This window comes from Solimonas flava DSM 18980, from assembly GCF_000426685.1.
Lineage (GTDB): Bacteria > Pseudomonadota > Gammaproteobacteria > Nevskiales > Nevskiaceae > Solimonas > Solimonas flava.
This window is the reverse complement of record NZ_AUFV01000001.1, coordinates 398,805-456,475: the sequence shown is the minus strand read 5'-3', so window position 1 is coordinate 456,475 and position 57,671 is coordinate 398,805. Positions and strand designations below refer to the sequence as shown.

General features: G+C 71.7%; 43 protein-coding genes and 1 pseudogene (2 of these 44 cut by a window edge). 15 read left to right on the top strand and 29 right to left on the bottom strand.

Annotated features, from left to right (window positions below; all coding sequences use genetic code 11):
• The 7 genes from K343_RS0101960 to glgP form a co-directional block, all read right to left on the bottom strand.
• Positions 1-412, bottom strand: the 5' portion of a protein-coding gene (locus K343_RS0101960) for a Crp/Fnr family transcriptional regulator (protein ID WP_028006626.1). 356 nt of this gene lie to the left of the window's left edge; the window shows 412 of its 768 coding nt (coding positions 1-412); its start codon is at positions 410-412; its stop codon lies off the left edge, out of view.
• Positions 413-520: 108 nt separating this feature from the next.
• Positions 521-1,756, bottom strand: coding sequence for an MgtC/SapB family protein (locus K343_RS0101955; protein WP_028006625.1), 1,236 nt, complete (start codon positions 1,754-1,756; stop codon positions 521-523).
• Between the two features lie 45 nt (positions 1,757-1,801).
• Positions 1,802-3,241, bottom strand: a complete 1,440-nt coding sequence (locus tag K343_RS0101950; protein ID WP_084615604.1) for a WS/DGAT domain-containing protein — start codon at positions 3,239-3,241, stop codon at positions 1,802-1,804.
• Positions 3,231-5,639, bottom strand: coding sequence for a phosphoenolpyruvate synthase (gene ppsA / locus K343_RS0101945; protein ID WP_028006623.1), 2,409 nt, complete (start codon positions 5,637-5,639; stop codon positions 3,231-3,233). The genes K343_RS0101950 and ppsA overlap by 11 nt, the downstream gene beginning before the upstream one ends.
• A gap of 141 nt (positions 5,640-5,780) precedes the next feature.
• Complete coding sequence (locus K343_RS0101940; RefSeq protein ID WP_281169364.1) at positions 5,781-7,181, bottom strand: phosphohexomutase domain-containing protein; 1,401 nt, start codon at positions 7,179-7,181, stop codon at positions 5,781-5,783.
• A 4-nt stretch (positions 7,182-7,185) separates the two neighbouring features.
• Positions 7,186-8,679: a mannose-1-phosphate guanylyltransferase/mannose-6-phosphate isomerase gene (locus K343_RS0101935; RefSeq protein WP_051277849.1), complete on the bottom strand. Its 1,494-nt coding sequence runs from the start codon at positions 8,677-8,679 to the stop codon at positions 7,186-7,188.
• 108 nt (positions 8,680-8,787) lie between these two features.
• Positions 8,788-11,277, bottom strand: a complete 2,490-nt coding sequence (glgP, locus tag K343_RS0101930; protein ID WP_245585092.1) for an alpha-glucan family phosphorylase — start codon at positions 11,275-11,277, stop codon at positions 8,788-8,790.
• Positions 11,278-11,387: 110 nt separating this feature from the next.
• On the opposite strand from glgP, the gene K343_RS0101925 reads away from it, so the two are divergent.
• A complete protein-coding gene (locus K343_RS0101925; RefSeq protein ID WP_051277848.1) occupies positions 11,388-11,849 on the top strand; it encodes an ion channel in 462 nt (153 codons plus the stop codon).
• A gap of 22 nt (positions 11,850-11,871) precedes the next feature.
• On the opposite strand, the gene K343_RS0101920 is transcribed toward K343_RS0101925, so the two are convergent.
• The 5 genes from K343_RS0101920 to K343_RS0101900 all read right to left on the bottom strand — a co-directional run bounded on the left by K343_RS0101920 (position 11,872) and on the right by K343_RS0101900 (position 16,429).
• A complete protein-coding gene (locus K343_RS0101920) occupies positions 11,872-12,456 on the bottom strand; it encodes a nitroreductase (RefSeq protein WP_028006618.1) in 585 nt (194 codons plus the stop codon).
• A 27-nt stretch (positions 12,457-12,483) separates the two neighbouring features.
• The gene (gene mgtA / locus K343_RS20555; RefSeq protein WP_245585091.1) at positions 12,484-15,120 is read right to left on the bottom strand and encodes a magnesium-translocating P-type ATPase; all 2,637 of its coding nucleotides are present in this window, start codon (positions 15,118-15,120) and stop codon (positions 12,484-12,486) included.
• A gap of 16 nt (positions 15,121-15,136) precedes the next feature.
• Entirely contained in the window at positions 15,137-15,430 is a 294-nt protein-coding gene (locus K343_RS20550; RefSeq protein WP_043111853.1) for a TraR/DksA C4-type zinc finger protein, read from the bottom strand.
• An 18-nt stretch (positions 15,431-15,448) separates the two neighbouring features.
• Positions 15,449-16,093, bottom strand: coding sequence for a BON domain-containing protein (locus K343_RS0101905; RefSeq protein ID WP_043111852.1), 645 nt, complete (start codon positions 16,091-16,093; stop codon positions 15,449-15,451).
• 126 nt (positions 16,094-16,219) lie between these two features.
• Positions 16,220-16,429, bottom strand: coding sequence for a hypothetical protein (locus K343_RS0101900; protein ID WP_028006616.1), 210 nt, complete (start codon positions 16,427-16,429; stop codon positions 16,220-16,222).
• A gap of 310 nt (positions 16,430-16,739) precedes the next feature.
• Here K343_RS0101900 and K343_RS0101895 point away from each other — a divergent pair, with 310 nt between their 5' ends.
• From K343_RS0101895 to K343_RS20540, 5 genes are all read left to right on the top strand, one after another.
• Positions 16,740-18,812: a TonB-dependent receptor gene (locus K343_RS0101895; RefSeq protein WP_051277847.1), complete on the top strand. Its 2,073-nt coding sequence runs from the start codon at positions 16,740-16,742 to the stop codon at positions 18,810-18,812.
• 31 nt (positions 18,813-18,843) lie between these two features.
• Positions 18,844-19,914, top strand: a complete 1,071-nt coding sequence (locus tag K343_RS20545; protein ID WP_051277846.1) for a HoxN/HupN/NixA family nickel/cobalt transporter — start codon at positions 18,844-18,846, stop codon at positions 19,912-19,914.
• 97 nt (positions 19,915-20,011) lie between these two features.
• Positions 20,012-20,485: a nickel-responsive transcriptional regulator NikR gene (gene nikR, locus K343_RS0101885; protein ID WP_028006614.1), complete on the top strand. Its 474-nt coding sequence runs from the start codon at positions 20,012-20,014 to the stop codon at positions 20,483-20,485.
• A 51-nt stretch (positions 20,486-20,536) separates the two neighbouring features.
• A complete protein-coding gene (locus tag K343_RS0101880) occupies positions 20,537-21,118 on the top strand; it encodes a rhomboid family intramembrane serine protease (RefSeq protein ID WP_028006613.1) in 582 nt (193 codons plus the stop codon).
• A 113-nt stretch (positions 21,119-21,231) separates the two neighbouring features.
• Positions 21,232-21,756, top strand: coding sequence for a flavodoxin family protein (locus K343_RS20540; RefSeq protein WP_051277845.1), 525 nt, complete (start codon positions 21,232-21,234; stop codon positions 21,754-21,756).
• On the opposite strand, the gene K343_RS0101870 is transcribed toward K343_RS20540, so the two are convergent.
• The 4 genes from K343_RS0101870 to K343_RS20530 all read right to left on the bottom strand — a co-directional run bounded on the left by K343_RS0101870 (position 21,736) and on the right by K343_RS20530 (position 26,822).
• Positions 21,736-24,276 (bottom strand): cation-translocating P-type ATPase, encoded by a 2,541-nt coding sequence (locus K343_RS0101870; RefSeq protein WP_028006612.1) that lies wholly within the window; start codon positions 24,274-24,276, stop codon positions 21,736-21,738. The genes K343_RS20540 and K343_RS0101870 overlap by 21 nt on opposite strands.
• A 232-nt stretch (positions 24,277-24,508) precedes the next feature.
• The gene (locus K343_RS0101865) at positions 24,509-24,820 is read right to left on the bottom strand and encodes an alanine-zipper protein (protein WP_084615601.1); all 312 of its coding nucleotides are present in this window, start codon (positions 24,818-24,820) and stop codon (positions 24,509-24,511) included.
• Between the two features lie 125 nt (positions 24,821-24,945).
• Positions 24,946-25,857 carry a L,D-transpeptidase family protein gene (locus tag K343_RS20535; RefSeq protein WP_043111851.1) on the bottom strand — a complete coding sequence of 304 codons (912 nt, stop codon included), beginning with the start codon at positions 25,855-25,857 and terminating at the stop codon, positions 24,946-24,948.
• On the bottom strand, positions 25,854-26,822 hold the full coding sequence (locus K343_RS20530) for a universal stress protein (RefSeq protein ID WP_051277844.1): 969 nt from the start codon (positions 26,820-26,822) through the stop codon (positions 25,854-25,856). The genes K343_RS20535 and K343_RS20530 overlap by 4 nt, the downstream gene beginning before the upstream one ends.
• A 314-nt stretch (positions 26,823-27,136) precedes the next feature.
• On the opposite strand from K343_RS20530, the gene K343_RS20525 reads away from it, so the two are divergent.
• Both K343_RS20525 and K343_RS0101845 read left to right on the top strand, forming a co-directional pair.
• The gene (locus K343_RS20525) at positions 27,137-27,481 is read left to right on the top strand and encodes an HPF/RaiA family ribosome-associated protein (protein ID WP_051277843.1); all 345 of its coding nucleotides are present in this window, start codon (positions 27,137-27,139) and stop codon (positions 27,479-27,481) included.
• 17 nt (positions 27,482-27,498) lie between these two features.
• Complete coding sequence (locus tag K343_RS0101845; RefSeq protein WP_028006610.1) at positions 27,499-28,377, top strand: universal stress protein; 879 nt, start codon at positions 27,499-27,501, stop codon at positions 28,375-28,377.
• 42 nt (positions 28,378-28,419) lie between these two features.
• Here K343_RS0101845 and K343_RS0101840 read toward each other — a convergent pair whose 3' ends face one another.
• From K343_RS0101840 to K343_RS25255, 4 genes and pseudogenes are all read right to left on the bottom strand, one after another.
• Positions 28,420-29,427 (bottom strand): zinc-dependent alcohol dehydrogenase family protein, encoded by a 1,008-nt coding sequence (locus tag K343_RS0101840; protein ID WP_043111847.1) that lies wholly within the window; start codon positions 29,425-29,427, stop codon positions 28,420-28,422.
• Positions 29,424-30,359 (bottom strand): ribose-phosphate diphosphokinase, encoded by a 936-nt coding sequence (locus K343_RS0101835; RefSeq protein WP_028006608.1) that lies wholly within the window; start codon positions 30,357-30,359, stop codon positions 29,424-29,426. The genes K343_RS0101840 and K343_RS0101835 overlap by 4 nt, the downstream gene beginning before the upstream one ends.
• Positions 30,356-31,897, bottom strand: a complete 1,542-nt coding sequence (locus K343_RS25260; RefSeq protein ID WP_051277883.1) for a thymidine phosphorylase family protein — start codon at positions 31,895-31,897, stop codon at positions 30,356-30,358. Before K343_RS25260 ends, K343_RS0101835 begins: the two co-directional genes overlap by 4 nt.
• Positions 31,895-33,250: pseudogene (locus K343_RS25255) on the bottom strand (MBL fold metallo-hydrolase RNA specificity domain-containing protein); the annotation flags it as partial. The gene K343_RS25260 and the pseudogene K343_RS25255, both read right to left, overlap by 3 nt.
• A 156-nt stretch (positions 33,251-33,406) precedes the next feature.
• Here K343_RS25255 and K343_RS0101825 point away from each other — a divergent pair.
• The 7 genes from K343_RS0101825 to K343_RS23120 all read left to right on the top strand — a co-directional run bounded on the left by K343_RS0101825 (position 33,407) and on the right by K343_RS23120 (position 46,889).
• Positions 33,407-34,408: a universal stress protein gene (locus K343_RS0101825; protein WP_028006607.1), complete on the top strand. Its 1,002-nt coding sequence runs from the start codon at positions 33,407-33,409 to the stop codon at positions 34,406-34,408.
• Positions 34,405-35,484 carry an ATP-dependent 6-phosphofructokinase gene (locus tag K343_RS0101820; RefSeq protein WP_028006606.1) on the top strand — a complete coding sequence of 360 codons (1,080 nt, stop codon included), beginning with the start codon at positions 34,405-34,407 and terminating at the stop codon, positions 35,482-35,484. The genes K343_RS0101825 and K343_RS0101820 overlap by 4 nt, the downstream gene beginning before the upstream one ends.
• Positions 35,485-35,587: 103 nt before the next feature.
• On the top strand, positions 35,588-36,604 hold the full coding sequence (gene adhP / locus K343_RS0101815) for an alcohol dehydrogenase AdhP (protein ID WP_028006605.1): 1,017 nt from the start codon (positions 35,588-35,590) through the stop codon (positions 36,602-36,604).
• A gap of 144 nt (positions 36,605-36,748) precedes the next feature.
• Positions 36,749-37,738: a Crp/Fnr family transcriptional regulator gene (locus K343_RS20510; protein ID WP_084615598.1), complete on the top strand. Its 990-nt coding sequence runs from the start codon at positions 36,749-36,751 to the stop codon at positions 37,736-37,738.
• Positions 37,728-38,411, top strand: a complete 684-nt coding sequence (locus K343_RS0101805; protein ID WP_051277841.1) for a Crp/Fnr family transcriptional regulator — start codon at positions 37,728-37,730, stop codon at positions 38,409-38,411. The genes K343_RS20510 and K343_RS0101805 overlap by 11 nt, the downstream gene beginning before the upstream one ends.
• Positions 38,412-38,540: 129 nt before the next feature.
• Positions 38,541-46,448: a hybrid non-ribosomal peptide synthetase/type I polyketide synthase gene (locus K343_RS20505; RefSeq protein ID WP_211226137.1), complete on the top strand. Its 7,908-nt coding sequence runs from the start codon at positions 38,541-38,543 to the stop codon at positions 46,446-46,448.
• A 60-nt stretch (positions 46,449-46,508) separates the two neighbouring features.
• Positions 46,509-46,889 (top strand): hypothetical protein, encoded by a 381-nt coding sequence (locus K343_RS23120; protein ID WP_051277840.1) that lies wholly within the window; start codon positions 46,509-46,511, stop codon positions 46,887-46,889.
• 635 nt (positions 46,890-47,524) lie between these two features.
• Here the strand turns inward: K343_RS23120 and K343_RS20500 are convergent.
• The 9 genes in view from K343_RS20500 to K343_RS0101755 are tightly spaced (at most 17 nt apart) and all read right to left on the bottom strand, a layout consistent with a single transcriptional unit that may run on beyond the window.
• Positions 47,525-49,366 (bottom strand): non-ribosomal peptide synthetase, encoded by a 1,842-nt coding sequence (locus K343_RS20500; protein ID WP_051277839.1) that lies wholly within the window; start codon positions 49,364-49,366, stop codon positions 47,525-47,527.
• Positions 49,363-50,667 carry a polysaccharide biosynthesis protein gene (locus K343_RS20495; RefSeq protein WP_051277838.1) on the bottom strand — a complete coding sequence of 435 codons (1,305 nt, stop codon included), beginning with the start codon at positions 50,665-50,667 and terminating at the stop codon, positions 49,363-49,365. Before K343_RS20495 ends, K343_RS20500 begins: the two co-directional genes overlap by 4 nt.
• The gene (locus K343_RS0101785; RefSeq protein ID WP_028006603.1) at positions 50,664-51,845 is read right to left on the bottom strand and encodes a glycosyltransferase family 2 protein; all 1,182 of its coding nucleotides are present in this window, start codon (positions 51,843-51,845) and stop codon (positions 50,664-50,666) included. Before K343_RS0101785 ends, K343_RS20495 begins: the two co-directional genes overlap by 4 nt.
• Positions 51,845-52,768, bottom strand: a complete 924-nt coding sequence (locus K343_RS0101780; RefSeq protein WP_028006602.1) for a glycosyltransferase family 2 protein — start codon at positions 52,766-52,768, stop codon at positions 51,845-51,847. The genes K343_RS0101785 and K343_RS0101780 overlap by 1 nt, the downstream gene beginning before the upstream one ends.
• Positions 52,765-54,213, bottom strand: a complete 1,449-nt coding sequence (locus K343_RS0101775; protein WP_028006601.1) for an HAD family hydrolase — start codon at positions 54,211-54,213, stop codon at positions 52,765-52,767. Before K343_RS0101775 ends, K343_RS0101780 begins: the two co-directional genes overlap by 4 nt.
• The gene (locus tag K343_RS20490; RefSeq protein WP_051277837.1) at positions 54,210-55,316 is read right to left on the bottom strand and encodes an acyltransferase family protein; all 1,107 of its coding nucleotides are present in this window, start codon (positions 55,314-55,316) and stop codon (positions 54,210-54,212) included. The genes K343_RS0101775 and K343_RS20490 overlap by 4 nt, the downstream gene beginning before the upstream one ends.
• Positions 55,313-56,737 carry an O-antigen ligase family protein gene (locus tag K343_RS0101765; RefSeq protein WP_028006600.1) on the bottom strand — a complete coding sequence of 475 codons (1,425 nt, stop codon included), beginning with the start codon at positions 56,735-56,737 and terminating at the stop codon, positions 55,313-55,315. Before K343_RS0101765 ends, K343_RS20490 begins: the two co-directional genes overlap by 4 nt.
• A gap of 17 nt (positions 56,738-56,754) precedes the next feature.
• Entirely contained in the window at positions 56,755-57,492 is a 738-nt protein-coding gene (locus K343_RS20485; protein ID WP_051277836.1) for a CpsD/CapB family tyrosine-protein kinase, read from the bottom strand.
• On the bottom strand, positions 57,489-57,671 hold the 3' portion of the coding sequence (locus K343_RS0101755; RefSeq protein ID WP_028006599.1) for a GumC family protein. It continues 1,239 nt past the right edge of the window; the window shows 183 of its 1,422 coding nt (coding positions 1,240-1,422); the start codon falls outside the window, past its right edge; the stop codon is at positions 57,489-57,491. Before K343_RS0101755 ends, K343_RS20485 begins: the two co-directional genes overlap by 4 nt.

Sequence of the window (57,671 nt, the reverse complement as noted above, 5' to 3'; positions counted from 1 at the left end):
GGTCGTTGAACAGGCGCTCCGCGACGGCCGAGGACAGATGCACTTCGCTCTGCAGCACGTCGAGCGGCATGCGGCAGACGCGGGTCGGGCACAGCGCGACGGCTTCGGTGCCGCGCTGCATCTGGCCGAAATCATCGAGGCCGAGGGTGTCGCCCGGCAGGCGGAAAGCGACGATTTCCTCCTCGCCCTGCACCGAGTTGCGGCGCGACTTCAAGGCCCCGGACTGCACCACATAGATGGCGTTGGCCGGATCGCCGACGCGGTGCAGGCTCTGCCCGCGCTGCAGCGTGACGACCGTCACGCAGGTCGACGATGCCGCTTCCTGGACCACGGCGCCGAGGCAGGCGCCCTGGCGCATGCAGCTGCGGCACGGTTCGGAGACTTCGGTGTTGCACTGGCTCTGCGTCGACATGGTGTGTACCCCCGCTTGAACGTGGAGGTACTGTAAGGAAGCGCACCAAGGCCGCCCATTCGGATTTCCGCGTAGTCGGCCTGCGGAAACTACGTAGTCGATTGCGGATCAGACCAGAAACAGGGCCAGGCCGCCGGCCAGATTGCTCAACATCAGGGGCGCGGCGACCTGTCGCCACGCCGGCCGGCCGCCGAGCACGCCGGCCATCGTCGCCTTGACGACGTTGTTGACCAGCATCGCCAGCACCATGCCGGTCGTGGCGATGCGGCCGTCGCTGCCGGCCGCGACCAGCCGCGCCAGCGTCAGCGTGACCGCGTCGACATCGGCGAGGCCGCCGACCGCGGCGGCGTAGAGCGGGCCTGGCGCGCCGAAATGCCGGCGCGCCAGCTCGACGGCGATCATCACGATCACCAGCAGCACCGCAAAGCGCGCCGCGCTCCACAGGCTCATCGGATTGCGCAGCGGCAGCCGGGATTCGGCGACCGCACCGGCCGGCGGCAGACGCAGCAGGATGAACGGCAGCAGGACCAGCGTCATCAGCAGTGCCGGCCCGATCAGGTGCGGCGCCAGCACCGGAGCGATCAGCGAGCCGAGCACCAGCACGCGCATCGGCATCACGCCGCAGGCGGCGAGCATCGCGCCGCTCGCCGCGCGCTGCGAGGCAGCGCCCTCGCGCAGCAGCGGGGCCCAGTTGACGATGACCGCGGTCGACGACACCAGGCCGCCGGCGGCGCCGCTCATCAGCGCCCCGAGGCGCCAGCCGAACAGGCGCACCGCGACGTAGCCGGCGAACGACAGCAGCGCCAGCAGCAGCACCAGACTGGCGAACTCGTACGGGCTGACGAGCCGCCAGGGATCGAGCGCGTGCTTGGGCAGCAAGGGCATGATGACCACGGCGAGCAGCAGCAGCTGCAGTGCGGCCAGCAGCTCGGTGGCCTGCAGGCGCTGCAGCAGCTGGTGGATCGGCTGCTTGAGGCCGAGCAGCGCGGTCGTCAGCACCGCCGCGCCGCCGGCGATCGCTGGCTCGCCGTGCACGGCGAGGGCGCCGAGTCCGTACGTCAGCAGCGCGGCAATCAGCGTGGTGATGCCGTGGTCGCGGCGCTCCGGATAGCCGTGCTGGGCGAAGGCCAGGACCCCGGCCAGACCGAGCAGGCCGGCGCCGAGCACGAACGGCGCGCCGTCGCCGAACGCGGCGCAGACGCCGCCGAACAGGCCGATCAGGGAGAAGGTGCGGATGCCGGCGATGCGCTGACCGTCGCCGGCGTCGCGCTCATGCCAGCCGCGCTCGATTCCGATCAGAAGGCCGATCAGCAGCGACACGCCGATCGAAGTGGCATCGCTCACCGGCGGGCAGGCCCCGCACTCGTACTGGCATCCATGCGCGCTCCATCAGGCCTTGGCGCGGCGGGCGCGGGGCCGGGTCGTGGTTCGGTTCGTGCGCGTTGCCGGCGCCGCGTCATGGAGCAGCGCTTCGAGCTCTTCGACAAAGGCGTCGAGCAAGGCGCGCGGCGATCGTAGCACGGCGACGTCCGAGGAGATGCCCAGCGTGCTGCGCCCGGCGTAGCTGAGCAGGCTGACGCCGATGCCGATGCCGCCGCTCTGCGGCGGCCAGAACACGATGTTGGCGATGCGCGCGCCGGCGAAGTGCAGGCTTTGCTCCGGCCCCGGCAGATTGGAGACCACGGCACAGGCTTTGCGCGCGATCAGGCCGACCAGATTGCGCTCGATGCGGCCCGGCAGCTCGCCGGCGACCGCCAGGCCGATGAAGACGGCGTGCGCCTCGCGCGAGTTCTTGAGGCGGCGCGTGCGCTCGACGACGACGGCGAGGCGCTTGTGCGGGTTGCTGATGCCGACCGGCAGGTCGAGCAGGCCAAGGCCGAAGCGATTGCTGAGCATCGCGTCCGAGCACTTGCGCAGGTTGATCGGGATGGCGATGCGCAGTTCCTGCTCGGGCGCGATGTCTTCGCGGCATTCGGCATGCAGATAGTGCGCGAAGGCGCCGGCCAGCGCCGTCAGCATCAGATCGTTGTGCGTGCAGCCGAGCGCGTGCGCGGCCCGCTTGATCGCCGCGGTGGTCGGCAGTTCGTGGCTCCAGGCCACCGCGCGGTGGCCGGACAGCGGTGCGCTGAACTGATGCGGACGTTCGCCGCCGCGCGCCAGCAGCGCCAGCAGCGTGGCGGCGTCGCGGCCGAGCGAAACGGTCTGCGACAGCAGGCCGAGCGGGTCCTCGCCGCTGCGCGCGAGAAAGCCGCGCAGGCGCAGCAGCGAGGCGTCGACGTCCTGCAGGCGCTCGATCAGCGGCGCCAGCGGGCCGCGTCGCGGCAGGGCCGGCAGCGGCGGTGGCGGCGCCTCGACGTCGTCATGCAGGCCCAGCAGCAGCTGGATGAAGCCGACGCCGTCGCCCATCGCGTGATGGGCGCGGAACAGCACGGTGACACGATGCTCGCCGACCGGGAACAGGGTGACGTGCCACAGCGGGCGCTCGCGGTCGAGTCCGCGGCGCATTTCGTCGGCGACCGCCGCCGGCAGCTCGTGCTCGGTGACATGGCGGATGCCGATGTGTTGCGCCGGCTCGAAGTCGCGCGCACGGCGCCACGCCGAGGGACGGCGCGAGTCGTCGATCTGCTGGGCGAAGCGCGGATGGCGCATCAGCCGGGCGAGGATTTCGCGCTGCAGGACTTCGAGGTCGCTGACGCCTTCGAGGTCGAGCACCGCCGAGATGACCATCGGACTCTTGTCCATGTCCATCTCGAGCCAGGCGCGGTCGACCGAGGGCATCGCCTCGGACGGCCACAGCTCGCTTACGGGATTGATTTCATCAACTGGCATGGCGGAGTTCCTTGCCCGAGGGCTGCACTTCGGTCGAAGCGATATTGCTCTTGACCGCAAGGAAGCTCGACGGGTTCACCGAAATCGAGTCGATATCGGCCTGGACCAGGAACTGCGCGAACGCCGGATGCGCGCTCGGCGCCTCGCCGCAGATGCCGACGCTGGCGCCGGCGCGGTGGGCGCGCTCGATCACGGTCTCGATCAGCGCGCGCACCGCCGGATCGCTTTCGTCGAACAGGTCCGCCAGTTCCGCCGAGTCGCGGTCGACGCCGAGCGTCAGCTGCGTGAGGTCGTTGCTGCCGATCGAGAAGCCGTCGAAGCGCCGCGCGAACTTCTCGGCGAGGATTACGTTCGACGGAATTTCGCACATCACGTAGATCTTCAGGCCGAACTCGCCGCGGCGCAGGCCGTTTTCGGCGAGCACCTCGAGCACGCGATCGGCCTCGCCGAGCGTGCGGCAGAACGGCACCATGATGATGACATTGTCGAAACCCATGGTTTCGCGCAGGCGCTTGATCGCGCGGCATTCCAGCGCGAAGCCGTCGCGATAGCGCGGCGAGTAGTAGCGCGAGGCGCCGCGGAAGCCGAGCATCGGGTTTTCCTCGTGCGGCTCGAAGTCGGCGCCGCCGATCAGATCGGCGTACTCGTTGGTCTTGAAGTCGGACAGGCGGATCACGCAGGGCTTCGGATGCACCACGGCCGCCAGGCGCGCGAGGCCGGTCGCCAGGCGCTCGACGAAGTACTCGGCCTTGTCGCTATAGCCGGCGGTCAGGCGCTCGATCTGCGCGCGCGCCTCCGGATCGCTGATGCGTTCCGGATGGAGCAGGGCCATCGGATGGATCTTGATTGCGTTGCTGATGACGAATTCCATGCGCGCCAGGCCGACGCCGTCGGCCGGCAGCCGCCACCAGCGGAACGCGGCGTCCGGGTTGGCGAGATTCAGCATCAGGCGCGTGTGCGTCGCCGGCAGGTTGCGCAGCGAGTGCTCCTCGACGATGACTTCGGCCTTGCCGTCGTAGACGTGGCCGACTTCGCCTTCGGAGCAGGCGACGGTGACCATCTGGCCGTCGCGCAGCACCTGCGTCGCCTTGCCGGTGCCGATCAGCGCCGGCACGCCGAGTTCGCGGCTGACGATCGCCGCGTGCGAGGTGCGGCCGCCGTGGTCGGTGACGATCGCCGCCGCCTTGCGCATGATCGGCACCCAGTCCGGGTCGGTGTTTTCGGCGACCAGCACGGCGCCGTCCGGGAACTTCTCGACCTCGTGCGGGTTGCTGACGCGCACCGCCGCGCCGCAGACCGCCGCTTCGCCGATCGCCAGCCCTTCGAGCAGGCGCTTGCCGGGCGCCTGCAGGCGGTAGGACTTCATCGTCAGGGCGTCGCGCTGCGTGTGCACCGTTTCCGGGCGCGCCTGGACGATGAACAGCTCGCCGGTTTCGCCGTCGCGCGCCCATTCGATATCCATCGGCACGCCGTAGTGTTTTTCGATCGCGCAGCCCCAGCGGGCGAGCTGCTGGATCGCCTCGTCGTCGAGCACGCGCGCCTGGCGCTCCTCGGCACTGGTCGCCACGCTGTGCGTGCCGCCGCCGGCATCGGCGCTGAAGATCATCTTCACTTCCTTCTCGCCGCGCTTGCGCTCGATGATCGGCACGTAGCGCGCATCGCCGAGCAGCGGCTTGAAGACCATGTATTCGTCCGGGTCGACGAGGCCCTGCACGACGGTCTCGCCGAGACCCCAGGCGGCATTGATCAGCACGACCTTGTCGAAGCCGCTCTCGGTATCGAGCGTGAACATCACGCCGGAGCTGCCGAGATCGGAACGCACCATCTGCTGCACGCCGATCGACAGCGCGATCTTGGCGGAGTCGAAGCCGCGTTCGTGGCGGTAGGCGATCGCGCGGTCGGTGAACAGCGAGGCGTAGCAGCGACGGCAGGCATCGAGCAGCGCGCCGGTGCCGGTGACGTTGAGAAAGGTCTCCTGCTGTCCGGCGAAGCTGGCATTCGGCAGATCCTCGGCGGTCGCGCTCGAACGCACGGCGACGGCCGCGCTGTCCTTGCCGCTGCGTGCGCAGAGCACCATGTAGGCCTCGCGGATCGCCAGTTCGATCTCGGCCGGCCAGTGCGCTTCGAGAAAGGCGTTGCGGATGCGGGTGCCGGCGGCGGCCAGCGTCACGCGCCCGGCATGCCAGTCGCCGAGTGCGGCGTCGATCGTGCGGTCGAGCTGATTGTCGGCGACGAAGCGCCGGTAGGCGTCGGCAGTCGTCGCGAAGCCGGCCGGCACGCGGATGCCGGCGTCGCCGAGCGTGCGGATCAGCTCGCCGAGCGAGGCATTCTTGCCGCCGACCGAAGCGACGCCGCCGGCATTCTCGAACGAAACGGCATAGGGGGACGAATTTTGCATGACGACCTCGCGACGGTGCCGTCGGCGGCGAGGGCCGGACGGTGCTGGGGGGGAAGACATGACGGCCGTGCCGCCATGGTCCGGGCCAGCTTCCGCCCGCAGGGCCAGGGCGGCATTGACGATCGTCAATCGGCCACGGCCTCAGGCCGGCTCGCCGCCGATCAGCGCCAGCAGTTCGTGCGTGCGTTCACACATCAGCGCGGCGTCGCCGCGCGACTCGACGTTGAGGCGCAGCACCGGCTCGGTGTTCGAGCCGCGCAGGTTGAAGCGCCAGTCGGCGAACGCGACCGACACGCCGTCGACGTGCTCGACGCTGCTCGCGTCCGGCGCATAGCGCGCCTCGATCGCGGCCAGCGTCGCGCCGATGTCGGCGACCTTGCGGTTGATCTCGCCGCTGGCCGGGAACATCTTCATGCGCTCGCCGACCAGCTGCGACAGCGGCAGCCCGGTCTGGCTGACGAGCTGGGCGACCAGCAGCCACGGGATCGTGCCGTTGTCGCAGTAGGCGAAGTCGCGGAAGTAGTGGTGCGCGCTCATCTCGCCGCCGTAGACGGCGTTCTCGGCGCGCATGCGTTCCTTGATGAACGCATGGCCGGTCTTGCTCTGCACCGGCACGCCGCCGGCGCCGCGGACGATGTCGATCGTGTTCCAGGTCAGACGCGGGTCGTGGATGATCTTCGCGCCGGGATGCCGGCGCAGCATCGCCGCGGCGAGCAGACCGACGATGTAATAGCCCTCGATGAACGTGCCGTGCTCGTCGAACAGGAAGCAGCGGTCGAAGTCGCCGTCCCAGGCGACGCCGAAATCGGCGCCGGTCGCACGCACGAAGTCGGCGGTCGCGGTGCGGTTCTGCGGCAGCAGCGGGTTGGGAATGCCGTGCGGAAAATCGCCGTCGGGCTCGGCGTACAGGCGCTCGATCGCGAACGGCAGCTGCGGCGCCAGCGCGTCGACCACGAGTCCGGCACCGCCGTTGCCGGGATTCACGGCGATCTTCAGCGGCTTGAGGGTGTCGCGCTGCAGGTAGCCGAGCAGATGGGCGACGTAGGCCGCGCGGAACGAATGCCGTTCGCTGCGCGGCCGCCCGTACGGGGTGGCGCGCGAGCGGCGCACTTCGGCTTCCAGCTCGCGCAGGCCCGAGTCGCCGGAGATCGGCCGGGCGCCGCCACGCACCAGCTTGAGTCCGTTGTACTCGATCGGATTGTGCGAGGCGGTGACCATGATGCCGCCGTCGACGCCGGGCTGGAACGCCGCGAAGTAGACCTCCTCGGTGCCGCACAGGCCGAGGTCGAGCACGTGCGCGCCGCCGTGCTCGAGCCCGAGCGCCAGCGCATCCTGCAGCATCGGACTGGAATGCCGCACGTCGCGGCCGAGCGCCACGGTCCGCGGCGTGAAACGCCGCGCGTAGGCGAGCCCGAGGCGGTAGGCGAGCGTGGCGTCGAGCTCGTCCGGCACGCGGCCGCGGATGTCATAGGCCTTGAAGCAGGCCAGCGCCGCGTCGGCCGTCGCCGGCGCGCCGGCCGGTGATGCCGGGACGATGGCCACGCTCTCAGGCTCCATGCGGCGGCGCCGCCGCCGGCTCGACGCGGCCGTAGCTGTCGCTGAGCCGCACGATGTCGTCCTCGCCCAGATAGCAGCCGGTCTGCACCTCGATCAGTTCGAGCGGCACCTTGCCGGGATTCTCGAGACGGTGCGTGTTGCCGAGCGGGATGTAGGTCGACTGGTCCTCGGAGACGATGAAGCTCTTGTCGCCGCAGCTGACGCGCGCCGTGCCCTTGACGACGACCCAGTGCTCGGCGCGATGGAAATGCATCTGCAGCGACAGCTGCGCGCCCGGTTTGACGACGATGCGCTTGACCTGGAAGCGCTCGCCGCCGGCGATCGTTTCGTAGTGGCCCCAGGGCCGGTAGACGCGCCGGTGCTGCTCGGCTTCGACGCGCCGGCGCTGCTTGAGCGACTGCACGATTTTCTTGACGTCCTGGCTGCGGTTCTTCGCCATCACCAGCACCGCGTCGCCGGTTTCGACGACGACGTGATCGTCGACGCCGACCAGCGCGACGAGCCGGCCGCTCGAATGCACGAGATTGCGGTGCGCGTCTTCCAGCAACACATCGCCCTGCGCGTGATTGTCGCTTTCATCGCTGGCCGGCAGGCGCTCGAGGAAGCTCCACGAGCCGACGTCGTCCCAGCCGGCATCGAGCGGCACCAGCGCCAGGCGATCGGTCTTTTCCATCACCGCGTAGTCGATCGATTCGTTGCGGCAGGCGCGCCACGGCTCGGGGTCGAGGCTGATCGCGCCGGCCTCGCGGTGCGCGCGCTCCAGCGCCTCGCGGGCGCGCAGATGGGTTTCCGGCTCGAAGCGGCGCAGCTCGGACAGGAAGCGCCCGGCGCGGAACAGGAACAGGCCGCCGTTCCAGTAATGGTCGCCCTGTTCGACGAACTGCCGGGCGCGTTCGAGCGACGGTTTCTCGACGAAGCCGTCGACCGCATACGCGCCGCCGGCACCGGGGACCGCGCCGTCGCGCACCCTGACGTAGCCGTAGCCGGTTTCCGGCCGTGTCGGCTTGATGCCGAAGGTGACGATATGGCCCTGCTCGGCGGCTTCGGCGGCGGCCGCCGCCGCCGCCACGAAGGCGGGCGTATCGGCGATCGCGTGGTCGGCGGCCATCACGAACACCAGCGCCTCCGGGCCGAAGGCCTCGGCGACGAAATGCACGGCGGCGGCGACCGCCGGCGCGGTATTGCGCGCTTCGGGTTCCAGCAGCAATACGGCGTCGTCGATCTGTATCTCGCGCAGCTGCTCGGCAAGCATGAAGCGCTGCGCGGCGGCGCCGACGACCACCGGCCCGAGCACGTGGCCGACCTGCGTCGTGCGCCGCACGGTGTCCTGGAACAGACTGTGCTCGCCGAGCAGCGATAGGAACTGTTTCGGATGCTGCTCGCGCGACAGCGGCCACAGGCGCGTGCCGCTGCCGCCGCAGAGGACGACCGGCACGATCGCCTTGGTGCGCGTCGAGCGGCTCAGTCTTGGCGGATTTTTCATGAGCGGTCTGTCTGCAAGCGGGCCGCGGATCCGGCCGATGCCAGCATCGACGAAGGGCAAGGCACCGACTGTTCGATACCACACCGATGGCGTGGCCGCGCCGGACGCTCAGCGCTGCCAGGCGATCAGGCCGACTTCCGAGGGCAGCAGATCCTGGCCATGCTGGGCGACGGCGCGCGGCGTGTAGTGCGCCGCCGGCCGCGGGCCCGGCAGCGCGGCTTCGTAGAAATAGCCGTTGTGCGCGCCGACCACGGCCTCGCCGCGGCTCATGACGATGTGCTCGGGTGCATGCGCGCCGTCGGCGTCGGCATAGAGCTCGACGCGCACGTCGCCGGCCGGCACGTCGCCGAGATAGACGGCGACGCGCATCCGCCGCGCCGCACCGTCGCCGAGGGCCTGCGGCGCGCCGAAATGGATCTGCGGCCAGAGCCGGGCGAGCTGCTCATGCCAGACGCGCAACGCATGCGCGGCGCCGGCGCCGTCGGCGCCGCGGCGGCGGGCGAGGTCGGCGCCCGGCCGGTAATAGTCCTCGACATACTCCAGCAGCATGCGGTTGCTGCTGTAGCGCGGCGTCAGCTGCGACATGCTGTGCCGCATGCGCCGTACCCAGTCGCGCGGCAGGCCGCTGGCGTCGCGCGTGTAGAAGGCCGGGACCACGTCCTCCTCGAGCACGGCGTACAGCTGCGCGGCATCGCCGGCGTCGTCGCGGGTTTCGACACTGTCGCCGATCACCCAGCCGACGTCCTCGGCATAGGCTTCGTCCCACCAGCCGTCGAGCGTCGACAGATTGAGGCCGCCGTTGGCGAGCACCTTCATGCCGCTGGTGCCGCAGGCCTCGCGGCCGCGCACCGGCGTGTTGAGCCAGAGATCGACGCCCTGCACGAGATCCTGGGCGAGGCCGATGTCGTAGTTTTCGAGAAAGACCACGTGGCCGCGCACCGCCGGCTCGTTGGCGAAGTCGACCCAGCGCCGGATCATGTCCTTGGCTTCGAGATCGTTCGGGTGCGCCAGGCCGGCGAGCAGCAGCTGCACCGGCCGCTGCGGATCGAGCAGCAGGCGGCGCAGGCGTTCGCCGTCGCCGAGCAGCAGATCCGGGCGCTTGTAGCCGGTGAAACGGCGCGCGAAACCGATCGTCAGCACGTTGGCGTCGAGCACCAGGGCGGCCGCGTCGATCTGCTCCGGCGTCGCGCCGCGCTGCGTCAGCTGCGCGGCCAGCCGCGTGCGCACGCGCTCGACCAGTTCGCTGCGGCGTTGCGCCGCCAGCGACCACAGGCTGGCGTCGTCGACCGCGGCGACCGCGTCGGGCAGCGCCTCGATCCCGGCGCACCAGCGCTCCTTGCCGCAGGTCCGCGTCCACATCTCGTCGGCCCAGCGCGAATCCCAGGTCGGTACGTGCACGCCGTTGGTGACGTGCCCGACCGGCACCTCGTCGATCGGCCAGCGCGGATACAGCTCGGCGAACAGGCGGCGGCTGACGCGGCCGTGCAGGCGGCTGACGCCGTTGACGCTGCCGCAGCCGCGCAGCGCCAGACAGGCCGGCTCGAAGCGTGCGTCCGGATCGCCGGCATGACGCTGGCCGAGCGCCAGCAAGGTCTCGACCGACTCACCGAACTGCTGTTCGACCAGGATCGAGTACTGGCGCAGCAGCGACGGATCAAAGGCGTCGAAGGCGGCGCTGACCGAGGTGTGCGTGGTGAACAGATTGGCCGGCCGTGTGGCCCACAGCGCGTCGATGAAGGCGGTACCGTTGCGCCGCATGAAGCGGCGCGCGCGTTCCAGCACCGCGAACGCGGCGTGGCCCTCGTTGATATGGCAGAAGTCGATCGGCAGGCCGAGCGTCTCGACCAGCGACCAGCCGCAGATGCCGAGCACCAGCTGCTGCAGCAGGCGCGTCTCGGCGCCGTCGCCGTACAGGCGCGAGGTGATGCCGCGATCGGTGTCGCTGTTGGCCGGGTCGTTGCTGTCGAGCAGGTACAGACGCACGCGTCCGACGCGCGCTTCCCAGACGCGCACATGCAGCGTCCGGCCGGGCAGCGGCAGGCGCAGGGTCAGCGGCGCGCCGTCGATGCCGTGCGTGCGCTGCACCGGCAGGCTGGCCGGGTCGTTGTACGGATACGTCTCGCGCTGCCGGTGCTCGCGGTCGATCGACTGGCGCAGATAGCCCTGCGCGTAGAGCAGGCCGATGCCGACCGCCGGCACGCCGAGGTCGCTGGCGGCCTTCAGATAATCGCCGGCGAGGATGCCGAGGCCGCCGGCGTAGATCGGCAGTGATTCGCTGAGGCCGAACTCCATGCTGAAGAAGGCGATGCCCTTCAGGTGCTCGGCGTCGGCGCGGCGCGCGAAAGCGCCCGGCGATTCGAGATATTGCTGGTGTTCGGCGACGACCTCGGCGAGCGTCGCCAGAAAGCCGGCGTCCGCCGCCAGCGTCGCGGCGCGCTCCGGGCTCAGATTTTCCAGCACCGTCCACGGGCTTTGCGTGCGGCGCCACAGCTCGGCGTCGACCATCGCCCACATCGCATCGCCGGCGTGGTTCCAGGTCCAGCGCAGGTCGCGGGCGAGCGCATCGAGCGCCGACAGCGGGGCGGGCAGATCGATCATGGCGTGCAGCATAGCGGTCCGGCGCCGCGCCTTGCCTTGATGACCGTCAAGGCCGCGGTATAGCCTGCGACGCCGTCCCGTTCCGCCTGCCCGGTTTGCCTACGATCCGCATGACACCCGATATCTTCAGCGCCGCCGTCTCGCCCGAACACTGGCTCGCGGTGCTGGCGACGGTCGGTCTGGTGCTGGCCGCGGTTGGCATGCATTACGAAGGCCTGGCGCGGCTCAACGCGTGGATGCCGCATCTGCGTCTGGCCGGGCGCTCGCGCGTGCTGCTGCTGATTTTCTGCATCATCGGCCTGCACATCGCCGAGATCTGGCTGTTCGGCATCGCCATCCACGGACTCACGTACTTCCCGGCACTCGGCACGATCGGCGGCGCCGAGCCGGTGCGCCTGCTCGATGCGGTCTACCTGTCGACGACGACCTACACCACGGTCGGCTACGGCGATCTCGCACCGCGCGGGCCGCTGCGCCTGGTCCTCGGCAGCGAGGCGCTGACAGGTTTCGTGCTGCTGACCTGGTCGGCCTCGTACACCTATCTCGAAATGCAGCGCTACTGGCGCCCCTGAGCGCGGCGCGGCGTCCGGCGTGTCAGGCGCCGGCGTCCGGCCGCGACGGCATCCAGTGAATGTCCGGCGCGCGGCGCGGCATCGTCGCGCGCTGTTCGCCGTATGGATGACCGACGATGATCGGCAGCACCGGGCGGTAGTCGGCCGGGATGCCGAGCAACTGCTTGCTGTCCGGCTGTTCGAGCCAGTCACGCGCCAGACCGATGCAGCAGCTGCCGAGCTTCTGCACGCAGGCGGCGAGCATCAGGTTCTGCGCCGCCATGCCGCATTCCTCGGCGATCCATTCGCCGTCCTCGGTCGCGCAAATCACGATCAGCGCCGGCGCGCCGTAGAACACGTCGAAGCTTTCGTCGAGCAGTTCGGGCATCAGGCGCAGCAGCTGCGAATCGGCGCCGGCGGTCTCGACCAGATGGCGGCGCACCTGCGCGGCGATATGGCGCAGCAGCGCGGCATCGGTGCTCGCCGCAAACGACCAGGGCTGCGCATTGAAAGCGCTCGGCGCCTGCACGGCGTCGCCGATCAGGTTCTCGACCAGCTCCCGCGTCACTTCCTGGTCGGTGTAGCGGCGGACTGCGCGCCGGTGATAAATCGCCTTCATGACATCCATGCGGATTCTGCCGTTCTCGTGGAGCGGCTAGCTTTTCACGGGCGCCGGCGCCGGCCATTGATCCAGGTCATGCGAGGGCGGCGGCATGCCGGGCGGCTCGTAGAGCACGCGCTTCAGGCGCTCGGAGACCAGCGCGAACGACAGCGAGATCGCCACCATCGTCGCCAGCAGCGCCAGCGGCAGCGGCTCGAAGCCGAAGCCGCGCGCGATCAGCGGCACGTACGGCAGACCGATGCCGAGTGCCGCGATCGCGACCGAGCCCCACAGCAGCGCCGGCGCCGGCCGGCTGCGATAGAACGGCGCGCGCGTGCGCAGCACGAAGATGATCAGCAGCTCGGTCAGCAGCGACTCGATGAACCAGGCGGTGCGGAACTGTTCCGGATCGCCGTGCGCGATGCCGAGCAGCACCGCGAAGGTCAGCAGGTCGAACAGGGTGCTGAGCACGCCGAGGCGCACCATCACGCGCTTGACCAGGCGCAGATCCCAGCGGTGCGGCGTGCGCTGCCAGCTGTCGTCGACGCGGTCGCCGGCCAGGCCCATCGCCGGAATGTCGGACAGGAAATTGTTGAGCAGGATCTGCTTGGCGAGCAGCGGCAGGAACGGCAGGAAGGTCGTCGCCACCGCCATGCTGAGCATGTTGCCGAAGTTGGCGCTGGTCGTGACGAAGATGTACTTGAGGGTGTTGGCAAAGGTGCGACGGCCTTCCTCGATGCCTTCGCAGACGACATCGAGACCGTGTTCGAGCATCACGAAGTCGGCCGCTTCGCGGGCGACGTCGGCGGCGGTATCGACCGAGATGCCGACGTCGGCGGCGTACAGCGCCGGAGCGTCGTTGATGCCGTCGCCGAGGAAGCCGACGACATGGCCGCTGCGCTGCAGGGCGCGGATGATGCGTTCCTTCTGGCCGGGATCGACCTCGGCGAACACGCTGGTGCGCGGCGCGAGTTGCCAAAGTGCCTCGTCGCGCGTCTGGCTCAGCTCGGCGCCGCTGATGACGCGCTCGGGATCAAGCCCGACCGCCTGCGCGACGTGGCGCGCCACGGCGAGACTGTCGCCGGTGATCAGCTTGGCCGCCACGCCGAGGCCGGCGAGCCGGCGCAGCGTCGCGTCGATGCCGGGCTCCGGCGGATCGAACAGCAGCAGAAAACCGCACAGCGCCAGCGCGTTCTCGTCCTCGCGCCCGTAACGCGCCTGCTCGGGCAGGGTGCGCTGCGCCACCGCGAGCACGCGAAAGCCCTGCGCGCCCCAGGCCTCGAAGCGCTGCTGCAGCGCCTCGCGCCGTGCCGCGTCGAGTTCGACGGTGCCGGTCCCGAGTTCGAGCTGCGTACAGGCTGCGAGCACGCCGGGCACGGCGCCCTTGGTGATCATCAGCGGCGCCTCGCCGGGTCGTTCGCGGATCACCACGCTGAGGCGTTTGCGCACGAAATCGTACGGAATCTCGTCGAGCTTGAGCGCCTCGCCGGGCGCCGGCGCGCCGGCCAGCAGCGCTTCGTCGATCGGGTTGCGCAGGCCGGCCTGCAGCGCCGCGTTGAGGCGCGCCAGCTGCAGCACGCGTTCGTCGTCGCGGCCCTCGGCGTCGACTGCGGCGTCGATCATCACCACGCCGCGCGTCAGCGTGCCGGTCTTGTCGACGCAGAGCACGTCCATGGCGCCGAGGTTCTCGATCGCGTTCGGGTGGCGGACGATGACGCCGCGCGTCGCCATGCGCCGCGCGCCATGCGCGAGCGTGATGGCGACGATCGCCGGCAGCAGTTCCGGCGACAGGCCGACCGCGAGTGCGATCGCGAACAGCAGCGAGTCGAAGCTCGGCCGGTGGTGCAGGGCGTTGATCGCCAGCACCGCCAGCAGCAGCAGGATCATCACGCGGATCAGCAGCTGGCCGAAATGGCGCAGGCCGCGCTCGAATTCCGTCTCGGGCGCGCGCAGCTGCAAGGTGTGGGCGATACGGCCGAACTCGGTTTCGGCGCCGGTGGCGACGATCAAGGCGCGGCCGACGCCGCTGCGGACCGAGGTGCCGGCGAACACGCAGTTGCGGCGCGACGGCAGCGCGCTGATCGCCGGCACCGGCGCCAGCGCTTTCTCGGCGGCGAAGGTCTCGCCGGTCAGCGCCGCCTCGCCGACGAACAGGTCCTGGCATTCGAGCAGCACGCCGTCGCCCGGCACCAGGCTGCCGGCCGACAGCAGGACCACGTCGCCGGGCACCACGGTGTCGGCCGGGATCTCGCGGCAGGCGCCGTCGCGCAGCACCGAGGCGCGTACGGCGACGCGGCTCTGCAGGCGGGCGACGGCGCGCGAGGCCTTGTGCTCGTCGAGCGCGCCGATCAGGCTGCTGAGCAGCGCGATCGCCATCACGATCGCGGCGTTGAGCCAGTCGGCGCCGAGCAGCGCGGCGGCGGCGCCGAGCACCAGGATCAGCTGCAGCGGGCTGCGGAACTGCGCGGCGAAGGTGGCGGGAAAACTGCGCAACTGGGCGACGCGCTGCGGCGGACGTTCACGCAGGCGGCGCTGCGCCTCGTCGGCGGACAATCCGTGCGGACCGCTGCCGAGGCGGGCCTGCAGGGCGGCGGAATCGAAGCTCCAGTAGGGGCCGACGCGCGCTTCGACCGGCGGCGCGGATGCCGGGGACGGGGCGTAGCGCGACCGCCAGCGCAGCCATGAGGTCACGGTGGCGGGGCTGGGTTCAGGCGGTGGCCATCGCGCAGTCGTCGCAGAGCGTCAGCTGCGGCGTCTGTGTCAGGCGCGCCGCCGGCAGCGGCTGGCCGCAGTCCTCGCAGCAGTCGCCGCAGCCGCGGTTCAGCAGATGTAGCGCGTGCTCGACCTGACGCAGCTTGGCGTCGGTCGCGGCGGCGATGCGCGCGAACTGCGGATCGGTCGGCGTCGCGCCGTTCTGCCGCATGCGCTGCAGGCGCCGGCGCAGCAGCGCCGCCAGATATTCGAGTTGCAGGTGGCGGTCATTGCGCTCGGCAGGGTTCATGGCAGCCTCCTCGGGGCTTCAGGCCTGGGGTTCGACGACGAGACGGTTTTCCACGCGCAGCACGCCGGGCGCCGCGCGCACGGCCGCCTCGGCGTCGAGGCGTTCCTGCTGCGAGCGCACGCGTCCTTCGAGGACGACCGTGCCGTCGCCATCGGCGTAGACCCGCATCTGGCGGCGCTCGACCGGCACGCCGACGGTGGCCTCGGCCAGCATGTCGCGCCAGTCGCGCAGGCGGATGCGGTTGCAGACGTCGCGCACGCCGTGCAGCCGGCGGATATCGTGCTCGGCCTGGCGGCGCTCGTATTCGCTGTCGACGGCGCCGTCGAGTTCGACGACGCCGCGGCTGACGGTGACCTGCACAAAGCCCGGCGGCAGGCCGAGATCCCAGGACAGGATGCGCACCGCGCGATCGGCGATCTCGTCGTCGGCGGTCTTGGCGACGTCGGCGGCGCGAATCTCGAGATGCTCGGCGACTGCGCGGATGCCGGGCACCTTGCGCGCGAGTTGTTCGGCCAGGCCGCGCTGTGCGGCGCTGCTGACGTGGCCGCTGAGGGTGACGACGCCCTGCCGCACGGCGACGCCGATGTGGGCGACGTCGAGCGCTGCTTCCTGCGCCAGGGCCGTCGTGACCCGGCGCTGCAAATCCTGATCGAGCGGGTGCATGACGAAAATTCGGGAACCAGGCCAGCGTGAATCGTCGCGCCGCCGCGCCCCGGTGGCATTGATGCGCGTCATGGTCGGCGGGGTGAGGGCCCTTGCCCGGACGCGGCCAAGGTTCGTTGGCAGACCTTACGGTTCGTCGGCGTCGCCGTCCTCGACCAGTTCCCAGCGCGGATGGCTGCCGTGGCCGATCCATTCGCACTGCAGCACCGCATCGTTGTTGCAGTGCGCGCAGTGGACGCCGGCGCCGTCGCGCCAGTCGGCTTCCTGGATGTGCACCTCGGTGCCGCAGTACGGGCAGGGCAGGATCAGCAGCTTGCTGGCGGGCGGCGTATCCATGACGCGTCTCTTCCTCTGACGGCCCGGGTCCGGGCGATAGGCCGGCAGCATGGCGTGCCGCGCCGAACGCGGCCTTGACCGGCGTCAGCGTCGGCTCGGCATAACCCCCAGGCATGGATGCCGCGCCGCTATTCATTGGCCGGCGCCGCGCCGGGCCCCCTATGCTCGGCTGCGACGAGGGTCGTGCCGGGCGGCGGTGCGCATCGCCGATCCGGCGCGCTTTGACCAGTGTGCGTACGCCCCATCGTCATACCAATTACGAATTCGTAATATCGAATAACAGCCCTGCCGTCCGTTTCAGGAGCCGACGATGAACCGCAAGCGCCCGTTTCCTTCACGCCCGACCGCCGTGGCACTGGCGCTGGCGGCGGCGGGGGCGGGCAGCGTTGTTCCGGCCCGGGCCGAGACGGCTGCCGCCGACGCGCCGCCGGCCGAGATCACGGTCTGGGGCCGCGCCTTCGATCTCGTCGGCACGGCGCAGTCCGGCTCGCAGGGCGTGGTCGGCTACGCCGACTTCCAGGACCGTCCGATCTCGCGCGCCGGCGAACTGCTCGAAGTGATTCCCGGCATGATCGCGACCCAGCACTCCGGCGAGGGCAAGGCCAACCAGTACTTCCTGCGCGGCTTCAATCTCGACCACGGCACCGACTTCGCGAGCTTCATCGACGGCGTGCCGGCCAACCTGCGCACGCACGGCCACGGCCAGGGCTACACCGATCTCAATTTCCTGATTCCAGAACTGGTCGAGAAGGTCGAGTACCGCAAGGGTCCGTACTTTGCCGACGCCGGCGACTTCAGCGCGGCCGGCACCGCGCGCTTCAGAACTTACGACGCGCTGCCGCGCAGCTTCGCCGAGGCCACGGTCGGCGAGTACGGCCACTACCGCGGTCTGGCCGCCGGCAGTCTCGCGCTCGGCGGCGGCACGCTGCTGGCCGGTGCCGAGGCGGCGCGCGTCGATGGTCCCTGGGTGCTCGACGAGCATCTGCGCAAGTACAACGGCCTGCTCAAGTACAGCCGCCAAGACGGCGAGCGCTACTGGAACCTCGCACTCAGCGCCTACGACAACCAGTGGGATTCGACCGATCAGGTGCCGCTGCGCGCGCTGCGCTCGGGACTGATCCCGCGCTACGGCTATATCGATCCGTCTCTCGGCGGCGAGACCTCGCGTCTGGCGCTGTCGAGCCAGATGCAGTTCGGCGACACCGCGCTCAACCTCTACGCGCTGCACTACGAGCTGAGCCTGGTCTCCAACTTCACGTATTACCTCGAGGATCCGGTCAACGGCGACGAGTTCGAGCAGAAGGACGAGCGCTCGATCTTCGGCGGCGCGCTGGCGCAGGGCTGGGATCTGGACCTCGCCGGCCGGCCGGCGCGGCTGCGCGCCGGCGGCGAGCTGCGCTACGACGATATCGGCAAGGTCGGTCTCTACCAGACCGTTGCCGGACGGCGCATCGACACGGTGCGCGAGGATTCCGTCGACGAACTCAGCGTCGGCGCCTACGCCGAGCTCGAGACGCACCTGACGCCGAGCGTGCGCGCCGTCGTCGGCCTGCGCGGCGACGTCTACGACTACGACGTCGACGCGCGCACGCAGCCGCTCAACAGCGGCAGCGGCACGGACGCGATGATCTCGCCGAAGCTGGCGCTGGCCTGGCGCACCGGCGCGCACACCGAGCTGTACGCCAACTACGGCGAGGGCTTCCATTCCAACGACGTGCGCGGCGCGTCGATCCGCGTCGATCCGCGCGATCCGGCGTCCGCCGCCGAGCGCGTCGACGTGCTGGTGCGCGCGCGCGGCGCCGAGCTTGGTTTGCGCTACGGCGCCGGCCCGCTGAACCTGAGCCTGGTCGGCTTCTGGCTCGACCTGGGTTCGGAGCTGGTCTACTCGGGCGACGGCGGTACCACCGAACCGAATGCGGCCTCGCGCCGCTACGGCACCGAGTTCGCCGGCTTCTGGCAGCCGCTGGCCTGGCTGACGCTGGACCTGTCGGCGGCCTATACCGACGCGCGCTTCCGCGATGTGCCCAAGGCCGAGGATGAGGTGCCGAACGCGGTCAAGACCGTGCTCGGCGCCGGTGCGGTCGTCGACTTCGGCTACGGCTTCAAAGGTACCGCGCGGCTGCGCTATCTCGGTCGGGCGCCGCTGATCGAAGACGGTTCGGTCGAGTCCGATCCGACCACCATCGTCAACCTCGGCGCGTACTACGAGCGCAGCGTCTGGCGCGTCGCGCTCGACCTCTACAACGCGCTCGACGCCAGGGACGCCGACATCACCTACTACTACGCTTCGCGCCTGCCGGGCGAGAGCGAGGGCGTCGACGATATCCACCTGCATCCGGTCGAGCCGCGCCAGCTGCGCGCCTCGCTGCGGATGTACTTCTAGCGCCTGTTAACAGGCCCTAGGCGCGACGCCGATGCATGCAGGCGAGTCCGGACCGCCGCGGCGACGCTGGACGCGCGGCGAGCGCCGCGAACTCGCCGCGTACTACGGCGTGATCGCGCTGCTGCACGGGCTCGGCTGGGGTCTGTATCTGGCCTATGCGGCGCGCTATCCGGCGCTGGTCGGCCTCGGCTTCGCGGCCTACGCGATCGGCCTGCGCCACGGTTTTGGCGCCGATCACATCGCCGCCGTCGACGATACCGTGCGCTATCTGCTGCAACGCGGCCGCAGTCCGCTCGGCGTCGGTTTTTATTTCTCGCTGGGGCATTCGAGCGTGGTGTTCCTGCTGGCACTGGCCGTGGCGTTCGCCGCCGGCCTGGTCCGCACGCGGCTGCCGGACTGGGAGCACGCCGGCCATCTGATCGGCGCCGGCATCTCCGGCGCCTTCCTGTGGCTGATCGGCGTGCTCAACCTGCTGGTGCTGCTCGAACTGCTCGATGTCTGGCGGCACGCGCGCCGCGGCCGGCATCGCCACGATCATCTCGAGCGTGTGCTGGCGCGCCGCGGCTTCGTCGGCCGGCTGCTCGGCGGCGGCCTGCGCGGCGGCGTCGATCGCAGCTGGCAGATGTATCCGCTCGGCTTGCTGTTCGGGCTCGGGCTCGACACCGCGGCCGAGATCGCGCTGCTGGCGATGACGGCCGGCGCCATCGCCGGCGAGCTGCCGGCGCCGGCGGTACTGGCGCTGCCGCTGCTGTTCGCGGCCGGCATGACGGCGGTCGACACGAGCGACGGCGTGCTGATGTGCCGCGCCTACCACTGGGCGCTCGTCCATCCGCTGCGCCGCATCTACTACAACCTGACCACGACCGCGCTGTCGATCGCCGCCGCGCTGCTGATCGGCAGCATCGAGCTGCTGCAGGTCGCCGTCGAACTGCTGTCGCTGCGCGGCGCGTGGGCCGGCTTCGTCGCCGGCATCGATTTCGGCCGGCTCGGCTACGCGATCGCCGGCCTGTTCCTGCTCGGCTGGGGCCTGTCGGCGGCGCTATGGAAGCAGACCGGCGCGATGCAGGCCGCCGCCGGCGCCGCCTGCGAGCCGCTGCGCTGAAGCGCACGCGATGCGGCCCGGCGTGGCTACAATGCGCCACGACGATCGTCGCCGCCGCCAGCGCGCCGCGACGACCGGCCACCGCCCGAGCCCCGCCATGGAACGCTTCACGATCTCCCTCGAAACCAAGCTCGCCGATGCCTTCGACGAACTGATGGCGCGGCGCGGCTACCGCAACCGCTCGGAAGCGGTCCGCGACCTGCTGCGCCAGGAGCTCGAACGTTCGCGGCTCGAGGAGGATGCCGGCGCCTACTGCGTCGCCACGCTCAGCTATCTCTACAACCATCACGAGCGCGAGCTGTCGAAGCGCGTCGTGCGCCTGCAGCACGAGCACCACGACATCGTCGTGTCGACGATGCATGCGCACCTCGACCACGATCACTGCGTCGAATGCGCGATCCTGCGCGGGCCGACCGCCGCCGTGCGCCGCTTCGCCGAGCAGCTCATCGCCGAACCCGGCATCCGTCACGGCAACTTCAAGCTCGTCACCGTCGAGCGCCAGTCGCCGGGCGGCCATGCGCACGCGCACGGCGCCGGCGACAGCCACACGCATTACCTGCCGAGCAGCTAGTGGCGCAGCACGCCCCGGCCCGCGCGGCCGCCCCCGAGAAGCGATGACCGCATGAACAAGGCTCCCGTCACCTACACGCTGCTGATCGTCAACATTCTCGTCTTCGGCCTGGAGATGGTCGCTGGCGATCCGCTGCTGCGCAGCTTCGCGCTGTGGCCGCTCGGGCAGGGCTTCGCGCCGTGGCAGCTGGTCAGCTGCGCATTCCTGCACGGCAGCATCGCGCATCTGGCGACCAACATGTTCGGCCTGTGGATGTTCGGCCGCGACGTCGAGGGCCAGACCGGCAGCGGCCGCTTCCTCGTGCTGTTCCTGACCAGCGTGCTGACGGCGAGCCTCACACAGCTGGCGTTCGGCATGGTCAGCGCCGATCCGCAGCCGACGGTCGGCGCGTCCGGCGGCCTGTTCGGCGTGCTGACCGCGTTCGCGATCTTCTTCCCGCGCCGCGTGATCCTGCTGATCTTTCCGCCGCTGCCGCTGCCGGCGCCGCTGTTCGTGCTGCTGTATGCGCTGTTCGAACTCTATGCCGGCGTCACCGGCACGATGAACGGTGTCGCGCACTTCGCCCATCTCGGCGGCCTGCTCGGCGGTCTCGTCCTCGGCCTGCGCTGGCGGCGGCGCCAGGTCTGGCGCTGAACGCGGGCGCCGGCGGCACCGATTGACGGCGGTCAATGCTGCCCGGCCGTTGCCGCGGCAGGCTCGGCCCATGCCGTCTGCCGTGCATACGGTTGAGTCAGCCCGGAGCCGTCATGAAAGACAATCTCGTGGTGTTCTATTCGCGTAGCGGCCATACGCGCCGTCTGGCGCAGCGGCTCGCCGCGCGGCTCGACGCCGACCTCGACGAAATTCACGAGCTGCATCCGCACCGCGGCCTGCTGGGTCTGGCGCGCTGCCTCTATGACGCGCTGCTCGGGCGCGAACCGCCGATCACCGCGCCCACCCAGCCGCCGCTGGGCTACGCCCGCGTCATCGTCGGCGGTCCGGTGTGGGCCGATCATGTCGCCGGCCCGGTGCGCAGCTATCTGACGCGGCATGCCGACGAGCTGCGCCACGTTGCGTTCTTCTGCAGCTGCGCCCACTCGGGCGCGCAGACCCTGGCCGACATGGCCAGTCTCTGCGATCGCGAGCCGGACGCCACGCTGATGATGACGGTGCGCCAGATCGACGAAGGCGGCGCCGTGGCGCTCGACGCGTTCGTGACGGCGCTGCAGCCCGCCGCCGCTCCGGCGGCACCGGCGCCGGCCGCCGGGCCGTCACGCGACCGCGCGGCGTAGCGGCGCGATCGCGCGCTTGGCGAGGTCGAGCAGCGCGAGCATCGTCAGGCTGGCCGCCGGCGCCAGCAGCAGCAGCGGCAGTTCCGGCAGTTCGAAGCCGAACAGCCGGCGCAGCGGCGGCACGAACAGCGCCAGCAGCAGGATCGTCAGCGCCGCGCCCAGTACGCGCCACAGCGCGCGATTGTGCCGCCCGAGCGTGCCGATCGCGGCGACCGAGAAGCTGCGGTTGGCGAAGATCAGCGCGACGTTGGTCATGACCAGGCCGGTGAAGGCGAGGGCGTGGCGCGCGCCGTCCGACAGACCGATGTGCAGCCCGTAGAGATACAGCGCGGTGACGCAGGCGAAGGCGCACAGCCCCTGCAGCAGCGCCCAGCCGAGCACGCGGTGCGAGATCAGCGGCTCCTGCGGATCGCGCGGCGGCCGCCGCATCAGCCCGGGTTCCTCGGGCTCGGCCTCGAACACGATCGAGCAGACCGGGTCGATCAGCAGTTCGAGGAACACGATGTGGATCGGCGTCAGGATCAGCGGCCAGCCGAACAGCAGCGGCAGCAGGGACAGACCGGCGATCGGCACGTGCACGGCGAGGATGTAGGCCATCGCCTTGCGCAGATTGTCGTAGATGCGCCGGCCCTGACGGACCGCCGAGACCAGGGTGCCGAAATCGTCGTCGAGCAGTACCAGCGCTCCGGCTTCGCGCGCGACATCGCTGCCGCGGCCGCCCATCGCCACGCCGATGTGCGCGGCGCGCAGCGAAGGGGCGTCGTTGACGCCGTCGCCGGTCATCGCCACGATTTCGCCGTCGGCCTTCAGGGCCTCGACGATGCGCAGCTTCTGCGCCGGCGAGATGCGCGCGCAGATGTCGGTCTGTTCGAGGCGCCGGCCGAGCGCGCCGGCGTCGAGCGCGTCGATCTCGGCGCCGGTCAGCACTCCGCCGCGCGTATCGAGACCGGCCTGCGCGGCGATCGCGCGCGCGGTCAGCGGATGGTCGCCGGTGATCATCAGCACACGCACGCCGGCGGCGCGGCATTCGGCGATCGCGTCGGCGACGCCGGCGCGCAGCGGATCGGAAAAACCGAGCAGGCCGCGGTACTGCAGCGGCGCGTCGCGCAGCGTGGCCGGCGCCGGCTGCGCCTGCGGCCATTCGCATTCGGCGGCAGCGAGCACGCGGATGCCGCGCGCCGCCATCGCCTCGATGCCCTCGCGCATGCGCGCGCGACCGGCCTCGTCGAGTCCGCACAGCGCCGCGATCGCCTCGGGCGCGCCCTTGGCGGCGAGCCGCAGCGCGCCGTCGCCGGTGCGCCACAGCAGCGCGTAGGCGGGCAGTTCCGGTGTCAGCCCGTACTCCCGGACGATGTGCTCCTCGGCCGGCGGCGGCGCGATGTCGGGCTGGGTGGCGAGGGTTTCGCGCAGCGCGCGATCCATCGGGTCGACCGCTTCCGGCTTGCTGGCGAGCACGGCGACCGACAGCAGGCGCGCCAGCGCCGGCGGCAGCGCGCTGCCGTCCAGCGTCGCGCTCGCGTCGGCCGTCGCCAGCTCGGTGACGCTCATGCGGTTGCGCGTCAGCGTGCCGGTCTTGTCGGTGCACAGCACGGTCGTCGCGCCGAGCGCTTCGACTGCGGCCTGGCGGCGCGTCAGCACGTTCTGCCGCGCCAGGCGCCAGGCGCCGAGCGTCAGGAACACGGTCAGCACCAGCGGAAATTCCTCCGGCAGCATCGCCATCGCCAGCGCGATGCCGGCGAGCAGGCCTTCGAGCCAGCCGTCGCGCCAGAGGCCGTGGATCAGCACGACCAGCGCGCTGACCACCAGGCCGGCGGTCGCCAGGAAACGCACAAGGCCGCGCGTCTGCCGCTGCAGTGGCGAGACTTCGCTGCCGACCGACTGCAGCATGTGGCCGATCTTGCCGATCTCGGTGGCGACGCCGGTCGCGAAGACTTCGCCGACGCCGTCGCCGCGCACCACCAGCGTGCCGGAGTAGGCGCAGCCCGGCGCCGTGATCGAGCTTTCGTCGGGCAGGGCGTCCTCGCCGGCGCGCTTGCCGGCCGGCAGCGATTCGCCGGTCAGCAGCGATTCGTCGGTCTGCATCTCGCGGGCGTACAGCAGACGCAGGTCGGCCGGCACGCGATCGCCTTCGCTGAGCACGACGACGTCGCCGCTCACCACTTCGCGGCCGGGAATGCGGCGCAGCTCGCCGTCGCGGATCACCTGCGCGCGCGGGCTGCCGAGCTCGCGCAGCGCCTCGAGCGCGTTTTCGCTGCGGATGCTCTGCCAGATGCTGATGCCGACCGAGACGCCGGCGAAGGTCAGCAGCAGCAGCGCTTCGCCGAGATCGCCGAGCAGCAGGTAGATCGCGCCGGCGGCGAGCAGCAGGCGGAACATCGGCTCGCGCAGGATTTCGAGTGCGATCTGCAGCGGCCCCTGGCGTCGCGGGCGCGGCAGTTCGTTGGGGCCATCGGCCTGCAGACGCCGCGCGGCTTCCGCCGCCGTCAATCCGCGATGGCGAAGGCCGTTGCCTTCGGTCATGTCCTGTCCTGTGGCCGCTCGGGCCGATGCGCTGGGTTCGGGACGGATTGTCGCGGGCCCGCCATGGTCTGGCCAGCGTCACGCACGGGAATGCGGGGACTTCGCGCACCGCCACGGCGGCGTCGGTAGCCGCCATGCGACGGGAAAAGGCAGCCGGTCCGCCCCGGCGGCCGCGCACCGACACGACGAGGTATCGGTGCGGGCGGCGCCGGTGCGAACGCGGCGGGGAAGCTTACTTGCGCAGCGACTTCTGGAACATGCGGCCGGCCTTCTCGGCGGCGGCCTGCGCGGCGGCATCGGCCTCGGTCGCAGCCTTCTTCGCGGCCTCGGCATCGGCCTTGGCGGCAGCGGCGTCGGACTGCGCGCCCTGCGCCATCGTCAACGCGCGACCGGCGGTGGCCTGCGCCTCGGCGGCCATGCGCTGCGCGTTGTCGGCCTTCTGCGCGGTCTGGTCGAGCAGATCGCGATCGGCCTTGCTGAGCGTCGTGCAGGCGGCCATCGAGGCGCTGAGCAGGACCATGGAAATGAGGGGCAGGTGTTTCATGTCGAAGACTCCGTCGGTGGAAGGGATACCTCAACGACGCCGGACAGCGTCGACCGCGGCATCATCGGCGCGCGGCGCGCGCGCCGCATTGACGATGGTCAAGCGCGTTCGCGGCGTGCCGCGGCTCACGGCCTCGCCGCGACCGCCGGCTCGGCGCTGCGCCGCGTGATCGCCAGCGGCATGCCGTTCTGCTCGGTGCGCGCCTTCTCGACGCGCTGCCAGTCGACGCGCACGACATCCTTGCCGGCGGCTTCGAGCACCGGCGCGACGAGATCGAGGTCGGCGTCGGCGGTCGGCATGTCGCCGTCCTCGACGACGTCGGCAGCGTGCTGCGGCGGATGCACCTCGACGTACAGCTCGCCGTCGCGCCAGCCGAGCTTGTACGGCTGGTCGATGACCGTCACCGGCGTGCCGGGCGCGATCAGCGGATACAGGCGCGCGACATCTTCCGGATACATGCGGATGCAGCCGTGGCTGCCGCGCCGGCCGATGCTGAACGGCTTGTTGGTGCCGTGGATCGCGTAGCCGCTCCAGCCCAGATAGAGCGCGTAATCGCCCATCGGGTTGTCGGGGCCGGCCGGCACCAGCGTCGGCAGGTCCGGATTCTCGGCGCGCTCGGATGCGGTCGGCACCCACTGCGGGTGCTCGCGCTTGCGCGCGACCGTGGTGCGTCCGGTCGGCGTCTCGTAGCCCTCGCGGCCGATGCCGATCGGAAAGCTGACCGGCAGGCCGTCGCGCGGAAAGTAGTACAGGCGCAGCTCGGCGAGGTTGATGACGATGCCGCGCCGCGTGCCCGGCGGCAGGATGTGATCGGCGGGCACCAGCACCGCGCGGCCCTTGCCGGGCAGCCACGGATCGACGTCCGGATTGGCGAGGCGCATCTCGACGTAGCCGACGTCGTAGCGGCGGGCGATGTCGAGCAGCGTGTCCTCGTCGCCGACGAAGGCGTAGTGGCGCATGCCGATCAGATCATCGGCCTGCGCCGCCGCCGGCGCGCCGGCGAGCAGCGCCGCCAGCAGCAGCCACGCCGGTCTCATGCGGCGCTGCGTGCCGGCGAGTTGAGGCGCGCGGTGATCTGCGCGTTCAGCGCTTCGGCCAAGCCGTCGGGCTTGATGACCAGCACGCTGCACGGCAGGTGATCGAGCAGCGCCGCGGCGGTGCTGCCGATGACGATGCGTTCGAGCCGGGTGCGGTGCGTGGTGCCCATCACCAGCAGGTCGGCGCCGACCTTCTCGGCGAAGCCGACCAGCGCCGGCGCCGCCGGCCCGGCCAGGAAGTGGCGCTGCGCGTCCGGCACGCCTTCGGCGTCGGCGAAGGCCTCGAACGCCTCCTCGTGAATCTGGCGCAGGCTGTCGTACAGCTCGCCGGTCAGCGCCGGCACCGCCATCGGCGCCACCGCCTCGATCGGCGCGATCGCCTGGAACGCGTAGGCGAGGTGCAGTTCGGCCTGCGCCGCTTCGGCGATCATCTCGGCTTCGCGCACGACCTTTTCGTTGAGCGCATCGCCGCTGCCGCTCATGACGTCGGCGGCGACCACGATGCGCCGCGGCGTCAGATGGTCGCCGTGTACCAGCATCAGCGGTGCCGGGCATTCGCGCAGCAGCTGCCAGTCGAGCGAGGTCATCAGCAGCCGGCGCAGGCCCTTGTGCGCCTCGGCATCCTTGACGACCAGATCGGCCTTGGTTTCGACGACGTGGGCGAGGATTTCGTCGGCGGCGTGCCGGCTCCAGACCGCCTCGGTCGTGACCTTGATGCCGGCCTGACCCAGTTCCTCGGCCTGCTGCGCGAGCCAGTCGCGACGCTGGCGCAGGAAGGTCTCACGCAGGCCGCGCAGATCCTCGGCGCGCAGGCGCGCGACGAGATCGAGCGTGGCGCTGTGGTCGAACACGGCGATGTGCAGCGCGGCGCCGGTCTCGCGCGCCAGCCACGCCGCCTGCCGCATCGCGGCCGAGCGCTGGAGGTCGGGACGGGCGATCAGCAGGATGCGTTCGTAGGCTTTCATGCGGCTCTCCGGAGCGGAAGTTTTTGTCGTGTCCGCAGCATGCCGGCGCCTGTCGCCGAATGCCTTGACGGGGATCAAGCGCAGTACGCGCCGCCGACGCGCTTGACCCATATCAATGCGGGGTCACGGCCCGCGGCCGAATCTGCAACGACGGCGTCGCCAGAACGATGCCGTGCCGGAGCATCCGGACCCGGTGTCCGGATGCAGCGTGCATTTGCGCTCGCACTGCCAGCCAGACTCTGCGCTCGCGATGGCGGCGCGGTCCTCGATGGACGCGCACCGGCACGATCCACCCACCGTATCCGAGAGTTGCCATGAGCATTCCGCTGACCATCGAATTCCGCCACCTCGACGCCACGCCGGCGCTGGAGGATCTGATCCGCAAGCAGTTCGCCCGCGTCGAGAAGCGCCACGCCGATGTCCTGCGCTGCAATGTCATCGTCGACATCCCGCAGCATCGCCAGCACACCGGCAAGCCGGTGGCGATCGGCATTCACGTCACGCGCCCCGGCGGCACCATCGACACCCGCCACGAGGGCACGCAGGAAGACGCCTACGTCGCGATCCGCGAGGCCTTCGACATCGCCCTGCGCCAGCTCGACAGCGACGCGCAGATCCGGCGCGGCGACGTCAAGCGTCACGCAGCGGACGCCACCTGAGCATGGGCGCATCGGCGATGGGTACGCTGCCATACCGGCACATCCTGTATCTGAGCGGTCCGGCGCCGATGCCGACGCCGGGCCTGCAGCAGGCCACGCAGCTGGCGGGCGCGAGCGCGTGTCCGCTGCGCCTGCTGATGCTCGATCGCTCGCGCCTGATCGATTGCGTCCGGCCGCTGCTCCGCAGCGCCGGCGAAGCCGCGCGCGCCGGCTGGCAGCGACAGGCACTGGCGTCGCTGGAAACCGAGGCGACGCGCGCGCGCCGCCTCGGCGGCGAGGTCAGCGCCGAAGTGCTCTGGTCGGCGCCGCAGCTCGCGCACTGGGTCGAGGCGGTGCAGGCGCGTCACGCCGACCTGCTCGTCAAGGACGCCGGCGGGATCGGTGCCACGGTGCTGTTCGGCGAGCGCGGCGAGGCCGCGCTCGCCGAACGCAGCGGCGTGCCGGTCTATGTCGGCAACGACCGCTCGGCGCATCTGCCGCGGCGGCTGATCGTGGTGTTCGGCTACAACCCGGACGCCGACGCCGTCCGTACCGAGCACGATGCGGCGCGGCTGATCGGGGCCGCGCAGGCCTTCGCGGCCGCCAGCGGCGCGGAACTGCACGTCGCGCTGCTCGGCCATGCGCCGGCCGAGGCCGGCGACGCGCGCGGCACGATGTCGCCGCCGGAACGCGAGACGCTGGCGGCCTACGCCCGCGAAGGCGGCATTCCGGTACGCCATTGCCATCATCGCGACGGCGATCCCGAAACGGCGCTCGCCGCGCTGTGCCAGTCGCTGCCCGACAGCGCGCTCGCCGTCGGCGTACCCGATCGCTCGCCGCAACGCGCCGGCATCCTCGCCGCCGCCGCACGCTACGCGCACGGCCTGCTGCTGGTGCCGCTGGGCGTCGCGCACTGAGCGCGCGCCGCCGCTGGGCCGATGCGCCCGGCGGCGACGCGCTCAGCGCATCGTCAGCACCGCGCTGCCTTCGAGGCGGCCGGCGCGCAGATCGGCGAGGGCTTCGTTGGCGCCGGCGAGCGGATAGATGCGGGTATGCGTGCGCACCGGCACCTTCGGCGCCAGCGCCAGGAATTCATGACCGTCGGTGCGCGTCAGATTGGCGATGCTGCGAATCACGCGCTCGCCCCACAGGCGCTCGTAGTCGAAGGCCGGGATCTCGCTCATGTGAATGCCGGCGCAGACCACGATGCCACCCTTGGCGACGGCGAGCAGGGCCTGCGGCACGAGGCGACCGTCGGCGGCGAAGATGATGGCGGCGTCGAGCGCTTGCGGCGGCAGCTCGTCGGAGGCTCCGGCCCAGATGCAGCCGAGCGAGCGCGCGAAGCGCTGCGTGTGTTCGTCGCGCGGCCGCGTGAACGCGTAGACCTGGCGGTTCTCGCGCACGGCGACCTGGGCGATCATGTGCGCCGCCGAGCCGAAGCCGTAGAGCCCGAGCCGGTAGGCGTCGCCGCAGGCGCGCAGCGCACGGTAGCCGATCAGGCCGCCGCACAGCAGCGGGGCCACCGACAGGTCTTCGTAGCCTTCGGGCAGCGGATAGACGAAATCGGCGCGCGCCAGGCAATGCGTCGCGTAGCCGCCGTCGACGTGATAGCCGGTGAAGCGCGCCTCGTCGCAGAGGTTTTCGCTGCCGCGCCGGCAGTAGCCGCAGTGGCCGCAGGTCGATGCCAGCCAGGCGACGCCGACGCGCGTGCCGACCGCCGGCTCGGCGACGCCGTCGCCGAGCGCCAGCACGCGGCCGACGATCTGATGGCCGGGAATCACCGGGTAGCGGATGTCCGGCAGCTCGCCGTCGATGAGATGCAGATCGGTGCGGCAGACGCCGCAGGCCGAGACCTCGATCAGCACTTCGCCGGGGCCGGGCCTGGGGCACGGCAGCTCGCGTGTGACCAGCGGTCCGCCGCTGTGCTCCAGGACCATGGCCGTGCGCGTCGCCGGAATCGTGTTCATGCGGTGGCTCCGAGCGCGCTTTCCGGTGCTTCGAGGGCGCGCAGCTGCGCGTCGACCGCCGTCGCCAGACGGACATGCAGGTCGATGCCGTTCGAGGGATGGACGATGGTGTTGCAGCTGACGATGGCGCCGGCGCCCGCGGCCTGCAGGCGCACGTAGGCGTCGCCGGCGAACAGCGGGTGCACGGCGATGCACAGCGGCGCGGCGAAGCCCTGTTCGCGCAACCCCTCGACGGCGCCGATCATCGTCGCCGCGGTCGAGACGATATCGTCGACGACGACCGCGCGGCGGCCGCGATGCTGTTGCAGGGCGGCCGGATGGACGAGCACATCGGCGTCGCCGCGGCGCTGCTTGGTGAAGGCCACCGACGGGCAGCCGAGGCGCGCGGCGACGTCGGCGACCCACTGCGCGCTTTCGCCGTCCGGCCCGACCAGCAGCGGCGGTTCGGAGCAGTGCGCGGCGATCCAGGCGGCGACGTCCGGCGCCGCCGCCACGACTTGCGCCGGCACGTCGAAGATTTCGTTCAGGCGGTGAATGCGATGCAGGTGCGGATCGACCGTCAGCACCGCGTCGAACAGCCCCGACAGCCAGCGCGCGTAGTGCCGCGCCAGCGTGCCGACGCCGGGCTCGAAGGCGCGGTCCTGGCGCATGTAGGCCAGATACGGCGCGACCAGCAGCAGGCGCCGCGCGCCGTGTTCGCGCAGCGTCGCCGCGGCGAAGTGCAGCGCCGCCATCTTCGGGTCGGGATCGTTGAGGCTGCAGACCACGATCACGTCGCGCCGCGCCGGGCTCTCCAGCACGCGCATGCCGGTCTCGCCGTCGGGGAAGCGGTGCAGGGCCAGCTCGACCAGATCGCCGCCGCAATGCGTGGCGACGGCGTAGGCGAGCGCGGCGTTGCCAGGCAGCGCGCAGACCAGCGGCGCGGATCTCATGCGGCGGACTCCTCGAGACGGATCACGTCCTGATGCAGATTGGCATAGCTGCCGGCGTAGACCAATTCGCCCGGCGACTCGGCGTGCAGCGTGAACAGCGGCTCGCCGCGTGCGACCTGCTCGCCGAGGTGATGATGCAGCTGCAGGCCGGCGGCCGGCGCGCGCGGTGCGCCGGCCAGCTTGGCGATGCGCGCCAGGCGGCGGTTGTCGATCGCCGCCACGGTGCCGGCGCGCGGCGCGACGAAGACCTGGCGGTAGGCCGCGACCGGCGGTTCGCGCAGGCCGCCCTGGGCCATGCAGATCGCCGTGAACTTGCGCCGCGCCGCGCCGCTGGCGAGCGTCTCGCGGGCCAGCGCGAGGCCTTGTCCGGCGGCCGCGCGGCCGCCCATTTCGAGCAGTTCGCCGGCCAGACGCAGCGAGCGTTCGCGCAGGTCGGCCGGCGCCTGCGGCGCGTTGTCGAGCACGGCCAGCACATCAAGGGCTTCCAGCGCCGGGCCGACGCCGTTGCCGACTGGCTGCAGGCCGTCCGTCTGCAGCACGCGCACCGACAGCTCGAGCGTGCGGCCAACGTCCTCCAGCAGAGCGGCGATGATGTGGGCGTTGTCGGCGCTGCGCACCTTCGCGGTCGGGCCGACCGGCATCTCGACCAGCAGCTGCGTCGAGCCGGCCGCCAGCTTCTTCGACAGGATCGAGGCGACCAGCTGGCCCGGGCTGTCGAAGTCGAGCGGGCGCTCGACGCGGATCAGGATGTCGTCGGCCGGGCTCAGCGACATCGCGCCGCCCCAGACCACGCAGCCGCCCTCGCGTTCGACGACACGGCGCATCGCGGCGACATCGAGTTCGACCGGCGCGAGCATTTCCATGGTGTCGGCGGTGCCGGCCGGCGAGGTGATCGCGCGCGAGGAGGTTTTCGGAATCGTCAGGCCGCAGGCGGCGACGATGGCGACGACGATCGGCGTCGTGCGGTTGCCGGGCAGGCCGCCGACGCAATGCTTGTCGAGCACCGGCGACTGCGTCCATTCGAGGCGCTGGCCGACGTCGAGCATCGCGCGCGTCAGCGCCACCGTCTCGTCGCGCACCAGGCTGTCGCCGCCGCAGGCGGTGATGAAGGCGGCGAGCTCCAGCCCCGAGTAATGGCCGGCGGCGACGTCGCGGATCACCGCCTCGATCGCCGCGTCGGTGAACGGCTGGCCGTAGACCTTGCCGCGCACGAACGCGAACGATTCGATCGGCTCCGGATGCGAGATCTCGACCTCGTCGCCTTCGCGAGCGCCGAGCGCCGCCCAGGCCGCCTCCGACAGTCCGGCCTGGGCGTCGGCGAGCAGCGGATCGTCGACGATGTAAAGCGTCGCCACCAGACTGCGCGCGGCCAGCGTCAGCTTGACGCGCGACTGCGCCTCGAAGCCTTCCGAGCGGCACACCGCGCTGTCGGCGCGCAGGAACACGACCGGCTCCTGATAGGTGTCGATGCCGATGCGGTGCAGGCGTACGCGGTGCGGGCCGTCGTCGAGCTTCGGCGTCGCCGCGACGCGGCGCAGCTCGACGCTCTGCAGATGCTCGGGCACCGTGACTTTCCAGCCGTAGCGCGCCTCGATGCGCTGGCGCATCGCGTCGGCCGCCTGCGGCTCGCCGTGCGTGACGAAGGTTTCCTGCGGCGGCCGCTCGAAGTGCGACAGCCAGTCGAGGATCTCGCCGGCGTCGGCGTGCGCCGACAGGTTGGTCAGCGACTCGACCTCGGCGCGCACCGCGACGTACTCGCCGTGGATGCGGATCGACTTGGCGCCTTCGAGCAGTGCCGCGCCGCGCGTGCCGCCGGCCTGAAAGCCGGCGAGCAGGATGGTGTTGACCGGATCGCTGGCGAAAGCCTTGAGGTGATGGACGACGCGGCCGCCGGTCGCCATGCCGCTGCCGGCGATGATGACCATCGGTCCGTGGCGTTCGTTGAGGCGCTTGGAATCGTCGACGGTGTTGACGATCTTCGCGGCGCTGCCGAGCATCGCGCAGGCCTGCGCGTCGAGCCGGTGTTCGTCGCGATGGTGCAGGTACAGCTGCGTGACGTCGGCCGCCATCGGGCTGTTCAGATAGACCGGCAGGTCGGCGGGAATCGCGCCGCGCTGCTTGAGCACGCTGATCGCGTACAGCAGCTCCTGGGCGCGGCCGACCGCGAACGACGGAATGACGACCACGCCGTTGCGCGCGGCGGTGCGGCGGATGATCGCGGCCAGCTTCTCGAAGTTGTCGTCCGGATCGTGCTGGCGGTTGCCGTAGGTCGATTCGACGACCAGCCAGTCGGCGTCGGCGACCGCGACCGGCGGCCGCATGATGACGTCGTGCGGGCGGCCGAGGTCGCCGCTGAACAGGATCGAACCGTCCGGCGAGCTGACGCGGACCATCGACGCGCCGAGGATGTGACCGGCGAGCAGGAAACGCGCCTTGAAGCCGGCGGCCGGCGCGAACTCATGATCGAAGGGCACCGTCTCGAAGCGTTCGAGCGCGGCCAGCGCGTCGGCCTCGGTATACAGCGGCAGCGCCGGCTTGTGCCGCGAGAAGCGATGGCGGTTGGCGTAATCCGCTTCCTCTTCCTGCAGGCGTCCGCTGTCCGGCAGCATGATGCGGCACAGCTCGTAGGTCGCCGGTGTGCAGAAGATGCGGCCGCGATAGCCCTCGCGCACCAGCAGCGGCAACCAGCCGGAATGATCGATGTGCGCATGCGTCAGCAGCACGGCGTCGAGGTCGGCAGGCGACGTCGGCAGCGGCGACCAGTTGCGCAGGCGCAGGGTCTTGTAGCCCTGGAACATGCCGCAGTCGATCAGCATGTGCGACTGTTCGCGCGACAGAAGGTACTTGGAGCCGGTGACCGTGCCGGCCGCGCCGAGGAATTGCAGGTGCATGAAAGCCCGTCTTGTGATTGTTTTCGTTAGCATGCCGCAGGCCGGATTCCGCCGCATTGATGCAGGTCATCGGCGGCCGGCCGCTTGACTCGCATCAACGACGACGGCGCCGCCGCATGGCCTACTGCCGCCTCGCCACTGGAAGGAGAAAATCTCATGTCGCAGATCAAGCGAATCCTGGTCATCGCCGATGCCGGCATGCGCGAAACGGTCGGCCTGCATCGCGCCGCACAGCTCGCCAAGCGTGCCGACGCACGCCTGTTCCTGCTGATGTGCGCGTTCGACGCGATGATCGACATGAGCCACGAGCTGGCCGGCCGCGAGGTGCAGCGCCTGGCCAAGACGCAGTACCTGGAGCAGCGCCAGCGCTGGCTCGACGAGCGCGCCGCCGAACTCGCCGATCAGGGCCTGCGCGTCGACTGCGAGCTGCTGTGGAGCGCCGAGCCGCACGAGGCAGTGCTGGCGCGCGCGCTGGAGCTCAAGCCCGATCTGGTCATCGCCGATCTGCTGCCGGCGCGCAAGGGCGCCGCGCGCATGCCGATGACGACGCTGGACTGGCGCCTGGCGCGCACCTGTCCGGCGCCGCTGATGTTCGTGCGCCAGGACAGCGCGCCGCTGCCGCGGCACGTGGCGATCGCGATCGACGCCAGCCTCGACCGCCAGGACGCACCGCATCCGCTCAACGAGCGCATCGCCACGACGGCGCTGAAGCTGGCGATGTTCGCCGATGCCGACCTGCACCTCGTGCACGCGTTCCCGTACCGGCGGCCGTCGTTCGTGATCGGCGTGTCCGCCGACCTGCGCAAGCTCTACCAGGACGTGCGCAGCAGTTCGCATGACAATTTCGCGCGCTTCGCCGACGCGCATTCGATTCCGGCCGATCGCCGGCACTGGATCGACGGCGGCGGCGAAGCCGCCGCCGCGCTGGTCCAGTTCGCGCAGGCCGAAAACATCGACCTGATGGTGCTCGGCTCCTCGTACCACTCGATGCTGAGCCGCCTGCTGCTCGGCAGCGCCTCGGAGGGCGTGCTGTCGCGCGCCAGCTTCGACGTGCTGCTGGTCAAGCCCGACAGTTTCGCCGACGAGCTGAAGCGCCACTACAACCTGCCCGAGCTGCAGGCGCGCTACGCCGCGGCGCCCGAGGAAAGCGAAGCATGAACGTACCGCGCCGCATCGGCGTGCTGACCAGCGGCGGCGATTGCGCCGGCCTCAATGCCGTGATCCGCGCCGTCACCGATGCCGCGACCCTGCGCGGCTGGCAAGTGCTCGGCGTGCTCGACGGCAGCGTCGGCCTGTTCGAGCAGCCGCGCCGTTACGTCGAGCTGAATCCGGACGCACTCGACGGGCCGGCGTTCCGCAGCGGCGGCACGCTGCTCGGCACGGTCAGCAGCGGCGATCCGTTCCGCTTTCCGATGCCGGATGGCAGCCTTGCCGACCGCAGCGCCGAATTCACCGCCGGCGTGCGCGAGCTCGGCATCGACGCGCTGGTCGTGATCGGCGGCGACGGCTCGATGCGCATCATGTCGCGGCTTTGCGCGCAGGCCGGGCTGCCGATGCTCGGCATTCCCAAGACCATCGACAACGACGTGCCGGGCACCGACACCGCGGTCGGCTTCGCGACCGCGGTCGGCGTCGTCAGCGACGCGCTCGACCGCTTGCTGCCGACGGCGGCCAGTCACCACCGCGTCATCGTCGTCGAGACCATGGGCCGCGACGCCGGCCACATCGCGCTGCACGGCGGCATCGCCGGCGGCGCCGATCTGATCGTGCTGCCGGAACTCGGCTTCGAGATGGAAGCGATCATCGCCCACCTGCACGAAGTCTTCGCGCGCGGCCGCCGCCATGCGCTGCTGGTCGTCGCCGAAGGCGCCGCGCGTGCGCCGGCTGCCGCGCAGCGCCCGCCGTACGAGAGCATCGGCGGCTGGCTGGCTCGGCAGATCGAGGCGCAGTCCGGCGTGCAGGCGCGCTGCACCGTGCTTGGCCATCTGCAGCGCGGCGGCCCGCCGAGCGCCGAGGACCGTCTGCTCGCGTCCGCGTTCGGGGTGCATGCCGTCGAACTGCTCGCGCAGCAGCAGCACGACCGCGTCGTCGTGCAGCGCGGCGGGCGCATCGACGACGTGCCGCTGGCGACCGCAACCTGTGGTCCGCGTCGCGTCAGCGCCGACGATCCGCTGCTGGGCGTCGCTGCCGGCCTCGGCATTTCGTTCGGCACGCGCCGCACGCTGCGATCCTGAAATACGACGATGGACGCGCGTTGATGGCCGTCAATGACGGCCATCGGGGGCAAGCGGAAGCTGCACCGCATCAACTGCGGAGTGCCGCGTCGTGACCCGAACCATGAAAGCCGCCGTCGTCCGTCGCTTCGGTCAGCCGCTGCGCATCGAAGACGTGCCGGTGCCGCAGCCGGGGCCCGGCGAGCTGCTGATCAAGGTGCTGACCAGCGGCGTCTGCCACACCGACCTGCACGCCGCCGACGGCGACTGGCCGGTCAAGCCGGCGCTGCCGTTCATTCCCGGACACGAGGGCGTCGGCCTGGTCGCCGAGCTGGGTCCGGACGTCGACCGCTTCCGCGTCGGCGATCCGGTCGGGCTGGCCTGGCTGCACGACGCCTGCGGTCATTGCGAATACTGCCGCACCGGCTGGGAGACGCTGTGCGGCGAGCAGCATGACAGCGGCTACAGCGTCAACGGCGCATACGCCGAATACGTGATCGGCCGCGCCGACTACGTCGCGCGCCTGCCGACCTCGTTCGATCCGCTGGCGATGGCGCCGGTGCTGTGCGCCGGCGTCACCACCTACAAGGGCATCCTCGAAACCGAGACGCGGCCGGGGCAGTGGCTGGCGATCTCCGGCATCGGCGGCCTCGGCCACGTCGCGCTGCAGTACGCCAGGGCAATGGGCCTGCGCGTCGCCGCGCTCGACGTCGGCGACGACAAACTGGTGCTGGCGCGCACGCTTGGCGCCGACGCCGTGATTCGCGCCGACGCTGCCGATGCGGTCGAACGCGTGCAGCAGATCACCGGCGGCGGCGCGCACGGCGTGCTGGTCACCGCGGTCTCGCCGTCGGCGTTCACGCAGGCGCTGCAGCTGGCACGCCGCCGCGGTACGGTGAGCCTCGTCGGCCTGCCGCCGGGCGAGTTCGCGACGCCGATCTTCGACGTCGTGCTCAAGCGCCTGACGATCCGCGGCTCGATCGTCGGCACGCGCCAGGATCTCGACGAGGCGATCGCCTTCGCCGCCGCCGGCAAGGTGCGGCCGCAGGTCCGTTCGGCGCGGCTGTCAGAGATCAACGACGTGTTTCGCGAACTCAAGGCCGGCCGCGTCAACGGCCGCGTCGTGCTCGATTTGCGCTGAGCGGTAGGGGCAGGCCGCCGGACGGCGCATGGTGCCGGAAAGACCCCCTGAACGAAGGGGAAATGGACGCCATTTTTTTTGACGCACATCAACATTGCGCCGACAAGGTCATGTCTACTATCCGTCATGTAAGCAGGAGATGACATGGCTACCGCGATCGGCCCGAGCGGCAATCGGCTTCTGGCCCAGGTTCTGGATATCGTCGGCGTGCCGGTGCTGGCGCCGCAGCTGACCCGCGTCAAGCTGAAAGCCGGGCAGGTGCTGCACGAGGCCGGCGTGACGATCTCGTACGTCTATTTTCCGGTCGATGCGCTGATCTCGCTGCTGCAGGTGATGGCGTCCGGCGAAACGACCGAGACGGCGATCGTCGGCAACGACAGCATGATCGGTTCCGAGCTGATGATGGGCGTCGACCGCACGACCAGCCGCGCGGTCGTGCAGTGCGAGGGCACCGCCTACCGCCTGCCGATCGACATCTTCGGCCATGAACTCGACCGCTCGCCGGACGTGCAGCGCGTGGTGCTGGCCAGCGCGCGCGCGCTGATGGTGCAGACCGCGCAGACCGTCGCCTGCAACCGTCACCACGCGCTCAGCCAGCAGCTGTGCCGCTGGCTGCTGCTGAGCGTCGACCGCCTGCCGGGCGGCGAGCTGCACGTCACGCACGAAGGCCTCGCGCACACGCTCGGCGTGCGCCGCGAAAGCGTCACGCTGGCCGCCAGCCGGCTGCGCGACGAGGGCGTGATCCAGTACAGCCGCGGTCTGGTCCGCATCCTCGACCGCCATCGCCTGGAGCGCGACGCCTGCGAGTGCTACCGCATCGTCAGCACGGAATGCGCGCGGCTGCATGAAGCCGCCGCCAAGGCCATTGGACGGCCTTCGGTGTTGCACCGTACGGAAGGCGGCACGCGTTTGTCGGAAATTTCGGCGCACCGTCGACCGGATGCCCGAAACGATGCGCTACGCGCCCCAAAAGACCGTCGTCGCGGCGAACGCCGAACCCCGGTCGACCGCCGCGTCCGCAGCGTGCCCATCGCCTTCGCCGACCGGCGCTCCAGCTTCGACCGGCGCGCCGGCTATCCGCAGCTGGTCGCCCGACCTGAGGCGGAATCTCCTCCTCGCGAGCTTGCCGGATGACGAGGCGCGACGGCTCACGCCGCTGATCGAAACGGTCGCGCTGCGCGCCGGCACGCTGATCTGCGAGTACGAAGGCCCGGTCGAGCACGTCTATTTCCCGACCGGCGTCGCCGTCGGCCTGCTGGCGCCCGGCGAACGCGACGCGGTGCAGGTCGCGCTGGTCGGCAGCGAAGGCGCCTTCGGCAGTCCGCTGATCGACGACCTGCCGCTGTCGCCGCTGCGCGCCGTGGTCCGCACTTCCGGCGCGAGCTTTCGCGTGCCGGTGCGCGAGCTGCGCCGCCAGCTGCCGCACAGCCGCCACTTGCGCGCCGCGCTCGGGCGTTATCTCTATGTGCTGATCGCGCAGATCGCGCAGGTCAATGCCTGCACCTGCCGGCACGGCGTCGAGGAGCGCCTCGCGCGCTGGCTGCTGACCACGCAGGATCGCGTGCAGTCCGATGAGTTCCGTCTCAAGCACCAGACGCTGGCCGACATGCTCGGCGTGCAGCGCACCGGCATCTCGCTGGCGGCGGCGCGGCTGCGCCGGCGCGGCCTGATCCGCTACAGCCGCGGCGTCATCAACATCGTCGACCGCCGCGGTCTCGAAGCCGCGTCCTGCGGCTGCTATGCCTGGTCGCGCGAGGCCTACGTGCGGGCCTTCGCGCCGCAGCTGCAGCCCGCCGTCGTCTTCTGAACCGCTCCGGCCGGCATCCGCCGCGCCTTCCATCGGTGTGGATTCGAACAGACGTGTGCCCCGGCCGCTGCCGATGATGGCCCGGAATCCGAAAGACGGCGTCCGCCAGGGCGCAGGCGAGAAAAGCTCATGACCGGCATGGACGGCAGCAGGATGCAGGACGAGGGATGGGACGAAGGCGAGGGCGCCGCACCCGACGGCATCGCGATCGTCGGCATGGCCGGCCGCTTTCCGGGCGCCGACGGCGTCGAGACCTTCTGGCGCAATCTCGTCGATGGTGTCGAATCGATCGCCCGGTTCCGTCTCGACGAGCTTGACGACCGCTTCGGCGAAGCCGTGCATCGCGCGCCGAATTTCGTCGCCGCGCACGCGGTGCTGGAACACGTCGAGCAGTTCGACGCCGACTTCTTCGGCATGTACGCGCGCGAGGCGGAGCTGACCGATCCGCAGCACCGCGTGTTCCTCGAATGCGCCTGGGAGGCGCTGGAGGACGGCGGCTGCGATCCGGCGCGCCACGACGGACCGATCGGCGTGTTCGCCGGCTGCAGCATGAACACCTATTTCCTCCACCACGTCTGCCGCGACCGGCAGGCGCTGGAGGAATTCACCAGCAACTTCCAGCTCGGCTGCTATCCGACGCTGGTCGGCGCCGGCCGCGAATTTCTCGCCACGCGCGTGTCGTACAAGCTCGACCTGCGCGGCCCGAGCTTCACCGTGCAGAGCGCCTGCTCGACCTCGCTGCTGGCGATCGCCCAGGCCTGCCAGAGCCTGCAGCTCTATCAATGCGACGCGGCGCTCGCCGGCGGCGTGTCGATCACCTTTCCGCAACACCGCGGCTACCTGCACCAGGAAGGCGGCATGGCCTCGGCCGACGGCCACTGCCGCGCGTTCGACGCCGATGCCAGCGGCACCGTGTTCGGCAGCGGCGCCGGCGTCGTGCTGCTCAAGCGGCTCGCCGACGCGCTCGCCGACGGCGACCGCATCTACGGCGTGATCCGCGGCTGCGGCATCAACAACGATGGCGCCGGCAAGATCGGCTTCACGGCGCCGAGCGTCGACGGCCAGGCCGGGGCGATCGCGATGGCGCTGGCCGCCGCCGACGTGCCGGCGCACTCGATCGGCTACGTCGAGTGCCACGGCACGGCGACGCCGCTCGGCGATCCGATCGAGATCGCCGCGCTGAGCAAGGTTTACGGCGCCGAGACCGACGCGCGCCAGTTCTGCGCGGTCGGCTCGGTGAAGAGCAACATCGGCCATCTCGACGCCGCCGCCGGCGTCACCGGCCTGATCAAGGCGGCGCTGAGTCTGCATCACGGCCAGCTGCCGCCGACGCTGCACTACCGGCAGCCGAACCCGCAGATCGACTTCGCGCAGTCGCCGTTCTTCGTCAACGCCGAGCTGCGCGACTGGCGGCGCGGCGACACCCCGCGCCGCGCCGCGGTCAGCTCGCTCGGCGTCGGCGGCACCAACGTGCACGTGGTGCTCGAAGAAGCGCCGCATGACGGTGACTGGCGTACGCCGCAGGCGTCGGCGCTGCCGCAGCTGCTGCCGCTGTCGGCGCGCAGCGACGCCGCGCTGGCCGCGGCGCGCGAGCGGCTCGCCGCGCACCTGCAGCGCCACGGCGATGCGCTCGACGACGTCGCCTGGTCGCTGCAGACCGGCCGCCGCCGCTTCGAAAAGCGCGCCTTCGTGGTCGCCGACGACCGCAGCGAAGCGATCGCGCGGCTGGCCGAGGCGGCGCCGGCGAGCAGCGCCGACGCGCAGCCGGCGCCGACCGTGGTCTTCATGTTTCCGGGCCAGGGCGCGCAGTACCCGCAGATGGCGCGCGCGCTGTACGAGAAGCTGCCGGTGTTCGCGGCCGAGATCGACCGCTGCGCGACGCTGCTCGAACCGCAGCTCGGCTACGACCTGCGCGAGCTGCTGTACCCGACGCAGGATACGGCCGAGGCGGCCGCGCGCCTGCGCGCGACGGTCGCCGCGCAGCCGGCGCTGTTCGCGGTCGAGTACGCGCTGGCGCGGCTGTGGATCAGCTGGGGCATCCGCCCCGACGCGATGATCGGTCACAGTCTCGGCGAATTCGTCGCCGCGACGCTCGCCGGCGTGCTCACGCTCGAAGACGCGCTGAGCATCGTCGCCACGCGCGCGCGGCTGATGCAGGCGCTGCCGGGCGGGGCGATGCTGGCGGTGCGTCTGGCCGAGGACGAGCTGCGCGCGCTGCTGCCGCCCGAGCTGAGCATCGCCGCCGTCAACGGTCCGAACCTGTGCGTGGTGTCCGGCGCCGGCGACGCGGTCGCCGCGTTCGAGATCGCACTCGAAGCGCGTGGCGTCGTCAGCCGCCGCCTGCATACCTCGCACGCCTTCCATTCGCCGGCGATCGACCCGATCGTCGCGCCGCTGCGCGAGACGATCGCGGCGCGTCCGCTCGGCACGCCGGCGACGCGCTACATCTCCTGCGTCAGCGGCGACTGGGCGCAGCCGCACGAGGCGGCGTCGCCGGACTACTGGGCGCGCCATGCGCGCGAGCCGGTGCGCTTCGCCGACGGCGTCGCCACGCTGCTCGACCTGCCGGGACCGGTGCTGCTGCTCGAAGTCGGCCCCGGCCACACGCTGTCGACGCTGGCCTTGCAGGCGGCGCGCGGCAAGCTGCGCACGCTGCACTCGCTGCCGGAAGCCGATGGCGCCGGCGGCGACCTGCGCCAGCTGGCCGTCACGCTCGGCGAGCTGTGGGCCGCCGGCTGCGATCCCGACTGGGCCGCCGTGCACGGCCAGCGCCGCCGCCGCGTCGCGCTGCCGGGCTATCCGTTCCAGCGCCGCCGCTACTGGATCGACGCGCCGGCCGCCGCCGGCGCAGCGGCCGGCGCCGCAAGCGAATCCACTCCCGAATCCGCTCCTGAATCCGATCACGCCGCGACCGCGGCACCTGAGTCCGCCATGACCCACGAACCCCTGATCCGCCAGCTGACGAGCCTGCTCGAAGACCTTTCGGGGCAAGGCCTCGACGGCTACGCCGCCGACGCGTCCTTCCTCGAAATGGGCTTCGACTCGCTGTTCCTGACGCAGGTCGCGCAGCGCGTGCAGAGCCAGTTCGGCGTGCGCGTGACCTTCCGCCAGCTGCTCAACGAGCATCCGTCGCGGGCGGCGCTGGCCGCGCTGCTGGCGCCGCATCTGCCGAGCGCCGGCGCCGCGCCGGCCGCTGCGGCGCCGGCGGCACCGGCCGCAGCCGCCAGCCCGCTGCCGGACAGCGCTCGGCTGTCGAGCGGCGAGATCGAGTCCGTGTTCCGCGACCAGCTCAAGGCCATGTCGGCGCTGATCGACCGCCAGCTCGAGGCGCTGCGCGAGCAGCGGCCGGCCGGTGCGCCGCCGTCGCCACGGGCCGCGCCGGCCGCGCCGGCCGCGGCGACGGCGGCGCCGGCCGCAACGGTCGCCGGCGACGACGCCAGCGCGCCGGTGACCGAGACCGGCGGTTCCCGTTTCCAGGTCTACGCGCCGGCCAGGCGCCAGGCCGGCGGCGCGATCAGCGACGCGCAGCGCCGCCATCTCGACGAGCTGGTCGCGCGCTGCACCGCGCGCGCCGCCGGCTCCAAGGCCAGCACCCAGCAGTTCCGCCCGGTGCTGGCCGATCCGCGCGCCGCGTCCGGCTTCCGCTCCGAATGGAAAGAGCTGGTCTATCCGCTGGTCTGCACGCGGGCCGCCGGCTCGAAGGTCTGGGATGCCGACGGCAACGTCTACATCGACCTCGTCAACGGCTACGGCCAGACGTTCTTCGGGCACGCGCCGGATTTCGTCGTCGACGCGGTCAAGGCGCAGCTCGACAAGGGTTTCGCGATCGGTCCGCAGGCCGAGCTCGCCGGCCCGGTCGCGGCGCTGTTCGCCGAGCTGACCGGCAACGAGCGCGTGACCTTCTGCAACACCGGCTCGGAGGCGGTGATGGCGGCGATGCGCATCGCCCGCGCCGTCACCGGCCGAGAGCGCGTCGTGATCTTCGGCGGCGACTACCACGGCCAGTTCGACGAAGTGCTGGTCAAGGGCGTGCGCCGCGCCGGCGGCGAGCCGCGGCCGATGCCGGTCGCCAGCGGCATTCCGGCCGCGGCGGTGTCGAACATGGTCGTGCTCGAATACGGCAGCGACGAGTCGCTGCAGTGGATCCGCAACCACGCCAGCGAACTGGCGGCGGTGATCGTCGAGCCGGTGCAGAGCCGCCATCCGGCGCTGCAGCCCTACGAGTTCCTGCGCGAGCTGCGCCGCATCACCGAGGCCTCGGGCACCGCGTTCGTGATGGATGAGGTCGTCACCGGCTTTCGCGCGCACCCGGCCGGCGTACAGGGCCTGATCGGCATCCGCGCCGACCTGGCGACCTACGGCAAGGTCGTCGGCGGCGGCCTGCCGATCGGCATCCTCGCCGGCAAGGCGCGCTTCATGGACGCGCTCGACGGCGGCGCCTGGCGCTACGGCGACGACTCCTTCCCGGAGACCGGCGTGACCTTCTTCGCCGGCACCTTCGTGCGGCATCCGCTGGCGCTGGCCGCCGCCGCCGCGGTACTGGAGCGCATCCGCGCCGAAGGTCCGCAGCTGCAGGAGGCGCTCGGCGCGCGCACCGCGGGCCTGGTCGGCGAACTGCGCGGCCTGTTTGCGCGCTACGGCGTCGAGGCGACGATCGAGCAGTTCAGCAGCTTCTTCTACTTCAGCGTCCACGGCCAGCATCCGCTGGCGCCGCTGCTGTATCACCATCTGCGCCTGCGCGGCGTGCTGCTGCAGGACGGCTTCCCGTGCTTCCTGACCACGGCGCACAGCGACGACGATCTGCGCCAGGTCGTCGAGGCTTTCCGCGACAGCCTGGCGGCGATGGCCGAGGTCGGCATCTTCACGCCGCCGCCGCAGCCCGACGACGGCGACACGCTGCCGCTGACCGAGAGCCAGATGGAAATCTGGCTCGCCGCGCAGCTCGGCGACGAGGCCTCCTGCGCGTTCAACGAGTCGGTCACCGTGCGCCTCGACGGCGCGCTCGACGGCGCCGCGCTGCAGCGCGCGCTCGACACGCTGATGGCGCGGCACGACGCGCTGCGCCTGCGCTTCGCACCGACCGGCGAGTCGCAGTGCGTGGCGCCGGCGGGGCCGATGAGCTGTCCGCTGGTCGATCTTGCCGGCGGCCATCCCGAACGCGCCGAAGCGCGGCTCGCAGCGTTGATCGCCAGCGATGCGGCGACGCCGTTCGATCTCGTCGACGGGCCGGTGATCCGCGCCCAGCTGGTGCGCCTGGCGCCGCAGTCGCATGCGCTGCTGCTGAGCGCGCACCACATCATCTGCGACGGCTGGTCGATCAACGTGCTGGTCGACGAGCTGCACACGCTGTACGCGGCCGCGCGCGACGGTCGCGACGCCGGCCTGGCGCCGGCGCCGCAGTTCGCCGACTACGCGCGCCGCGAGCGCCGTCGCGAAGCGGCCGCGCTGGCCGCGACCGAGGCCTACTGGCAGGCCTGCTTCACGCCGCCGCCGGCGGTGCTGGAGCTGCCGACCGACCGGCCGCGTCCGGCGCTGCGCCGCTACGAGGGCGCGACGCAGACCCGGCATCTGGACGCCGCGTTCGCGGCCGCCGTGAAGAAGGCCGGCGCCCGCCACGGCAGCACGCTGTTCGCGACGCTGCTGGCGGCCTTCGAGCTGCTGGTCGGCCGGCTCGGCGGCAGCCGCGACGTGGTCGTCGGCGTGCCGACGGCGGGGCAGTCGATGGTCGGCGAGGACGCACTGGTCGGACACTGCGTGAATTTCCTGCCGCTGCGCGTGCGCTGGAACGAGAAGACCACGGTCGCCGAACTGCTGGCCAGCGTGTCGCGCACCGTGCTCGACGCCTACGAGCATCAGGACTACACGCTCGGCACGCTGGTGCGCCGTCTCGCGCCGGGGCGTCAGGCCAACCGCCTGCCGCTGACCGAGGTGCAGTTCAACCTCGAACGGCTGGCCGGCACGCTGCAGGCCGACGGCCTGACGATGAACACCGCGCCGAACCCGAAGGCCTACGTCAATTTCGATCTGTTCCTCAACGTCATCGAATCGCCGCAGGGCCTGCGCCTGGACTGCGACTACAACCGCGAGCTGTACGACGCTTCGACGATCGCGCGCTGGCTCGACAGTTACGCGGCACTGCTCGAAGGTTTCGTCGCCGGCGGCGAGCAGGCGGTCGCCGCGCTCGACTGGCTGCCGTCGCAGGCGCGCCGCGAACTGCTCGACGCGCAGCAGGCGAGCGCAGCGCCATACGCGCAGGCACTGTGCGTCCATCAGCTGATCGAAGCGCAGGCGCAGCGCCGTCCGCAGGCGCTGGCGGTGCGCAGCGGCGCGATCGAGTGCAGCTACGCGGAACTCGACGCGCTCGCCAACCGCATCGCGCACTACCTGCACACCACGCTCGACGGCGAACGCGGCCTGGTCGCCGTCGCCGCGCAACGCTCGATCGTCCTGCCGGCCTTGCTGCTCGGGGTCTGGAAGGCCGGCTGCGCCTACGTGCCGCTCGATCTCTCTTATCCGCCGGCGCGCCTGCGCCAGATCCTCGACGAGGCCGGCGTGCTGCTGCTGCTGACCGATACGCGCGATGCGCTCGACGGTCTCGTTGACGACGTGCCGACGATCGACCTCGTGCAGGCCGCCGAGGCGATCGCCGCCTGTCCGGCGCAGGCCCCGGCGCTGACCGCCGAAGCCGGCGATCTCGCCTACGTGATCTACACCTCCGGCTCGACCGGCACGCCCAAGGGCGTCGAAATCACGCATCGCTCGGTCGTCAACTTCCTGACGTCGATGGCGCGGCTGCCGGGCCTGAACGAGGACGACCGTCTGTTCGCGACGACCACGATCGCGTTCGACATCGCCGCGCTGGAGCTGTTCCTGCCGCTCAGCGTCGGTGCCTGCACGATCGTCGCCGACGCCGACGATCTCGCCGACGGCTTCCGGATGCTGGCGCGGCTGCGTGCGACGCAGGCCAATGTCATGCAGGCGACGCCGTCGGGCTGGCGCCTGCTGCTCGAGGCCGGCTTCGAATCCGCGCCCGGCTTTCACATGCTCTGCGGCGGCGAGCCGCTGACGCGCGAGCTTGCCGACCGCCTGCTCGCCGGCGGCGGCCGGCTGTGGAACCTGTACGGACCGACCGAAACGACGATCTGGTCCTCGTGCACCGAAGTCTTCGCCGACGGGGCGCCGATCAGCGTCGGCAAGCCGATCGCCAACACGCAGTTCTACATTCTCGACGCCAACGGCCAGGCGCTGCCGGCCGGCGTGCCGGGCGAGCTGTGCATCGGCGGCGACGGCGTCGCGCGCGGCTATCACCGCCGTCCGGAACTGACGGCCGAGCGCTTCATCGCCAATCCGTTCGGCGAAGGGCGCCTGTATCGCACCGGCGATCTCGCGCAACGTCTCGCCGACGGCGACACGCTGGTGTTCGGCCGCCTCGACCAGCAGGTCAAGCTGCGCGGCTTTCGTATCGAGCTGGGCGAGATCGAGACCGCGCTGGCGCGCCAGCCGGGCGTCGCCGCGGCGGCGGTCGCGCTGCGCGATGACGACGGCGCGCCGGCGCTGGTTGCGTTCTACGTGGCGGCCGCCGGCGCCGATCCGGAGCCGGCGGCGCTGCGCGAGACGCTGGCGGCGCAGCTGCCCGGCTACATGGTGCCGGCGCACTGGCAGCGCGTCGACGCGCTGCCGCTGACGCCGAACGGCAAGCTCGACCGCCAGCGCCTCGCCGCCATGCCGCTCGGCGGCATGGCCGGGGCGCCGGCGGCCGCGCCGCGGGCACCCGACACGGCGACCGAGACGCGCCTGCTCGCGATCTGGCACGAAGTGCTCGGCCGCGACGCGATCGGTGTCGACACCGATCTGCTGTCGCTCGGTGCCGATTCGATCCGGCTGTTCCAGATCGTCGCGCGGGCGCGGCGCCAGGGCTTCGCCGTCGGCGCCCGCGACCTGCTGCGGCTGCGCACGGTCGCCAGGGTCGCCGCGCAGCTCGACGCGCAGGCGCAGGCGCGGCAGATCGCCGGCGCAGCGGAAACCGCCGATGCGTGAGCGCCGGCCGCCGCCGACCGCTCGCCGGCGCGTCGCCCCGCGGCGGCAGGCAGCGGCGCGATGATCGTCGACCGCCAGACGCGGCGCCTCGCCCTGATCCGCCTGTTCCGCGACATCGGCGGCGCGCAGCCCGAGCCGCTCGGCGAGGAAGCCCTCGAACGCGAATGGCGGCAGACCGGGCTGCGCGCCAGCGACCTGCCGCTGGTGCTGCAGGAAATGGTCGACGACGGCCTGCTCGAGCGCGAGCGCCACGGCGGCATCGTCGAATACCGCCTCAGCTTCGACGGCGCGACGCTGTGCGTGCGCACCTGGCAGCCGAGCCTGCTGGCCAGCACCCTGCGCGCCTGGCGGCGCTGGCGTACGCGGCCGGCGCACGAACGTCGCGCGCGAGCCGCGACCCCCGGCGCCGCCGGCGTGCGCGGCGACCGCCGCGCGCGCTGAGCGGTCCGGCAGCAGAAGTCCCGGACGCATGCACCGCCGCCGGGCCGGCGGCGCGGGCCGTCCTGCGGCGCGCCGGAGCGCGCATCTGCCATGGCGAGGGAACGCCAGGGCGCGCCCGAACCGGTGCGACGTGCGCCGCGCAGTCAGCCGGCGTCGTGCGCCGCCCTGCGGCATCGCGGGCACGTCGCGGCCCGCCCGCTCGCCGGCACCGGGCACGGCCCGCGTCCGCTGCGGCGCAGCGGCTCATCCTGGCCATCCGCGACGCGGCTGCACGCCGCCGCGATGGCGCGACGCTCCAGCGCCAGTGTGCGGTCGTGCGGGCAGGGCCGGTCAACGCGAATCGCGTCGTTGTGGCCGCGTCCGTTTTGCCGCAGCGCAAGGAACGAGGAGCGTGATGGACTGGATGTGCGGGAGCGACGAGGCCGTTCGCGAAGCGAACGGCCCGCGATGCGGCAGGCACCGATGAATGGGGGCCAGTCCCTTCGGGACACCGCCTGGCGAGCCGCCATGCGGCGTTGCGGTCCGCGTCTTGGCCCTCACCCAGGTGCGCGGCCCGCGCCTTCCCCCTGGACGGGGACGCAGGGCCTGGCGGCGCGCCAGACGGCACCACAACGACGCCATTCGCGCCAACAGGCCTAGCGCGCGGCCGGGCCGCGGGCGCGGGTCTTCGCCGCCGCCAGCGCCGCACGCCGCTGCCGTTCGCGCAGCGCCGGATCGGCGTGGCCGGCGGCCGTCGTGCCGCCGCGGATCCATTGCGCCTGCTGGCGAATCCGGGTGTGGCGGAACAGGTCGACGAGCGCGGCGTCGGGCTTGAGCCCGGCGCGGAGCGCGGCATGCAGTTCGAGCAGCTGCAGCGAGCTGCCGCCGAGATCGAAGAAGTTGTCGTCGAGCCCGAGCTGCGGACGCTGCAGCACGCGGCGCCAGAGACCCAGCAGCGCCGCCTCGACTTCGTCGCCCGGCCGCGCCGCGGCGGCAGGCGCCGGTGTCGGCGGCGCCAGCGCCAGCAGCGCGCGGCGGTCGATCTTGCCGGTCGGCGTCAGCGGCAGCGCGTCGAGGCGCGTCAGCAGTGCCGGCTGCATGTAGTCCGGCAGCTGCGCGCGCAGCGCGGCGCGCAGCGCCTGCGGTTCGGCGGCGCCGCCGCTGACGTAGGCTTCGAGACGCTTCTGCGCGGGGCCGAGTTCGCGGGCGACGACAGCCGCATCCGAGACCAGGCCGGTGCGGCGCAGCGCCGCCTCGATGTCGTCGAGCTCGACGCGCTTGCCGTTGATCTTGACCTGGCGGTCGGCGCGGCCGAGGAATTCGTAGACGCCGTCCTCGCGCAGGCGCACGCGGTCGCCGCTGCGGTACAGCGTGCCGGGCCCGAACGGGTTGGCGATGAAGCGCTCGGCGTTGAGATCGGCACGGTTCAGATAGCCGAGCGCGACGCCGGCGCCGCCGGCGTAGAGCTCGCCGGGCTCGCCCGGCGGCACCGGCCGGCCATCCTCGTCGAGCACGTGCACGGTCGTCTGCGCGATCGGCCGGCCGATCGGCAGCGGGCCGTCGGCGAAATCACGCGGCACGCGGTAGCAGCAGGTGAAGGTGGTGTTCTCGGTCGGGCCGTAGCCGTTGATCAGCGTGCAGGCCGGTGCCGCATCGAGCGCGCGGCGCACGTGCGCGGGCGACAGCACGTCGCCGCCGGCGAGCAGCTGGCGCAGCGGCCGCAGCGCGTGCGGATGGTGCTCGACCATCAGGTGGAAGACGCCGGCGGTGAGCCACAGCGTGCTGACGCGATGATGCAGGATCGTCATCGCCAGCTCGTCGAGCGAGGCGGCGGCCGGATCGGCGATCGCCAGCGACGCGCCGTTGAGCAGCGCGCCCCAGATCTCGAAGGTCGAGGCGTCGAAGGCGAGCGGCGACCATTGCAGGAAGACCTGATCGCGCGAGAAGTCGGCGTAGTCGGTCTCGCGCACCAGGCGCACGATGCCGCGATGCGGCACGACGACGCCCTTGGGCGTGCCGGTCGAGCCCGAGGTGTACATCACGTAGGCCGGATCGTCGACGCCGATGGCGACGTCGGCCGGCGCTGCCGCCGGGGCGTCGATCGACGCCAGCCGCAAGGGCTCGCCGGTCCAGAACGCGAGCCGCTCCGAGGCGGCATCGACCAGCATCAGCGCCGGCCGCGCGTCGGCGTGGATGCGTTGCAGCAGCGCCGGCGGATAGCCGACATCGAACGGCAGGTAGGCGGCGCCGCAGCGCAGCACGCCGAGCAGCGCGGCGATGGCGTCGGCCGAGCGCTGCACGCAGAGGCCGACGATCGCGCCGCGGCCGATGCCGCGCGCCTGCAGCGCGGCGGCGATCGCCGCCGCGCGCGCATCGAGTTCGGCGTAGCTCATCGGCCGTTCGGCGTGCAGCGCGATCGCCGCCGGGTTCTCGCGCACGCGGTCGCGGAACACCGAGATCACGTCGCGACGCAGGGCTTCGGGCAGCGGGGTTTTCATGTCGTCATCTCCAGGGGCGCGGTGGCCACTGCCGGCGCGCGCGCGCCGCGCGTTTCGCGCCAGCTCAGCAGCAGCACGCCGGCGAGGCTGGTGCATTCGCCGATCAGCACGCCGGCGACCGCGCCCGGCGCGCCGTAATGCGGCACGGCGGCGACGATCGCGCCGATCGCGGCGAGCGCCGACACGCCGGTCAGCAGCGTCAGCGCGCGCAGGCGCTGGCGGGCGACCAGCAGGTACAGCAGCGGATCGCGCGCCGCGGCGACCACGACGGCGGCCGTCCACAGCGCGAGCAGCGTGTCGCGCTGCGCGAAGGACTTGCGCAGCACGACCGCGTACAGCCAGTCGCGGCACTGCCAGAGCAGCGCGCAATAGGCGAGCGCGAGCAGGCCGATCACCGCGGCGATCAGGCCGAGCCGCTGCAGCACCGCGCGCGGCGACTGACGCTGCAGCCAGACCGCGGTCACCGGCAGCAGCGCCGAGCCGATGCCGGTGCTGAGCAGGTTCACCGGCATCAGCACCAGACGCGTGCCGGCGATCGCGGCGACGGCGCCGACGTCGAGCAGGCCGGCGACCAGATAGTTGTAGCCCTGGCCGAAGGTCCAGTGGATCGCCGCGCCGGCCGCCGACCACAGGCCGAGCGGCGCCAGCGCGCGCAGCACGCCGTGCGTCGCCTGCGGCGCCGTGCCTTCGAGGCGACGCAGGGCGCGGGCGTGCAGCTGGCTCGACAGCAGTGCCGCCAGTGCGACGGCGAGAGCGGCGCCGGTCGCCGCCTCCGGCAGGCGGCAGGCGAGCGCGACGCCGGCGACCAGCAGCAGCGCGTACAGCGCATCGCCGGCGAGCAGCGGCCACGGATGGCGATGCGCCTGCAGCAGGAAGCGGTAGTGGCCGCGGCGCAGCGACAGCGCGCCGGCGAGCAGGCCGGCGAGCGTCACCGGCAGCAGCGTCGCCATCGTCGCCGAAGCGCCGGACGCCAGCGCCAGCAGCGCCGCGAACGGCAGCGCGAGCGCGGCGATCAGCCGCCGCTGCTCGCGCCAGGCGCCGGCGGCCAGCGCGTTGCGCGCCGCGCGCGACAGCTCGGCGAGACGCTGCACCAGCGGCGGGCCGATGTAGGCGCCCTGCAGCGCGGCGAGCAGCAGGATCGCGGTACTGACCAGGACGTAGCGGCCGTACTGCTGCTCGTGCGCGTAGCGCAGCAGCAGGATGCCGACGACGAGGTTCGCCGCCGACAGCAGCGCCTGGCCGACGACGGCGCTGCCGAGCAGATGCAGCAGGCGCTGCAGGCCGGATGCGGGCGCCGTCATGGATGTCTCGACGTCGGCACCCACTCGCGCAAACCGCGCGTCGCCAGCACGCGCAGCTTCCAGAGCAGGAACAGCGGCACGCGCGCCAGGTCCAGCGCGCCGCGCCAGCCGATGTCGCTGAGCGCCCAGCCGCGCAGCACGTAGACGACCAGCGCGGCGACGCAGGCCAGCGCCGCGGCGAGCGCCGGCCACAGCGCCGGCACCGCCAGCGTCGCGCCGCCGGCGAGGGCGAGGAACAGCAGCACGTGCAGGCACAGATACGACAGCGGCGGCACCAGCAGGTCGCAGAGCAGATCGAAGGCGATGCGCTCGCGCCGGCGCAGCCAGGCGCCGAGCAGGCGCGGCGTGAAGGTGCGCACCAGCGCGAAGCGGCCCTGTTCCCAGCGCTGCCGCTGGCGCAGCGCGACCTGCCCGCTGGACGTCATCTCGGCGTCGGCGCGCGCCTCGTGCGCGTAATGCACGCGGCGGCCGGCCAGGCCGAGCACCAGCCCGTATTCGAGATCCTCGGTCAGCGAGAACGCCGCGAACGGCACCGCGCGCAGCAGCGCGTGCGTCACGCACCAGCCGTTGCCGCGCAGGCCGCAGGACAGCGCCAGGCGCTCGCGGGCGCGCGAGCGCAGGACGTGGAACGAGCCGTGCGCGATCTCGATCAGCCGCGTGCGCCACGAAGCCAGCGGATTGAGTACGCCGTAGTGCGCCTGCAGCGCCTCGGCGCCGCCGTTCTCGATGCGCGCGGCGAAGGCTTCGAGCAGGTTCGGCGAGACTTCCGAATCGGCATCGACGACAACCACGGCGTCGGCCCAGCCCTGCGCGGCGCTTGCGGCGAACGCATGGGCGAGCGCGTAGCCCTTGCCGCGGCGCGAGGGCTCGTGGCGCTCGAACACGGTCGCGCCGGCGGCACGCGCCAGCGCCGCGGTCGCGTCGCTGCAGTTGTCGGCGATCACCACGCGGCGGAAACCGTCGGCCGGCCAGTCGAGGCGCGCCAGGCTTTGCAGCGTGCGCGCGATCACCGCCGCCTCGTTGTGCGCCGGCACGATGACGTCGAAGCGCAGGCGCCGCGACGAACGCGGCGGCGCCGGCAGCCGCGCCGACAGCAGCGTCAGGCCGAGCAGGTAGGCGCAGGCGACGACGGCAGGGACGCCGAGCGCGATCGACAGCAGCATCAGCAGCGCATCCATCAGGCGTACTCGCGGTAGTGCCAGCCCCAGAACAGCGACAGCTTGCCGAGGTTGGCGGAGGCGGCGACCAGCCAGCGCGCGGCGCGATGGCGGCCGAGCGGGGCCGTCGCCAGCACCAGCAGCGCGGCGAGCAGCAGCTGCGCGCCGGCGCGCACGGCGAGCTGCATGCGGCGCTGCAGCGTCGGCGGTCCGTAGCGGCCGGCCAGCGTGTGGCGGGCGTAGTCCTGGCCGCCGCGCAGGGCGCGGCGCAGCAGCCAGCGCAGCGACAGGCGGCTGTCGTCGACCGGTTCCTGCACGCCGGCCTCGTCGCACCAGACCAGACGCACATCGAGCAGCGCCAGGCGTGCCAGCAGATCGCCGTCCTCGCCGCCGGTCAGGCCGTAGGCCGGATCGAAAGGGCCCGGCACGCTGCGCAGCGCCGCGGCCGAGAGCAGCGCGTTGCCGAGGCGCAGGCGGTTCGGCGGCACCACGCTGCCGCTGCGCAGCCGCGCCCAGTCGTAGAAGCGGCCGCGGCGAATCCAGTCCGGCGCATGCGCCGGCAGCACCGGCAGCACCGGCCCGAGCACGCCGTCGGCGCAGTAGCGGTCGGCGGCCTCGGCCAGACGCGCCAGCCAGTCGTGCGGGGCGCGCTCGTCGTCGTCGACCAGCGCCAGCCAGTCGCCGTCGGCGAGCGCGATGCTGAGATTGCGCGTCAGCGCGATGTTCTTCTCGGGCTGCGTCGCGTACAGCACGGCGATGTCCGGCGCGGCGCGGCGCGCCGCCTCGACGATGCCGCGCGCGCTCTGCGCGGCGTCGTTGTCGACGACCACGATCTGCGCCGGCGGCAGCGCCTGCGCGGCGAGATCCTGCAGCAGCAGGGCGAGCTTCTGCGGCCGCCGATAGGTGGCGATGCAGACGCTGATGCGCGGCACGGCGGCGCTCATCGGCCGTGCTCGATGCGCTGCGCGGCGCGCAGCACGGTGGCCAGCTCGCTGCGCGCGCGGAACAGGTTCCACGCCAGCAGCGCGGCGCCGGTCGCCGAGACGAACGGCCGCCAGCCTTCGGTGATCGCCAGCATCGCCGCCAGCAGCGCGAAGAACACCAGGCGCAACAGGTGGAACGGCACCTCGGGCCAGTTCGAGCGGCCGTTGCGGTAGACGACGTAAGGCATCCAGCGCGCCAGCACGTGCGCGGCGAGCGCGACCATGCCGACGATCGTCACCGGCACCAGCGCGACGAAGGCGATGCTGCGCGCCAGCTGCAGGCCCGGGTACAGCCAGACGCGCGAGTTCTTGTCGACGCGGTTGTAGAACGCGAACCACAGATGGGTGGCGAGCAGCGTCGCCGCCCAGGCGAGGCCGTCGCGCGGCAGCGGCGCCGCCGGCCAGCGCAGCAGGAAGATGCCGGCGGCGCCGGCGCCCGCCGCCCACAGCCACGGCAGCAGGCGCGGCGTCGCCACCGGCGCGCGATGGAAAGCCTCGGACAGCTTCGGCTCGCGCTCGTAGCGCGCGGCGACGCGGTCGTTGTCGACGTAGCCCATCTCGTAGACCGCCCAGAACGACACCAGCAGCGCGCCGAGGCCGAGCACGTGCAGCAGCGGCGCCGCCGCCAGCGCCAGCGAGGCCAGCAGCCAGAACGCGAAATCCTCCTGCAGGATGCCGCGCAGGATGTAGCGCTCGCCGGGCCGCTTGACCTGGGTGAGGTACTGGCCCGGCAGGTAGACACGGCCGAGCGCGGCGCGGAACTCGGCGCCCGGCCAGACGGTGCGCAGCGGCCGCGCGCAGGCGTCGAGCAGCGGTGCGTCGTCGTGCGAGTCGGTCAGCACCAGACTGCGGCGCACGGCCTCGTCGCCGAGCGCGGCGGTGACGCGCGGCAGCTTGCCGTCGCGGCGGTCCTCGAAGCGGTGCAGCGAGCTGGCGAGCACGCGCCCGGCGTCGAAGCCGAGCGCCTCGGCCAGCGGCCGTACGATCGGTTCGAAGCCGGCGGTGACGATCCAGGCTTCGCGGCAGTGCAGGTGCACCGTCTCGAGCAGCGGCGCGTTGCCGTGCGCGAGCGCCAGCGCCGCCACGCGGCGCCGCCACAGCGAACCGGTCCACGGCATCAGCGTCAACAGCAGGCGCACGCGCCAGACGTCGCGCGTCGCCTCGCCGCCGCTCCAGCGCCACGGCTGCAGCAGGTCGAGCAGGCGCAGCAGCAGCAGCGCCAGCAGCCCGGGCCGGGCGCTGTCGAGGAAGTCCTCGGTCGAATTGCGCAGATACAGGGTTTCGTCGAGATCAAGCAGTACCGGACCCTGGTGCAGGCGCAGCGCGGCGAGCGCTTCGGCCGACGACGCGTCGTAGCCGTGCGACAGGGTTTCCAGGTTCACGATCGCGGGACGCCGAACACTCATTTGCCCGACTCCAGGAAGGCCGGCACACGGGCCGCGCGGGCCGGCGCGCGACGCTCCAGCTGGCGGCGCAGGCGCGCGCACGGGCGTTCGACCCAGCGCCGCATCGGTTCGGCGACGGCGAGCGACAGCGCCAGCGTCAGCGGCAGCACGGCGTACCACGGCAGCGACGGCCAGTGCTTGAGCAGCGCCAGATCGATGACCTGATGCGAAAGGTAGAGGGTGTAGGAGACGGTGCCGAGATAGACCGGCAGCGGCGCATTGAGCCAGCGCAGGCGGCGGCCGTAGGCGACCGCGAGCCACAGCAGGCCGGCGACGGCGAGGCTCTGCACGCTGTAGCGCAGCGTCACCCGGAACAACGGGTCGCGCCACAGCAGGCTGGCGACGAGCAGCGCGACGCAGGCCAGCGCCAGCGCCAGATCGCGGCGCGTCCGCAGCGGCGGCGGATCGAGGTACGGATTGTTGAGGAAGGCGAGCGCGCAGCCGCCGAGGATCGCGTCGATGCGCGTGTCGGTCGCCATCGTCAGATAGGCTTCGGACGCGCCGGCGCGGACCAGGATCAGGCGCCAGACGAGCACCAGCGCGCAGGCCGACAGCAGTGCGAGACCGGCGCCGCGCGGCGTGCGGCGACGCATCAGCAGCAGCGCCAGCGGCGGATAGAACAGGTAGTAGTGCTCTTCGACGGCGAGCGACCAGACCACGCCGATGCCGGCCGGCACGCCGTCGAAGTCGGTCGCGATCATGTGGTAGTTGCCGTAGTAGAACAGCACCGCCAGCAGGCCGTCGCGCGAGAAGCCGCCGGCGATCAGGCCGAACGCGGCGGCGAGGCCGGCGACCCCGACCACGATCAGCAACGGCGGCCCGAGACGCAGGAAGCGGCGCAGGTAGAAGGCGCGGAAGTCGAGCGTGCCGGTGCGGCGCTGTTCGAGGCGCATCAGCGTGGTGATGAGATAGCCGCTGAGCACGAAGAAGATCGTTACGCCGAGGCCGCCGGGCACGATGTGTTCGAGGCCGGCGTGCGCGGCCATCACCATCATCACGGCGATCGCGCGGATGCCGTCGAGCGAGGCGATCTGCTCGCCGCGCGCGTTCGGCGGCGTGCTCATGGCCGCGCTCCGGGCGCGCGCGCGGCGGTCGCCAGTTCCGGTTCGCCGAAGACCTGGCGCAGGCGCTGTTCGAGCGCGCTGCGCGCCAGCGCCGCCGTCGCCAGCACCATGATCGCGAAGCCGACGCTGAGCGTGCTGAACCAGTGCGATTCCGAGAAGTTGCTGACCGCGTGCTGCAGGAACAGCGCGAGGAACAGCGCCGCCTGCTCGCGCTCGACGCGCAGCAGGCGCAGCGCCTGCACGACATAGCTCGTCAGGTAGCCGAGCAGGCACAGCAGGCCGACGCTGCCGAGATCGTTGACGACGTCGAGATAGCCGTTGTGGCCCGAGCCCGGATAGAAGTACAGGCGCGGCACGAAGGCGTACGACGGCGACATCGGCGTCGGCCCGATCCAGTAGGCGCCGTAGCCGCTGCCGAGCAGCGGATGCCGGTGCACCTGCTCGCCGACGATCTGCCAGATCTCGCTGCGGCCGGTGAAGCTGAGGTCCTTGCCGGTCAGCGCCGCGACCGGACTCAGCAGCCATTCGAGCCCCGGCAGCAGACGCAGCACGGCCAGCGCGTAGACGACCAGCAGCAGCGAGAACGCGGCGATGAGCCACGGCATGTACGGCCGCAGCGCCAGCGGCGAGCGCATCAGCATCAGCAGCAGCGGCACCGTGAACAGCACCGTCAGCAGCGAGGTCGAGCTCTTCGACATCAGCAGGCACAACGCGCAGGCGGCGAGGCCGAGCAGCATCGGCAGGCGCCGCGTCGCGCGCGTCAGCGCGGCGTGCGCCCACAGCAGCACGCCGGTGCCGGCGAGCATGCCGAGCGTGTTCTTGTGGCTGGTCAGGCCGCGCCAGGAGCCGGCGATGCCGGCTTCGACCTCGTGGTGCACGCCGAGGTCCGGACGCAGCAGCGCGAACGCGATCGAACCGAACATGACCAGCGTGATCAGCGGCCTCAGCAGATCCTGGAAACGGCGTCCGTCCCAGGCCACCAGCGTGTAGGCGACGGCGACCGCGAGGAAGGTGGCGACGCGTACCAGGCGCCGCACGGTGAAGGCCGGTGCGATCGACCACAGCACGCTGGCCGCGGCCAGTACCGCGAACAGCAGCAGGAAGCGGTTGAGCTGGCTCAGCAGCAGCCAGGCCAGGCCGGCGCGCCACAGGATCACGATCGCCGACACGCCGAGCAGACCCATCCACAGCAGACGGCTGCCGGCGCTGCCCGAACTCGGCGCGGTCCCGAGCAGGGAGGCGTAATCGAAGCCGTCCGGCACGATCAGCAGGACCAGGAAGGTCCAGACCAGCGCCGACATCAGCAGCCGGTGGCGATCGTCGCGGACCCAGCGCGCCGCGCTCAGGCGCGACACCGCGGGCGCCGCGCCCGCCGTGGCGGCGGGCGCGCCGGCGAGCGGCAGGACGGAGTCGGTGGACATGGCGCGGCCTTACCCGTTCAGAAGTGGTTGATCACCGCGCCGAGCACGCGCGCCTGCGTCGCCGCCAGGCGCTTGAGCAGTTCGCGCGCGTCGTGATACGGCGTGTGCTGCGCGCGCGACAGCGTCAGCACCTGGCCGACGATGGTGCTGACGGCGAGTGCATCGCTGAAGTCGCGCACCGGCGGCGTATCGAACAGCACGAAGCCGTAGTTCGAGCGCCAGCCGTCGACGAGCGCGGCGAAGCGGTCGTCGGCCAGCAGTTCGAGCGGGTTCTGCGGCGTGCGGCCGGCGCTGAGCAGCGACAGCGTCGGCAGGCCTTCCACCGCGTGCAGCAGCGGCGGTGCGCCGTCCTGCAGCGTATCGGACAGGCCGACACGGTTGTCGACGCCGAACAGCGCGTGCTGGCGCGGCCGGCGCAGGTCGGCATCGACCAGCAGCGTCTGCCGTCCGGTGCGCGCGAACGCGACCGCCAGCTCGGCGACCAGCTGCGAGCGGCCTTCGCCGTGGCAGGGGCTGAGCAGCGCCACGCACAGCGCTCCGGGACCCTGGCGGCGCAGCAGCAGCTCGGTGCGCAGCGCGCGCACGCGCTCGCTGTGCGCATCGAACGGCTGGTGGGCGATCACCAGGCTGGGATCGGCGCGGCCCGGCGATCCGCGCCGGCCGCTCTCTTCGAGCGCACCGTCGCCGGATTCGGCGGAAAACGGGCTGACCGGACGCGTGTGCAGCAGGACCGGATCGCGTTGCGTGGCCGTCATGAGCGGGCTCCGTGGGCGGAAATCGGGGCGAACTCCATCAGCACCGGAATGCCGTGGTCACGTTCGAGATCGTCGCGGCAGCGCACGCGACGGCGCAGCAGTTCGAGCAGCAGCGGCACGCCGACGCCGAACGTGCCGCCGAGCGCGAGGCCGAGCACCGCGAACTTCAGCGAGCTGGG

Coding starts and splice junctions, on each gene's coding strand:
- K343_RS0101880 (WP_028006613.1), top strand. CDS start 20,537: ATGAACAAGGCTCCCGTCACCTACACGCTGCTGATCGTCAACATTCTC.
- glgP (WP_245585092.1), bottom strand. CDS start 11,277: ATGATCGATCTGCCCGCCCCGCTGTCGGCGCTCGATGCGCTCGCCCGC.
- K343_RS0101765 (WP_028006600.1), bottom strand. CDS start 56,737: ATGTCCACCGACTCCGTCCTGCCGCTCGCCGGCGCGCCCGCCGCCACG.
- K343_RS0101845 (WP_028006610.1), top strand. CDS start 27,499: ATGGGTACGCTGCCATACCGGCACATCCTGTATCTGAGCGGTCCGGCG.
- K343_RS20495 (WP_051277838.1), bottom strand. CDS start 50,667: ATGACGGCGCCCGCATCCGGCCTGCAGCGCCTGCTGCATCTGCTCGGC.
- K343_RS20485 (WP_051277836.1), bottom strand. CDS start 57,492: ATGACGGCCACGCAACGCGATCCGGTCCTGCTGCACACGCGTCCGGTC.
- nikR (WP_028006614.1), top strand. CDS start 20,012: ATGGAACGCTTCACGATCTCCCTCGAAACCAAGCTCGCCGATGCCTTC.
- K343_RS20535 (WP_043111851.1), bottom strand. CDS start 25,857: ATGAGACCGGCGTGGCTGCTGCTGGCGGCGCTGCTCGCCGGCGCGCCG.
- K343_RS0101870 (WP_028006612.1), bottom strand. CDS start 24,276: ATGACCGAAGGCAACGGCCTTCGCCATCGCGGATTGACGGCGGCGGAA.
- K343_RS0101895 (WP_051277847.1), top strand. CDS start 16,740: ATGAACCGCAAGCGCCCGTTTCCTTCACGCCCGACCGCCGTGGCACTG.
- K343_RS0101935 (WP_051277849.1), bottom strand. CDS start 8,679: ATGAAAAATCCGCCAAGACTGAGCCGCTCGACGCGCACCAAGGCGATC.
- K343_RS0101825 (WP_028006607.1), top strand. CDS start 33,407: ATGTCGCAGATCAAGCGAATCCTGGTCATCGCCGATGCCGGCATGCGC.
- K343_RS0101775 (WP_028006601.1), bottom strand. CDS start 54,213: ATGAGTGTTCGGCGTCCCGCGATCGTGAACCTGGAAACCCTGTCGCAC.
- K343_RS0101950 (WP_084615604.1), bottom strand. CDS start 3,241: ATGCCAGTTGATGAAATCAATCCCGTAAGCGAGCTGTGGCCGTCCGAG.
- K343_RS0101865 (WP_084615601.1), bottom strand. CDS start 24,820: ATGAAACACCTGCCCCTCATTTCCATGGTCCTGCTCAGCGCCTCGATG.
- adhP (WP_028006605.1), top strand. CDS start 35,588: ATGAAAGCCGCCGTCGTCCGTCGCTTCGGTCAGCCGCTGCGCATCGAA.
- K343_RS20550 (WP_043111853.1), bottom strand. CDS start 15,430: ATGAACCCTGCCGAGCGCAATGACCGCCACCTGCAACTCGAATATCTG.
- K343_RS0101820 (WP_028006606.1), top strand. CDS start 34,405: ATGAACGTACCGCGCCGCATCGGCGTGCTGACCAGCGGCGGCGATTGC.
- ppsA (WP_028006623.1), bottom strand. CDS start 5,639: ATGCAAAATTCGTCCCCCTATGCCGTTTCGTTCGAGAATGCCGGCGGC.
- K343_RS20510 (WP_084615598.1), top strand. CDS start 36,749: ATGGCTACCGCGATCGGCCCGAGCGGCAATCGGCTTCTGGCCCAGGTT.
- K343_RS20525 (WP_051277843.1), top strand. CDS start 27,137: ATGAGCATTCCGCTGACCATCGAATTCCGCCACCTCGACGCCACGCCG.
- K343_RS0101905 (WP_043111852.1), bottom strand. CDS start 16,093: ATGCACCCGCTCGATCAGGATTTGCAGCGCCGGGTCACGACGGCCCTG.
- K343_RS20545 (WP_051277846.1), top strand. CDS start 18,844: ATGCATGCAGGCGAGTCCGGACCGCCGCGGCGACGCTGGACGCGCGGC.
- K343_RS20530 (WP_051277844.1), bottom strand. CDS start 26,822: ATGAAAGCCTACGAACGCATCCTGCTGATCGCCCGTCCCGACCTCCAG.
- K343_RS20505 (WP_211226137.1), top strand. CDS start 38,541: ATGACCGGCATGGACGGCAGCAGGATGCAGGACGAGGGATGGGACGAA.
- K343_RS0101835 (WP_028006608.1), bottom strand. CDS start 30,359: ATGAGATCCGCGCCGCTGGTCTGCGCGCTGCCTGGCAACGCCGCGCTC.
- K343_RS0101925 (WP_051277848.1), top strand. CDS start 11,388: ATGACACCCGATATCTTCAGCGCCGCCGTCTCGCCCGAACACTGGCTC.
- K343_RS20500 (WP_051277839.1), bottom strand. CDS start 49,366: ATGAAAACCCCGCTGCCCGAAGCCCTGCGTCGCGACGTGATCTCGGTG.
- K343_RS0101900 (WP_028006616.1), bottom strand. CDS start 16,429: ATGGATACGCCGCCCGCCAGCAAGCTGCTGATCCTGCCCTGCCCGTAC.
- K343_RS20540 (WP_051277845.1), top strand. CDS start 21,232: ATGAAAGACAATCTCGTGGTGTTCTATTCGCGTAGCGGCCATACGCGC.
- K343_RS0101920 (WP_028006618.1), bottom strand. CDS start 12,456: ATGGATGTCATGAAGGCGATTTATCACCGGCGCGCAGTCCGCCGCTAC.
- K343_RS23120 (WP_051277840.1), top strand. CDS start 46,509: ATGATCGTCGACCGCCAGACGCGGCGCCTCGCCCTGATCCGCCTGTTC.
- K343_RS20490 (WP_051277837.1), bottom strand. CDS start 55,316: ATGAGCACGCCGCCGAACGCGCGCGGCGAGCAGATCGCCTCGCTCGAC.
- K343_RS0101840 (WP_043111847.1), bottom strand. CDS start 29,427: ATGAACACGATTCCGGCGACGCGCACGGCCATGGTCCTGGAGCACAGC.
- K343_RS0101780 (WP_028006602.1), bottom strand. CDS start 52,768: ATGAGCGCCGCCGTGCCGCGCATCAGCGTCTGCATCGCCACCTATCGG.
- K343_RS0101785 (WP_028006603.1), bottom strand. CDS start 51,845: ATGGATGCGCTGCTGATGCTGCTGTCGATCGCGCTCGGCGTCCCTGCC.